The 57,219-nt window shown below is 68.3% G+C and carries 49 protein-coding genes (1 of these 49 only partly in view); 28 read left to right on the top strand and 21 right to left on the bottom strand.

Translation table 11 applies throughout. The features are described from left to right. Positions 1-215 precede the first annotated feature (215 nt). Positions 216-827 (top strand): TetR/AcrR family transcriptional regulator, encoded by a 612-nt coding sequence (locus ACZ7M3_RS05055; protein ID WP_472060817.1) that lies wholly within the window; start codon positions 216-218, stop codon positions 825-827. Between the two features lie 265 nt (positions 828-1,092). Continuing rightward, positions 1,093-1,698 carry a TetR/AcrR family transcriptional regulator gene (locus ACZ7M3_RS05050; protein ID WP_472060815.1) on the top strand — a complete coding sequence of 202 codons (606 nt, stop codon included), beginning with the start codon at positions 1,093-1,095 and terminating at the stop codon, positions 1,696-1,698. 67 nt (positions 1,699-1,765) lie between these two features. Here ACZ7M3_RS05050 and ACZ7M3_RS05045 read toward each other — a convergent pair whose 3' ends face one another. The 3 genes from ACZ7M3_RS05045 to ACZ7M3_RS05035 form a co-directional block, all read right to left on the bottom strand. Beyond that, positions 1,766-2,824 (bottom strand): LLM class flavin-dependent oxidoreductase, encoded by a 1,059-nt coding sequence (locus ACZ7M3_RS05045; protein ID WP_472060813.1) that lies wholly within the window; start codon positions 2,822-2,824, stop codon positions 1,766-1,768. Next, positions 2,824-3,357: an SRPBCC family protein gene (locus ACZ7M3_RS05040; RefSeq protein WP_472060812.1), complete on the bottom strand. Its 534-nt coding sequence runs from the start codon at positions 3,355-3,357 to the stop codon at positions 2,824-2,826. Before ACZ7M3_RS05040 ends, ACZ7M3_RS05045 begins: the two co-directional genes overlap by 1 nt. A 115-nt stretch (positions 3,358-3,472) precedes the next feature. Further along, positions 3,473-3,922 carry a winged helix-turn-helix transcriptional regulator gene (locus ACZ7M3_RS05035; RefSeq protein ID WP_472060810.1) on the bottom strand — a complete coding sequence of 150 codons (450 nt, stop codon included), beginning with the start codon at positions 3,920-3,922 and terminating at the stop codon, positions 3,473-3,475. A 156-nt stretch (positions 3,923-4,078) separates the two neighbouring features. Between ACZ7M3_RS05035 and ACZ7M3_RS05030 the strand changes: the two genes are divergently transcribed. After that, positions 4,079-4,975, top strand: coding sequence for an SDR family oxidoreductase (locus ACZ7M3_RS05030; protein WP_472060808.1), 897 nt, complete (start codon positions 4,079-4,081; stop codon positions 4,973-4,975). 33 nt (positions 4,976-5,008) lie between these two features. On the opposite strand, the gene ACZ7M3_RS05025 is transcribed toward ACZ7M3_RS05030, so the two are convergent. After that, entirely contained in the window at positions 5,009-5,692 is a 684-nt protein-coding gene (locus tag ACZ7M3_RS05025; protein WP_472060806.1) for a TetR/AcrR family transcriptional regulator, read from the bottom strand. A 336-nt stretch (positions 5,693-6,028) separates the two neighbouring features. On the opposite strand from ACZ7M3_RS05025, the gene ACZ7M3_RS05020 reads away from it, so the two are divergent. The 3 genes from ACZ7M3_RS05020 to ACZ7M3_RS05010 are packed head-to-tail and all read left to right on the top strand — an operon-like array spanning position 6,029 to position 9,435. Further along, entirely contained in the window at positions 6,029-6,997 is a 969-nt protein-coding gene (locus tag ACZ7M3_RS05020) for an enoyl-CoA hydratase/isomerase family protein (RefSeq protein WP_472060805.1), read from the top strand. Positions 6,998-7,003: 6 nt separating this feature from the next. After that, entirely contained in the window at positions 7,004-7,927 is a 924-nt protein-coding gene (locus ACZ7M3_RS05015; RefSeq protein WP_472060803.1) for an alpha/beta hydrolase, read from the top strand. A gap of 35 nt (positions 7,928-7,962) precedes the next feature. Next, a complete protein-coding gene (locus ACZ7M3_RS05010) occupies positions 7,963-9,435 on the top strand; it encodes a class I adenylate-forming enzyme family protein (RefSeq protein ID WP_472060801.1) in 1,473 nt (490 codons plus the stop codon). Positions 9,436-9,792: 357 nt separating this feature from the next. On the opposite strand, the gene ACZ7M3_RS05005 is transcribed toward ACZ7M3_RS05010, so the two are convergent. The 3 genes from ACZ7M3_RS05005 to ACZ7M3_RS04995 all read right to left on the bottom strand — a co-directional run bounded on the left by ACZ7M3_RS05005 (position 9,793) and on the right by ACZ7M3_RS04995 (position 12,695). Next, positions 9,793-10,854, bottom strand: a complete 1,062-nt coding sequence (locus tag ACZ7M3_RS05005) for an alpha/beta fold hydrolase (protein ID WP_472060799.1) — start codon at positions 10,852-10,854, stop codon at positions 9,793-9,795. A gap of 134 nt (positions 10,855-10,988) precedes the next feature. Further along, positions 10,989-11,519 (bottom strand): 2,4'-dihydroxyacetophenone dioxygenase family protein, encoded by a 531-nt coding sequence (locus ACZ7M3_RS05000; protein WP_355310759.1) that lies wholly within the window; start codon positions 11,517-11,519, stop codon positions 10,989-10,991. Positions 11,520-11,612: 93 nt separating this feature from the next. After that, complete coding sequence (locus tag ACZ7M3_RS04995) at positions 11,613-12,695, bottom strand: zinc-binding dehydrogenase (RefSeq protein WP_355310758.1); 1,083 nt, start codon at positions 12,693-12,695, stop codon at positions 11,613-11,615. Positions 12,696-12,894: 199 nt separating this feature from the next. Here ACZ7M3_RS04995 and ACZ7M3_RS04990 point away from each other — a divergent pair, with 199 nt between their 5' ends. The 7 genes from ACZ7M3_RS04990 (at position 12,895) to ACZ7M3_RS04960 (ending at position 21,123) form a co-directional block, all read left to right on the top strand. Next, complete coding sequence (locus ACZ7M3_RS04990; RefSeq protein ID WP_472060797.1) at positions 12,895-13,959, top strand: AraC family transcriptional regulator; 1,065 nt, start codon at positions 12,895-12,897, stop codon at positions 13,957-13,959. A 98-nt stretch (positions 13,960-14,057) separates the two neighbouring features. Then, positions 14,058-14,552: a winged helix-turn-helix transcriptional regulator gene (locus ACZ7M3_RS04985; protein ID WP_472060796.1), complete on the top strand. Its 495-nt coding sequence runs from the start codon at positions 14,058-14,060 to the stop codon at positions 14,550-14,552. A 679-nt stretch (positions 14,553-15,231) separates the two neighbouring features. Then, the gene (locus ACZ7M3_RS04980) at positions 15,232-15,942 is read left to right on the top strand and encodes an alpha/beta fold hydrolase (RefSeq protein ID WP_472060794.1); all 711 of its coding nucleotides are present in this window, start codon (positions 15,232-15,234) and stop codon (positions 15,940-15,942) included. A gap of 135 nt (positions 15,943-16,077) precedes the next feature. Beyond that, positions 16,078-17,034 (top strand): 3-hydroxyacyl-CoA dehydrogenase, encoded by a 957-nt coding sequence (locus ACZ7M3_RS04975; protein ID WP_472060792.1) that lies wholly within the window; start codon positions 16,078-16,080, stop codon positions 17,032-17,034. Between the two features lies 1 nt (position 17,035). Then, positions 17,036-18,574: a flavin-containing monooxygenase gene (locus tag ACZ7M3_RS04970; protein WP_472060790.1), complete on the top strand. Its 1,539-nt coding sequence runs from the start codon at positions 17,036-17,038 to the stop codon at positions 18,572-18,574. Further along, positions 18,571-19,497, top strand: a complete 927-nt coding sequence (locus tag ACZ7M3_RS04965) for an alpha/beta fold hydrolase (protein WP_472060789.1) — start codon at positions 18,571-18,573, stop codon at positions 19,495-19,497. Before ACZ7M3_RS04970 ends, ACZ7M3_RS04965 begins: the two co-directional genes overlap by 4 nt. 27 nt (positions 19,498-19,524) lie before the next feature. Continuing rightward, positions 19,525-21,123 (top strand): 4-coumarate--CoA ligase family protein, encoded by a 1,599-nt coding sequence (locus ACZ7M3_RS04960; protein ID WP_472060787.1) that lies wholly within the window; start codon positions 19,525-19,527, stop codon positions 21,121-21,123. 175 nt (positions 21,124-21,298) lie between these two features. On the opposite strand, the gene ACZ7M3_RS04955 is transcribed toward ACZ7M3_RS04960, so the two are convergent. Continuing rightward, a complete protein-coding gene (locus ACZ7M3_RS04955) occupies positions 21,299-22,189 on the bottom strand; it encodes a TIGR03620 family F420-dependent LLM class oxidoreductase (RefSeq protein ID WP_472060785.1) in 891 nt (296 codons plus the stop codon). Between the two features lie 137 nt (positions 22,190-22,326). On the opposite strand from ACZ7M3_RS04955, the gene ACZ7M3_RS04950 reads away from it, so the two are divergent. The 4 genes from ACZ7M3_RS04950 (at position 22,327) to ACZ7M3_RS04935 (ending at position 26,801) form a co-directional block, all read left to right on the top strand. Further along, on the top strand, positions 22,327-22,902 hold the full coding sequence (locus ACZ7M3_RS04950) for a TetR/AcrR family transcriptional regulator (RefSeq protein ID WP_472060783.1): 576 nt from the start codon (positions 22,327-22,329) through the stop codon (positions 22,900-22,902). Between the two features lie 121 nt (positions 22,903-23,023). After that, entirely contained in the window at positions 23,024-24,040 is a 1,017-nt protein-coding gene (locus ACZ7M3_RS04945) for an NADP-dependent oxidoreductase (RefSeq protein WP_472060781.1), read from the top strand. Positions 24,041-24,512: 472 nt separating this feature from the next. Next, complete coding sequence (locus ACZ7M3_RS04940; protein ID WP_472060779.1) at positions 24,513-25,211, top strand: SDR family oxidoreductase; 699 nt, start codon at positions 24,513-24,515, stop codon at positions 25,209-25,211. A 138-nt stretch (positions 25,212-25,349) separates the two neighbouring features. Then, positions 25,350-26,801, top strand: coding sequence for a DHA2 family efflux MFS transporter permease subunit (locus ACZ7M3_RS04935; protein WP_472060777.1), 1,452 nt, complete (start codon positions 25,350-25,352; stop codon positions 26,799-26,801). Between the two features lie 608 nt (positions 26,802-27,409). On the opposite strand, the gene ACZ7M3_RS04930 is transcribed toward ACZ7M3_RS04935, so the two are convergent. Further along, entirely contained in the window at positions 27,410-28,282 is an 873-nt protein-coding gene (locus ACZ7M3_RS04930) for an alpha/beta fold hydrolase (protein WP_472060775.1), read from the bottom strand. Between the two features lie 41 nt (positions 28,283-28,323). Here ACZ7M3_RS04930 and ACZ7M3_RS04925 point away from each other — a divergent pair, with 41 nt between their 5' ends. Then, positions 28,324-28,743, top strand: coding sequence for a CGNR zinc finger domain-containing protein (locus ACZ7M3_RS04925; RefSeq protein ID WP_472061041.1), 420 nt, complete (start codon positions 28,324-28,326; stop codon positions 28,741-28,743). Positions 28,744-28,818: 75 nt separating this feature from the next. Here ACZ7M3_RS04925 and ACZ7M3_RS04920 read toward each other — a convergent pair whose 3' ends face one another. The 4 genes from ACZ7M3_RS04920 to ACZ7M3_RS04905 form a co-directional block, all read right to left on the bottom strand. Continuing rightward, complete coding sequence (locus tag ACZ7M3_RS04920; protein WP_472060773.1) at positions 28,819-29,832, bottom strand: NADP-dependent oxidoreductase; 1,014 nt, start codon at positions 29,830-29,832, stop codon at positions 28,819-28,821. 264 nt (positions 29,833-30,096) lie between these two features. Then, on the bottom strand, positions 30,097-31,107 hold the full coding sequence (locus ACZ7M3_RS04915) for an enoyl-CoA hydratase/isomerase family protein (protein ID WP_472060771.1): 1,011 nt from the start codon (positions 31,105-31,107) through the stop codon (positions 30,097-30,099). Next, a complete protein-coding gene (locus ACZ7M3_RS04910) occupies positions 31,100-32,617 on the bottom strand; it encodes a CoA-acylating methylmalonate-semialdehyde dehydrogenase (RefSeq protein WP_472060769.1) in 1,518 nt (505 codons plus the stop codon). The genes ACZ7M3_RS04915 and ACZ7M3_RS04910 overlap by 8 nt, the downstream gene beginning before the upstream one ends. Before the next feature lie 23 nt (positions 32,618-32,640). Further along, positions 32,641-33,801, bottom strand: a complete 1,161-nt coding sequence (locus ACZ7M3_RS04905) for an iron-containing alcohol dehydrogenase (protein ID WP_472060767.1) — start codon at positions 33,799-33,801, stop codon at positions 32,641-32,643. A 135-nt stretch (positions 33,802-33,936) separates the two neighbouring features. Here ACZ7M3_RS04905 and ACZ7M3_RS04900 point away from each other — a divergent pair, with 135 nt between their 5' ends. From ACZ7M3_RS04900 to ACZ7M3_RS04890, 3 genes are all read left to right on the top strand, one after another. After that, on the top strand, positions 33,937-34,899 hold the full coding sequence (locus ACZ7M3_RS04900; protein WP_472060765.1) for a LysR family transcriptional regulator: 963 nt from the start codon (positions 33,937-33,939) through the stop codon (positions 34,897-34,899). 881 nt (positions 34,900-35,780) lie between these two features. Next, positions 35,781-36,083, top strand: coding sequence for a DUF485 domain-containing protein (locus ACZ7M3_RS04895; protein WP_472060763.1), 303 nt, complete (start codon positions 35,781-35,783; stop codon positions 36,081-36,083). A gap of 4 nt (positions 36,084-36,087) precedes the next feature. Then, positions 36,088-37,731 (top strand): sodium/solute symporter, encoded by a 1,644-nt coding sequence (locus ACZ7M3_RS04890; protein WP_472060761.1) that lies wholly within the window; start codon positions 36,088-36,090, stop codon positions 37,729-37,731. A 171-nt stretch (positions 37,732-37,902) separates the two neighbouring features. On the opposite strand, the gene ACZ7M3_RS04885 is transcribed toward ACZ7M3_RS04890, so the two are convergent. Beyond that, positions 37,903-38,376: a winged helix-turn-helix transcriptional regulator gene (locus ACZ7M3_RS04885; protein ID WP_472061039.1), complete on the bottom strand. Its 474-nt coding sequence runs from the start codon at positions 38,374-38,376 to the stop codon at positions 37,903-37,905. 159 nt (positions 38,377-38,535) lie between these two features. Between ACZ7M3_RS04885 and ACZ7M3_RS04880 the strand changes: the two genes are divergently transcribed. From ACZ7M3_RS04880 to ACZ7M3_RS04860, 5 genes are all read left to right on the top strand, one after another. After that, positions 38,536-39,447, top strand: a complete 912-nt coding sequence (locus ACZ7M3_RS04880; protein WP_472060759.1) for an alpha/beta hydrolase fold domain-containing protein — start codon at positions 38,536-38,538, stop codon at positions 39,445-39,447. Positions 39,448-39,679: 232 nt separating this feature from the next. Beyond that, the gene (locus ACZ7M3_RS04875) at positions 39,680-41,602 is read left to right on the top strand and encodes a propionyl-CoA synthetase (protein ID WP_472060757.1); all 1,923 of its coding nucleotides are present in this window, start codon (positions 39,680-39,682) and stop codon (positions 41,600-41,602) included. A gap of 61 nt (positions 41,603-41,663) precedes the next feature. After that, complete coding sequence (locus tag ACZ7M3_RS04870; RefSeq protein WP_472060755.1) at positions 41,664-43,856, top strand: ATP-binding SpoIIE family protein phosphatase; 2,193 nt, start codon at positions 41,664-41,666, stop codon at positions 43,854-43,856. A 395-nt stretch (positions 43,857-44,251) separates the two neighbouring features. Next, positions 44,252-45,319, top strand: coding sequence for an alkene reductase (locus tag ACZ7M3_RS04865; RefSeq protein ID WP_472060753.1), 1,068 nt, complete (start codon positions 44,252-44,254; stop codon positions 45,317-45,319). A 947-nt stretch (positions 45,320-46,266) separates the two neighbouring features. Further along, positions 46,267-46,797, top strand: coding sequence for an alkyl sulfatase C-terminal domain-containing protein (locus ACZ7M3_RS04860; protein WP_472060751.1), 531 nt, complete (start codon positions 46,267-46,269; stop codon positions 46,795-46,797). Between the two features lie 77 nt (positions 46,798-46,874). Here ACZ7M3_RS04860 and ACZ7M3_RS04855 read toward each other — a convergent pair whose 3' ends face one another. From ACZ7M3_RS04855 to ACZ7M3_RS04845, 3 genes are all read right to left on the bottom strand, one after another. Then, a complete protein-coding gene (locus ACZ7M3_RS04855) occupies positions 46,875-48,119 on the bottom strand; it encodes an NADH:flavin oxidoreductase/NADH oxidase family protein (protein ID WP_472060749.1) in 1,245 nt (414 codons plus the stop codon). Between the two features lie 121 nt (positions 48,120-48,240). Further along, positions 48,241-49,809 (bottom strand): long-chain-fatty-acid--CoA ligase, encoded by a 1,569-nt coding sequence (locus ACZ7M3_RS04850; protein ID WP_472060747.1) that lies wholly within the window; start codon positions 49,807-49,809, stop codon positions 48,241-48,243. Positions 49,810-49,843: 34 nt separating this feature from the next. After that, the gene (locus ACZ7M3_RS04845; protein ID WP_472060745.1) at positions 49,844-51,328 is read right to left on the bottom strand and encodes an amidase; all 1,485 of its coding nucleotides are present in this window, start codon (positions 51,326-51,328) and stop codon (positions 49,844-49,846) included. A gap of 118 nt (positions 51,329-51,446) precedes the next feature. Between ACZ7M3_RS04845 and ACZ7M3_RS04840 the strand changes: the two genes are divergently transcribed. Then, a complete protein-coding gene (locus ACZ7M3_RS04840; RefSeq protein WP_472060743.1) occupies positions 51,447-52,019 on the top strand; it encodes a TetR/AcrR family transcriptional regulator in 573 nt (190 codons plus the stop codon). Positions 52,020-52,698: 679 nt separating this feature from the next. On the opposite strand, the gene ACZ7M3_RS04835 is transcribed toward ACZ7M3_RS04840, so the two are convergent. The 4 genes from ACZ7M3_RS04835 to ACZ7M3_RS04820 all read right to left on the bottom strand — a co-directional run bounded on the left by ACZ7M3_RS04835 (position 52,699) and on the right by ACZ7M3_RS04820 (position 56,584). Then, complete coding sequence (locus tag ACZ7M3_RS04835; protein ID WP_472060742.1) at positions 52,699-53,568, bottom strand: alpha/beta fold hydrolase; 870 nt, start codon at positions 53,566-53,568, stop codon at positions 52,699-52,701. 755 nt (positions 53,569-54,323) lie between these two features. After that, positions 54,324-55,754, bottom strand: coding sequence for a family 43 glycosylhydrolase (locus ACZ7M3_RS04830; protein ID WP_472060740.1), 1,431 nt, complete (start codon positions 55,752-55,754; stop codon positions 54,324-54,326). A 238-nt stretch (positions 55,755-55,992) separates the two neighbouring features. Continuing rightward, the gene (locus ACZ7M3_RS04825; protein ID WP_472060738.1) at positions 55,993-56,250 is read right to left on the bottom strand and encodes an RICIN domain-containing protein; all 258 of its coding nucleotides are present in this window, start codon (positions 56,248-56,250) and stop codon (positions 55,993-55,995) included. Beyond that, positions 56,237-56,584 (bottom strand): sialidase family protein, encoded by a 348-nt coding sequence (locus tag ACZ7M3_RS04820; protein WP_472060736.1) that lies wholly within the window; start codon positions 56,582-56,584, stop codon positions 56,237-56,239. The genes ACZ7M3_RS04825 and ACZ7M3_RS04820 overlap by 14 nt, the downstream gene beginning before the upstream one ends. A 614-nt stretch (positions 56,585-57,198) precedes the next feature. Between ACZ7M3_RS04820 and ACZ7M3_RS04815 the strand changes: the two genes are divergently transcribed. After that, on the top strand, positions 57,199-57,219 hold the beginning of the coding sequence (locus ACZ7M3_RS04815; RefSeq protein ID WP_472060734.1) for a LacI family DNA-binding transcriptional regulator. Its footprint extends 978 nt past the window's final position; 21 of the gene's 999 nt are visible here — the first part of the coding sequence; the start codon lies at positions 57,199-57,201; the stop codon falls past the right edge of the window.

The raw sequence follows: 57,219 nt of genomic DNA, 5'->3' as shown, positions 1-57,219 counted from the left end.
GGGACGGGTGGTGGCGGGTGAGCCGCCGGTCAGGACGATGGCCCTGCGGGGGCGGTCGGGGTCGCCGAGCGCGCCAGGGACGGATGCGACGCCGACGAACCACCCATCCGCGTGCGGCGCGATGCGGAGGTTTGGTTAAGTAAGACGATCGGTGTACTTAGGAGTACCGTAGCTGGCCCATCGGCCTATGTAAAACGATCGGTATCCTTAAGCCTGTGACCGAAACTCATCCCATACGCCGGCGTCGCGGGCGTGGCGCCCGGGAGCGGATCCTCAGGGCGGCGACCGAGCTGTTCACGGCTCAGGGGATCAACGCGACGGGGATGGATCAGCTGTCGACCGTCGCCGAAGTGTCGAAGCGCACGCTCTACGCGCATTTCCCCAGCAAGGACGAGCTCGTCGGGGCATATCTGCAGTCCCTGGTGGACGATCTCCTACCGGTCCCCCCGTCGCCCGACCGGCCGGCACCGAGCCCGCGTGAGCAGCTTCTCGCCGTCTTCGACTGGAAGCCGCCGGAAACCACCGCTCCGTTCCGGGGGTGCCCATTCCTGAACGTCAGCGTCGAGGTGTCCGACCCCGGGCACTCCGCCCGTCAGCTGGCCGCGGCGTACAAGAAGGAGTTCGCCAGCCGCCTCACGGACATCGCACGGCAGGCCGGGGCCGCCGAACCGGAGACCCTGGGTGAGCAACTGGCGCTGCTCTTCGACGGCGCGGCCGCACGCGGCACCGCGCTCAACAGCGGCCACACCGGCGCCTGCGCACGAGGCATCGCAGAATCACTGATCAACGCCGCCCTCAGCGACATCGGCCCAGCATCCCCGAGATGATGTCGGCGACATCCCACGCGACGTCGTCACCATCCGTGCCGGACGGACCTCTATGGGAGCAGGCACGTGACTCCATCGGTTCCCAGGACAGCTCGGGGCATGCCCCCTCCGCCAGGAGACACCGTCGGCCATGGGGATGCCGGTGTGCCATGCGTCGATGCGGAGGACGCCGACGCGGCAGATCATTTCGTGCTCCTCACGCGACCCGAACGCCAACTCGCCGGGCGAGTGGGCGGAGCGGATGAGAGGGCCAAACCGACGACAGATGTACGCGGAGCAGACCCGGGCGGACCTGGTGGCGGCCGCGTGCAGACTGTTCGTCGACAACGGGTTCGCGGGCACGTCGGTCGAGGCCATCACCGGGGCGGCGCTGGTGAGCAAGGGCACCTTCTACCACCACTTCCCCGACAAGAAGGCGATGTTCGCCGAGCTCTACACGGAGCTGATCGAGCAGGTCGGAACCCTGGGCGACGCGACGTCCGAGGCGGTCCGTGCCACGCCGGACCAGCCCGCCATGACCGCCGTGTCCAACCTCACGCACGCCTTCCTACGGCGAACCCTCGACGACCCCCTGCATCGTGAGCTGATGGCGCAGGCACCCTCGGTCCTGGGGCAGCAGTACCGGCACATCAATGACACCGTCGCCCAGCCGCCGATCGAACGGCTGCTGACCGTTCTGGCCGAACGCGGTGATCTGCAACCGGACGTGCCCGTCGCCACGGTCGCCCGACTACTGTTGTCCGCCCTGTGCGAGGGCAATCAGATCATCGCCGCCGCGGCGGACCGGGAAGCCGCCCTGACCAGGACGTTCCGTGCGATCACCCTGCTGATCTCGGGCCTGGCCGCCGACGGCGTCAACGCCCGCAGTTGAACTGAACCGGGGCTTCGTGGACGGGGGCCGGTGCGTAGCGGCCCTCCTCGGCCGCCATGGCCCGGCGCTACCGTGCGGCCTCGCCTTCAATGTCGCGGACCAGGTCGATGGCCCGACCCAGAGTGGTGAGCCGGGCATCCAGGGTCTCCCCGGCCGGATAGAACCGAACGGTGTCGACACCGGCGTCGCGCCACACCCGCAGCCGCTCGCGCACCATGCCCTCGGTTCCGATCAGCGTGGTCGCCAGCACCATCTCGTCGGTGACCAGACCGGCCGCGCCGTCCCGGTCCCCGGCCTGCCAACGCGTCCGGACGTCGGACGCCACCTCGGCCCATCCCTGGCGGCTGTAGGCGTTGTTGTAGAAGTTGGTGCTCGCTGAGCCCATGCCGCCGAGGCTGAAGGCCAGCTCCTTCTTGCGTCCGGCCACCATCGCGCGCAACGCGCCCTCGTCCTCCGCGAAGGCAACCTCGGCACCCTGGCAGATGTCGAGGTCGGAGCGGGTGCGACCGGCGGCGGCCAGGCCCTGGTCCAGGTGGTCGAAGTAGGCCTCCTTGGCGCCCTCGGGTACGAAACTAGTGCCCAGCCAGCCGTCGGCGATCTCACCGGTCAGCTGCAGCATCTTCGGCGAGAGGGTCGCGAGGTAGACGGGGATGTCGTACTCGGCACGCATCGACAGACGCATGGGTTTCGCCTCGCCCGGCAGCGGGATCTGGAACTCCCGCCCTGCGTAGGAGACCTTTTCCCCGGAGGCTGCCTGTCGCACGATCGCGACGGTCTCGCGCATCCGTGACAGCGGCCGGTCGAAGGGCACGCCGTGCAGTCCTTCGATCACCTGCGGTCCTGAGGGGCCCAATCCGAGGAGGAAGCGCCCCTGGGAGATCTGCGACAGCGTGATCGCGGCGCGGGCGATGGCCATCGGCGTACGGGTGCCGAGCTGGATGATTCCCGATCCGAGAAGCAGGCGCTCGGTCTTCGCGGCGAGGTAGCCCAGCGGCGAGGGCGCCTCGGAGCCCCACGCCTCCGCCACCCAACAGATGTCCAGACCGAGTTTCTCCGCCTCGGTCACGTAGTCGACGATCTCCCGCCAGTCGCCCCCGGAGGCTTCGATCGTGGTGGAGGTACGCATCAGAGACCCGCCTCGCTCGAGGTCTGGGCACTCTCGGCCAGCTTCTTGATCTCTTCGAGCGTGACCGCCATGTTGGCCTCGAACTCCCGCATCCGTACGAAGACGATCTTCTGCTCCTTGTCCGGCATGCGATCGATGGCGAAGGAGAGGCCTGAACGCGCCGGTCCCATCTGCATCCATTCCCGCAGCAGAGTGCCGCCGTCCTGTGGCTCCAACGTGAACCGCCAGATTGCCGTCGGGTGCCGCGGATCCTCGACCGCCCAGGCGAGCACCGTCGTCGGCTCGTACTCGACGACGTGGGACGTGGTGGCCCACTCCCCCAACGCGTCATGCTTGCTTCGGCCGATGAATCGGGCTCCCAGCGCGGGGCCGCTGCGGCCGTCCAGCCATTCCACCGACTGCAGCTCGGAGCTCATACGCGGCATCAGCTCGATGTCGGAGACCAGCGTCCACACCTGTGTCGGCGGGGCGGCGATCCACGTGTGGACCTCAACTGTCGGCCTGTCCGCATAGCGCGCGCCTGTCCACTCCATGATCCTGCGGCCTCCCTGCCCCTACCGAGAACCCTCACATGAGGTACTGACCAGTAAAGTTGCGTAGATAGACTTGCTTGTCAAGGGTGCACACAGGCACCGCGGAACTACCGAGTCAGTCCGCGAAGCGCTCCCGCACATCCGGCCGCTCGGCCAGATGCGGTGGATAGCCGGGGCCCATCCGGGGGCGGGTGTTGTCCGCGGTCATCGGCTCGCCGCAGGCGGCGCACACCACCTCGGCATGGGTCTCCTGCCCGCACACATCGTGGTGCATGGACACCGGCGGTCCCGCTTCACCGGCCAGCCAGAGGTCTCCCCACCGGTTCATCACCAGCAGCACGCCGTAGAAGTCGCGCCCCATCTCTGTGAGCACATAGTCGAACCGGACCGGCTCCGTCTGGTACGGCCGCTTCTCCAGCAGCCCCTCCTCCACCAGTCGGCGCAGCCGGTCCGTCAGCGTGTTGCGGGCGATCCCCAGCGACTCCTGGAACGCGTCGAACCGCCGGATCCCGTAGAACGCCTCACGCAGCACCAATGGCGTCCACCAGTCACCGAGCAAGTCCATGGTCCGCGCGATCGAGCAAGGCCACTGTGCAAAGGATGTCCGCCTCATGACAGCCAGCATAGGTTCGTCCAGTCGTGAGACCCAGCAGTTGCGACGCGCGCGGCCGATGCGTACCACGGTCTTGCGTTCTGCTAATAACGAAGTTATGTTGCCGCCATGAAACGTGACTTGGTGGGCAGAAAACTGGTTGTCACCGGCGCGGCACGGGGCATCGGCGAGAAGGTCGCGCGCCTTGCCGCCTCCCGGGGCGCTCGGGTGACCCTGATCGGACTGGAGCCCGATCGGCTCCGTGACCTCGCCCGCGATCTGGGCCCCACCGCTTCCTGGCGCGAGGCCGACGTGCGCGACGGCGCCGCCCTGCGGTCGGCGATCGATGACGCCGCGGAGATCATGGACGGCATCGACCTCGTCGTCGCCAATGCCGGCGTCGTGGCGTACGGGACGGTGCGACAGACGGACGAGGCATCGTTCGAACGGGTCATGGACATCAATCTGAACGGCGTGTTCCGCACCCTCAAGTACGCGACGCCCCATCTGGAGCGCAGCCGAGGCCACGTGCTGGTCGTGGCCTCGGCGCTGTCGTTCATGCCGCTGGCCGCGATGGCGTCGTACGGCGCGAGCAAGGCCGCGGCCGAGCTGCTCGCTCTGACCTACCGCCAGGAGGTGGCGCATCTCGGGGTCACGGTCGGCCTGGTACACCCCTCCTGGATCGACACGGACCTCGTCCGGGGCGCCGAGGCGGACCTCCCCTCGTTCCAGGGCCTGCGTCGACGGCTGCCCTATCCGGGCAACGTCACCACGAGCGCCGACCGGGCGGCTGCCGCGATCGTCGACGGGCTCGTACGCCGACGCAGCCGTGTGTACGTCCCGCGCGCGGTCGTCGTGGCCAACTGGGCGAAGGCGGCGATGAACTCGCCGCTGGCGTGGCCCTGGGCGAGGCGCTTCGCGGCCCGGGCGGTTCCGTCCCTCGAACGTGAGGTCGCGGCGCTGGGGAGGCATGACCAAGTCACGCCGGGCACCGATGCCTCCACCACGGAAGCCAGGTCGTCCTAACCGCGCACGCGGCGGCGCCCGGCACCCGGATTCTCACCGGCCTTGAACGATCGAGTCGTACAGGCGCGCCCCCGCCTCGTGCGAGGCCTCGGCGCGTTCTCGCCGGTCGCCCAGACCGACCGAGAAGTTCACGCCCATCGGCAGCAGCACCTGCACCACCGCGTCCTCGAACTCGACGAAGTGCTCGGCCAACTCGAGAGTGATGTAGCCATGCACCAGACTCCACAGCTGGGCAGCTATGACCTCGGGTACCTGCCGCTCGACCCTGCCGGAACCCACGAGCCGTTGACACGTTGCGAGAACATGGGCGTGGGCGTCTCGGAAGGCCGGCGAATGCCCGCTCAGACGAAGGTCCGCCTCCGACAGTGGCCGGTATGTCGCACGCGTGGACAGCCCGAACATCAGGTCGTACAAGTGCGGGTTCTCGCGGGCCACTCGACGACAGGTCAAGGCCATGGCAAAGAGTTCCGCAATCGGGTCGTCTGTCACCGGCACCTGGGCAAACGCACTGCCGAGCTCCTTGAACCCGTGGTCGGCAACGGCTCGCATCAGTTCGGGGATCCCACCGAAGTGGCTGTAGACCACCATCGTCGACAGTCCGCTCGCGGACGCCACCGAGCGCGCCTTGACGGCCGACGGACCCTGTTCGGCCAGCAGACCGATGGCGGCCCGCACGAGCCGCTCCGGCGCGTCATCGACCTTCGCCCGCCCTGACACGTCTCTCACGCCTCCACCTGAATCAACAAATCAGCAGTCGACAACGAGCCTCAGACCGCCCGCCCTTGTGGCGATTGACACACGTCAGATAACTTGGTTATCTGATCCGTCGAGGCAATAGTACACATTACGAGTGACGTGTCGCCTCGGGCACAGGCGCCCATCCCTGGATGCATCTTCGCGCGCTGCCACAGATTCCTGCCGCCGGTACGGACACCACCCGCCATGCCGTTCCAGCCGCACCGCTGCGACACGCATCCGCAGCCGCCCACACACACGTACTTTGCACTCCCCATGAACTCAGCACGGGACGCACTCAGCACGGGAGCAGAATTCATGCACTACGAAGACAAGGGTTATCTGGAGATCGAAGACCGTGGGGCCGTCCTGATCGTCCGGGTCGACGGCGGCCCGCACCAGGTGTTCGGCCTCGACATCGCCAATCAGGTGGACGCGCTGGTGAACCGGGTCGACCGCGATCCGAACATCCGTGCCGTCGTCTTCACCGGAGCGCATCCCGACCGGTTCGTCAGCCATGCCGCGGTCCGCTGGCTGCAGGAAGAGGGCGCCGCCAGCCCTACGGTGGGCCGACGCGGTGCTTCCGCCGTGGCTCGCGTCGCCAGGGGCGCCGACCGGGCACGCGTTCTGGAGCCCGTGGTGAGCAGGACCCCGCTGCGAGGCGCCGTCCAACTCGACCGCCTGCACGCCACGTTCCTGCGGATGAATGCCAGCGGAGTCATCTTCGTCGCCGCCCTCAACGGTTCGGCGCTCGGCCTCGGCGCGGAATTCGCCTGGGCGTGCGATCTGCGCGTCATGGCTGACGGTGACTTCTTCATCGGCCAGCCGGAGATCCTCCTCGGCATCATTCCGGGCGGTGGTGGTACGCAGCGGCTGACCCGCCTGATCGGCACTCACAAGTCCCTGGTCGCCATCCTTGAGGGGAAACCGTTCACGCCCGAGGAGGCCCTCGCCAACGGAGCCGTCGACGAGGTCGTGCCACAGGACGAGGTGGTCGCGAGGGCGACCGCACTCGCGGAACGCTTCGGCGCACGGCCCAAGGGGTCCGTCGCGGCTGCCAAGAGGTCGGTGTACTTCGGTGGCTCGATGTCACTGCCGGAAGGGCTGCACGTCGAGCGCACCGAGTTCTTCACCAGAGTCATGTCGAAGGATGGTCAGGAACTCATGCTCGACTACATCGCGACGACCGCTACCACCGGCGAGCTCCCGCTCTACAACCCGGACACGTACGAACAGGCGCTCGCCTTGGGCAGCGTGCCCGGGCACCGCTCGAAGAACGGACGGTGAGCCGATATGACCGCTCCTCAGCCCTTCACCCGTCACGACATCACGTTCCCCTCCAACGACAGCACCTGCGCCGGGTGGCTCTACCTCCCCACGGGCGTCGCCTCCCCGCCCGTCGTCATCCTCGGGCACGGCCTGGGCGCCACCCGCGAGATGCGCCTGGATGCCTTCGCCGAGCGTTTCGCACAGGCCGGCATCGCCGCCCTCGCCTTCACCTATCGGCACTTCGGCGACAGTGGCGGCCACCCTCGCCAACTCCTTTCGATCAAGCGTCAGCTCGCCGACTGGGACGCCGCCATCGCCTACGTCAAGGCCCGCCGTGACGTCGACCGCGCACGCGTCGCGGTGTGGGGCAGCTCCTTCGGCGGCGGCCACGCCATCACCGTCGCCTCGCGCCATCCCGAACTCCGTGCGGCCGTGGCCCAGTGCCCCTTCACGGACGGTCTCGCCTCCGCGCTCGCGCTCGGCCCTGTCGCCTCACTCAGGATGACCCCCGTGCTCGCCCGGGATCTGGCGACCAGGGTCCGCGGCAGGGCGCCCGCGATGGTCCCCATCGCTGCCGCCCCGGGTTCACCGGCTCTCATGAACGCTCCGGACGCGCTGCCCGGATACGAGGCGCTGCTGCCGGCGGGGAAGACGTTCCGCAACGAGGTGGCGGCACGGGTCATTCCGACCATCGCCGCCTACCGGCCCGGGCGTGCGGCGAAGAAGGTCGCCATCCCGATCCTCTTCTGCGTCAGCAACACCGACTCCGTCACGCCTCCCGCCCAGACCCTCCGATACGCGCGCACCGCGCCCCGGGGAGAGATCAAGAGGTACGACGCCGGCCACTTCGACTTCTACACCGGCGAGACCTTCGAGGAACTGGTGGGCGACCAGACCGAGTTCCTCGCCAGCCAGCTGCAAGCGGCACCCGCCGCTCCGACTCCTTGACCGGATCGCATCACACCGAGACAGGTACGCCCGCCATGAATTACGCTTCCCTGCCCGACCGTCGCGCCGCTCTCGACCCCCATGGGGCCGCGGTCTCGGACGGGCGCCAGTCGCTCACGAACGCTCAGTTGCTGGACCGCGTCCGAACGGCAGCGCGCCGGCTCCAGGACCTCGGGATCGGTCCCGGCGACGTCGTGGCCCTCAAGCTCACGAACCGCGTCGAGTTCGTACTCCTGCTGTTCGCCGCCTGGCGGCTCGGCGCCACCATCACGCCGGTCAACCCGAGCATGACCGACGTCGAGGTGGTCCGACAGCTCAACGACTCCGGTGCACGCCTGCTGGTGGTCGAGGACGGTGCGGCCGTCGTGGTGGACGGTGTTGCCGTCCTCGCCATCGGCGAACTGCACGACGGAGCGGTGGGGTCGGATCAAGCGCCACATCTGGACTCATCCGCGCTGGCCCTCCTCATCTACACCAGTGGCACCACCGGCGTACCGAAGGGCGTGATGCTCGACCACGCCAATATCGACGCCATGACGGAGATGGGGCGCCGGTCGTTGGCGGTCGGGCCGACCGACCGTTGCCTGCTGATTCTGCCGCTCTTCCACGTCAACGGCATCGTGGTCAGCATCCTCACGCCGCTGCTCGTGGGCGCGAGCGTCGTCATCGCCGACCGGTTCAACCCCCAGACCTTCTTCGACGTCGTCGAGGATGAGCGCCCCACCTTCTTCAGCGCCGTACCGACGATCTACAGCATGCTCGCAGCGCTCCCGGACGATGTTCGACCCGACACATCGTCCCTGCGGTTCGGAGTATGCGGCGCGGCGCCCGCCTCCGCCGAGTTGCTGACCCGGTTCGAGGCCCGGTACGGGTTCCCTCTCGTCGAGGGGTACGGCCTGTCCGAAGGAACGTGCGGCTCCACCATCAACCCCGTCGCGGGCCCTCGACGCGCCGGAACCGTGGGGCTTCCCTTCCCCGGCCAGGAGATCCGGATCGTCGACGCCGACGGGACCGAGGTGGCGCCGGGATCGGCCGGTGAGGTCGTCGTGAGGGGCCCCAACATCATGCGTGGCTATCTCGGCCGTCCGGACGAGACAGCAAGAGTCATCGTCGACGGCTGGTTGCACACGGGCGATGTGGGCCACCTCGACGCCGAGGGTTATCTGACCCTGGTCGGGCGCTCGAAAGACATGATCATCCGTGGCGGCGAGAACATCTACCCCAAGGAGATCGAGGACGTGCTCACAGGCGCCCCGTCGGTACTCGAGGCCGCCGTGATCGGCGTACCCGACGAAAAGTGGGGAGAGGTGGTTGTCGCCTACGTCCAGTCTCGACCTGGCTCCACCGTCGATCCGTCGGAGCTGGAGGCCCGCTGCGCGCGCAGCCTGACCGGCTATAAGCGCCCGACCGCGTTCTTCGTGGTGGAAGCCATCGCGAAGAACGCGGTCGGCAAGATCGACAAAGCCTCGTTGCGGGCTGCCCACGCCGCAGTCTCTGCCCGGTCCTGATCGCGACACGGTGGACGCCGTGGGCTGTCTCGGGCGGCAGCCCGTGGCCCCGCCAGGGGCGAGTCCATTTCCGGGACGGCCGCAGCTTCACCACGCGCTCGGCCTGCTGCGGATATCGACGGGGTTGCCCGGCAGACGTCGCGTGACAGAAGTGCGCCGGCCCCGGAATGCCACCCGCGCTCGACGCATCTCTGTGGTCCACAGGCACCTCCAGCCGTGTCGGCGTGAGCGCCTCCCCCGTTTCCACCGATGGTGGCCGCGCGTCCTCCGAGGGGCTGGGCGGCGACGGCCCTCACCGTCGCCGCCCAGCCCGGTCCTTGTGCTCGCTCCCGGATCAGAGAGCGTCGAGGAACCGCATCAGAGACCGCCGAGGAAGGCGAGGAGTTCCCTGTTGACCGCTTCGGGCCGCTCCTGCTGGATCCAGTGCCCGCAGTCGGCCAGGATGACCGATCCTCGCAGGTCGTGGACCTTCTCCCCGATCCGGGCGATCGCCTCCTGGCTCCAGATCGTCGCCACGTCCCGGTCGCCCCCGACGAACAGTGCGGGCACGGTCACCGGCCTGTCCTGGTACTCCCCGAGGGCCTCCCAGTTCAGATCGACGGTCCGGTAGTAGTTCAGCGGGCCGGTCAGTCCCGAGTGCTCCAACTCAGCCACGAGGAAGTCCACCTCGTCCTGGCCGATCCAGTCGGGCAGCTTGTCCGGCAGTTCCAGCCGCGCGCCGAACCTCTCCGTCCGGGGCACGCACATCGTGCCCCGCACGAACTCCCGGAGAAGGTCCGGCGGGAGCGACGTGAGATCGACGCCGGCGAGCTCGGGCGGCAAGGGACGGTCCGCCGACAGGCTGTAGAGACCGCTGATGACCCACGACCGCACGTCCTCTTCGATCTCCTGCTCCGCAATGCCGCCGGGAAGCGAGAAGTACTCCTGGTAGAACAGCATGTCGGGGCCCGCCAGCTCGCGGAGGACCTCGCTCGGCCGTCGCTCGCCGAAGGGGTTGCCCGGCAGCCCTGCCTGCCCACGGCCGCCGAACGGCACGCTCAGCGCCACGACCCCGCGGAAGACGTCGGGCCGGGTCCACGCCGAGGCCCACGCCACCGGAGCTCCGTAGTCGTGTCCGACGATCACGGCGCTCGACTCGCCCAGGGCCTCGACCACACCGACGCAGTCCGCGACCGACTCGGTGATCCGGTACGCGGCCACGTCGACGGGCTTGGACGACCGGCCGTATCCCCGCATGTCCATCGCCACGGCGCGATAGCCGGCCTCGGAGAGCGCGTCCATCTGGTGCCGCCACGAGTGCCAGGACTCGGGAAAGCCATGGACCATCAGGACGATCGGGCCGGACGTCCCGGCGATCCGCAGGTGGATGCGCTGTCCGTTGACCCGGACGGTGCGCTCTTCCCATTCAGAGAGGGGCATTTGCGGCCTCCATGTCGCTCTTGCGTGCAGAAACGTTTCTTCGGTGCGACACGGTCCCGTCGTGCCGCACCGAGCAAGGACGGTGCGGGCATCGATCCGCCGCTTCGACTTCGATGCCCGCACCGCCGGTCCGATTACGCGTCGCTGAACTTCGCCGTCCCACCGGTCAGGTACTTGATGGCACCAAGACCTTGAGCCTGCGCACACTGCTCCGTCAGCTTCTGGACGGTGACCGCGTCGAGGACCGAGTGGAACTGACCCTCGTCGGTGAAGCCGACGTTGGCTCCGTACACGATGAACAACACGACCGTGGGCTCGGTGGTCGTCTCCGGCACGGCGAAGGTGTGGACCGAGGAGGCCGGCTCATAGAGGTACGACCCGGCGGTCTGAGGCTGGTCCGCGTACTCCTTGTAGATCCACTCCCCCTTCAGGGTGTAACCGTGCACCGGACCGGTGTGAAGGTGGATGGGCAGTTCCACACCGGGGGCGAAGGTGCCGATGATCACCCACACCCCTACCTCGGGGTCGAGGAACAGCGGCTGGAAGTCGATGCCGGGCCCCAGAGAGTCCTTCAGGACGGGGATCTCGTTCACGTTGACCGTGAGCAGCTCGGTCTGCGGGAGCGAGACGACAGGGACCTTGTTCGCGGTCAGTTCGGCGGTCATGGCGGGTGCCTGCTTTCTCATGATTGCCGCGGCCCACCGGCGTGGGTCCCACCGTCGGCAGTCGGCGGGAGGGCGGCTCGGACACGGATCAGTTCACGGAAGGACGATGATCTTGGCGTCCTTCTCGGGGTCGGCGAGCCTCGTGAACGCCTCAGGCACGTCGTCGAGCGCGACACGACTGGTGATGAACGCCTCGACCTGCAGCTCCCCGTCGGCGATGTGCCCCAGGGCCTGTGCGAACTCCTCAGGCGTGTAGGAGATGCAGAAGGCCAGGTCGATCTCCTTCATGATCGCGAAGCTCGGGTAGAAGGAGTCCTGCACCATGCACAGGCCCGCGACGACGACCTTCGAACAGGGCGCTGCTCCGGCCAGGATCTGCTGGATGATGCCGGGGACACCGACGCACTCGAAGATGACCGACGGACGGTGACCCCCGCCCGGGAACATCGGGGTCTGGCGGCCCCACTGCGTCGCATCGGAGGAAGCGGCGACCTCCTGCCAGGACTCGTAGGGCGACGTCTCGCGAGGGTCGACCACGACGTCGGCGCCGAGGGCGGTGGCCATCGCCCTGCGCGACGGCGAGAAGTCCGACGCCACGATCGGGCCGATGCCCCGCATCTTCAGGACGGCGATCACCGCGAGTCCGATGGGGCCGCAGCCGATCACGAGCGGCACGTCGTCGGGTCCCAGGCCGCCGCGGTTGACGGCGTGCAGAGCGACCGCGAGCGGTTCGGCGAGAGTCGCGATGTCGTTGGGCACGTGGTCGGGCACCGGAACGAGGAGATCCTCGGACAGGAGCATGTACTCGGCGTACGCACCCGGGGTACCGGGACCCCCGAAGCCGATGGTGACGGGTTCCGGCCGGAGGAGGAACGGCACTGATACGACCCGGCTGCCGGGGGCGAGCGTCTCACGGCAGCCGGGGCCGTACTCGACGACCTCGGCGCAGAACTCGTGGCCCAGGACGACCGGCTCGTCCAGCTTGAACAGCTCTACTCCCGCTGCCTCCTTGGCGCTGTCCAGCAGCTGGGCGCCATGGGTGACACAGTGCAGGTCGCTGCCGCAGATGCCCGCCGCGAGGACCTTGACGAGGGCCTCTCCGGGGCCGGGCTGCGGGAGCGGTGCCTCGACCACCTCGAGGCCGCTGTTGATCATGACGACTGCTTTCATCGACATGAGATGCTCCTCGCGCCGGCGTCGCAGCGATCGCTGGTGACGAGGGTTTGTCGTGCATGAGCGTTGTTTTGCATGGCTCTGTCTGCTTCCTCGAAGACGGAGATCGTCACGCTGGCGAGGTGACGCCGATGAGGATGCTGGCACCGACGAAGGCGCTGGAACTTGTCCTGATGCGACTATTAGTTGACACTTGGCGACTGTGACCATCCTGATTCGTGGTCTCGCGCTGCTCAACGTCGCCGAGCTGGTGTCCAGCCTCGGCGGCGACCCCGACGCCCTCATGCGCTCGCACGGCGTCGACCCCGCGGCCGCCGGTGACTACGACACGTTTCTCCCCTACTCCTCCGTGGCCGCCGTGATCGGAGACGCGGCCCAGGAGCTCCGCTGCCCCGATTTCGGGATGCGACTGGCCCGCAGGCAGGGCATCCAGATGCTGGGTCCCGTCGCGGTCATCATCCGCAACGCGGAAACCGTGGCGGCGGCGATCGACGGAGTCTCGCGGTGCCTGCACCACCTCGCGCCGCCCGACTCCACCGAGCTGATCCGCGAGCCGCAGGCGGCGATCTTCACGTTCTCGACGAACCTGCGACGGCTCGCCCATCGCGACCAGATGGTCGAGAAGGGCCTCGGCATCGCGATGGACGCCTTCCGGTTGATGCTCGGGGAGAGCTTCGTTCCGCTGCGGGTCACCCTGCAGCACCGCCGCGTCGCACCCATGGCGAGCTATCGCGAGATGTTCGGGTGTCCCATCGAGTTCGAGCAGGAGGTCAACTCCGTACTCCTGCCCCCTCACTCGTTGAACCAGCCGATCCGCGGTCGGGACGCTGCGGCACTGGCCCTGGCCGAGAACTACCTCGCCGGCATACGGCCCGACCTGGCGGTCGCCGATCACGTGCGCGGCATGACCCAACGGCTTCTGGTCGTCAACCAGGCCGACCTGGTCGCGGTCGCCAGGGCGATGTCCCTGCACCCGCGGGTGCTCCAGCGCAGGCTCGCCGAATCGGGCACGTCCTTCGAGGAGATCCTCGACGACGTGCGGCGCGACATGGCGTGGGACCTCTCCGCCACCGGCATACAGATCTCCCAGATCTCGACCATGCTCGGCTACTCCGAGACCAGCAGCTACACGCGAGCCTGCCGACGGTGGTACGGAGAATCACCGAGGCAACTGCGCGCGCGCCGACGCGGCGCGCCACAGTCCGCGCCGACCCAGCCGTCTCAAGCACGCGAAGCGGCAAGGCCGACGCCGCCCACCTCGACGTGATCGTGCGGGGCCGGCCGATCGTCCTGTTGCTGTATCGGTTCGCTCTACCGGTGACTCACAGCGTCGGGTGCCCGATGCCTCATCCGTAGACTTCCATCATGGAACGGAAGAGCTTTCAGGACATGAGCTGCCCGGTCGCGCTGGCGCTGGAGCGGGTCGGCGAGTGGTGGAGCATCCTCATCCTGCGCGACGCGACACACGGCATCACCCGGTTCGACGGGTTCCAGAAGAGCCTGGGCATCTCACCGAACTCCCTCACCCGCCGACTCGGCGCCCTCGTCGAGGCCGGCCTCCTCGAACGCCGGCGCTACAGCGAACGTCCTCCGCGGTACGAGTACGTACTCACCGACGCCGGACACGCGTTCCGCCCGGTACTCATCGCCCTGTACGCCTTCGGCATCGACCACTTCACCCCGGCGGCGCCGAACGTCCGTCTGGTGGACAAGGAATCAGGCATCGACGTCGATCCGCTGCTGATCGACCGCGCGACCGGCCACCCCATCGACGAGGAGCACACCACGTTCCTGCCGGGACCGTCCGCGGACGAGCGACTCCGAGCCGTCCTCGCGCAGAGGAACGAGCAAGCCTCGTGAGCCCACCGTGACTTCCGTCACGACAACCAGTTACTTGCATGATGGTAGTGACTCTCCTACTGTGACCCCTTGAGCCCGCAAGCGAGCGTGAGCACGTGGGCGGCCCGCTCGGGTCAGACGGCCGAGCACCGCTCCACCGGCCGCCGCCAAGGCGGGGGCAGTCACACGACGAGGTGTGCCATGAGCGCTTCTGCAAGCGTCCGAGCCGTCCATCAACACCGCGCAACGATCACGTCGAGCCGCCGGAGTGACCGGTTACGGCTCAACCGGAGTCAACAACCCGCCGTCACCCGGCAGTTCCTTCCCGTGGGCGCTGGACGGACCGTCACCACGGACACCGGAGGCGTTGCCCCCGCCGTGACCGGCAACAACGACACAGGTAGTGCTGGGGCGCCGTACCACTGGGCGGTCAACTACCCGACACCGTACGGCCGTTGAACACCTCCAGCGAGAGCACCGACTCACCGTCGCCGTCCCTCGCTCGGACCTGACGGACGAGCCCTGCCCGCGTCGGCACCCACCCGGAACACCGACCGTGGAGTTACCCGCGCTCTCCTGACGCTACAGGTCAGTCCCGTGAACGTCCCCGCCCGTCAGTGACCCCCGTGCCCTGGGCTTCCACGACATCAAGCCTGAACCCCAGCGCCCCTCGGCATCACCAGTCGACCGGAGAGATCCTGTGCCTGCCGTATTCGTTCATGGCGTCCCGGACACCCATCACGTCCGGGACGACGTCCGTGACCACCTGACGCATACCGATGTCCTCGCACTCGCACTACCCGGCTTCGGAAGCCCCGTGCCGGAAGGCTTCACCGCTACCAAGGAGGAGTACGTCGACTGGATCATCGCCCGGCTGGAGGACATCGGCAGCCCGGTCGACCTCGTGGGCCATGGCTGGGGCTGCGCCCTCACCACCCGCGTCGCATGGCTGCGTCCCGACCTCGTGAGGACCTCGGCCGGCGGCGACGCTTCGATCAGTGGCGCGGTCGAGTGGCACGACCTCGGGAAGATCTGGCAGACCCCCGACGTCGGAGAGCAGTGGATGGCCGAATTCGACTCGTCGGAGTTGAGCAGGCTGCTGCAGGCCAGCGGCGTACCCGCCCACCGCGCCGAGCAGACCGCGAGCCGAGTGGACGCCACGATGAAGGACAGCATCCTTCGCCTCTACCGCTCGGCTGCCCACGTCGGGGCGGAGTGGGAGATCGGTCTGGCGGACCTCACGAGCCCCTCCCTCGTGTTCTGGGGCATCGCCGACCAGTTCGAGCCGGTGGAGCGTGCCGACATTCTCGCAAAGAGCGTCAGGGCCACGAGCGTTGTCCGGCTGGACAGCGGTCGCTGGGGACCGGTCCAACGCCTACGGGAACTCGCCGACGCACTGACACGGCACTGAGAAAGCGTCAGGGCCTAGTCATCGCCCAGGGAGCGAGTGTGCCGGCCGCACCCGACTTGATCGGCGTGAACTGTGCCCGCTCTCGCCTCTCCGAACTCCCGCTGCCAAGAGAAGTGCCAATAGGAAGAGAGAGCCATGTCCCGACTCGACAGGGTAACCGTCCTGGGCTCTGGTGTGCTGGGCGGACAGATCGCCTGGCACAGCGCGTTCAAGGGCAAGACCGTCACCGTGTACGACATCGCACCGGACGCCATCGAGCGCTGCCGGGCCACGCACGACCAGTTGGCCGCCATCTACCTGTGGGACGTCGGCGCCGAGGACACGGACATCGCCGCCACCCGGGAACGCCTGACGTACAGCACCGACCTGGCTGCCGCGGTCGCACAGGCGGACCTGGTGATCGAGGCGGTGCCTGAGATCCCGGAGGTCAAGACAGCTGTGTACAGGGAGATGGCCGAACTCCTTCCCCCGGACACCCTCATCGCGACGAACTCCTCGACACTCCTCCCCAGGGACTTCGCCCCGGCCACCGGCCGTCCGGAGAAGTTCTGCGCTCTCCACTTCTCCAACTCCATCTGGGCGATGAACTTCGCGGAGATCATGGCTCACCCAGGCACGTCGGCACAGACTCTCACCGAGGTGACGGCGTTCGCCGTAGAGATCGGCATGCTGCCGATCCCCGTTCGCAAGGAACAGAACGGGTACGTCGTCAACACGTGGCTGGTTCCCTTCCTCAACGCCGCGCAGACCCTCGTGACCAATGGCGTCGCCACACCCGAGGACGTGGACCGCACGTTTTTGTACACAGGCGCCAAGTTCGGGCCGCTGGGCATGATGGACACGATCGGCATGAAGACGGTGCACGACGTCCTCTCCCACTGGGGGAGGGAGAACGACGACGCGCAGATGAGCGCCAACGCCGACTACATCAAGAAGAACTTCCTCGACCGGGGACGGCTGGGACTGCAGACCGGCAAGGGCTACTACGACTACCCCGACCCGGCCTACCAGCGTCCCGGCTTCCTCGAGGTACCCGACATCTCCGTCGTACCGGACCTCGTGTCCCTGATCTCGCCGTCCGAAGGAAACTGACATGAGCGGAGCCGCTGAAGTGACACGGAGACTCGAGCACGTCGACGTGCTGATCATCGGAGCCGGCATCTCCGGCATCGATCTGGGCCATCATCTGAAGACGAAGCAGCCGGGCCGGACCTTCGCCATCGTCGACGGACGCGACGCGATCGGCGGGACCTGGGACCTGTTCCGCTACCCGGGTATCCGGTCCGACGCCGACATGCAGAGCTTCGGCTTCGAGTTCAAGCCGTGGACCAAGGACAACTCCATCGCCGACGCCCACGAGATCCTCGCCTATCTGCACGAGGCGATCGCCGAGAACGACCTCGATCGGCATCTGCACCTCGGCCACAAGGTGCTCCGCGCGGACTTCTCGTCCGACAGGGCGCACTGGACCGTCACAGTCGAGCGCACCAGCGACGGCGAGCAGTTCGACGTCACCTGCGACGTACTGTTCTCCGCTGCCGGCTACTACGACTACGCCGGCGGATACAGCCCCCACTTCGAGGGGCGCGAGGACTTCCGCGGCCCCATCGTCCACCCGCAGCAGTGGCCGGAAGACCTCGACTACACCGGCAAGAAGGTCGTCGTCATCGGCAGCGGCGCCACCGCGGTGACGCTCCTGCCGTCGATGGCCGAGAAGGCGGGTCACGTCACGATGCTGCAGCGCTCACCGTCGTACGTGCTGCCGGTCCCGCGCCAGGATCCGATCGCCAACACCCTGCTACGGCTGCTGCCGGACGCTGTCGCGTACGGGATCTCACGCCGGCTCAACACCAACCGCCAGCGCCTTGTCCTGGCCCTCAGCCGTCGCTACCCACGGTTGATGCGCCGTCTGATCCGCAAGCTCAATGCCCGAGCGCTTCCCACGGGTTACGCGGTCGACACCCACTTCAACCCCCGCTACAACCCATGGGACCAGCGGTTGTGCGTGGTCCCCGACTCCGACATGTTCAAGGCCATCTCCAGCGGTGCGGCATCCGTGGTCACCGATCGCATCGTGCGATTCACCGAACACGGGATCCTGCTCGAGTCGGGTACCGAACTCGACGCCGACATCATCGTCACGGCCACCGGACTGAACATGCTGCCCTTCGGCGGAATCGCTCTGCACGTCGACGGGCAGGCCGTCGATCTCCACGACCGATTCATCTACAAGTCCATGATGGTCAGCGGCGTGCCCAACTTCGCGTTCGCGCTCGGCTACACCACCAACGCGTGGACGCTCAAGGTCGACCTGGTCTCCGATCACCTGTGCCGACTGCTCGCCCACATGGACCGCCACGGCTACGCCACCGTCACCCCGGTCGCCGACGACCCGACGCTCACCGGCCGACCGTTCCTCGAAATGGACACGGCATACATCAACCGCGCCATGCACCTGTTCCCCCAACAGGGCTCCCACGGCCCGTGGACGGTGGACCAGAACTACGCGCTCGACCGTGCCCGGCTGCGCACCGGCCCGGTCGAGGACCCCGCTCTTCAGTTCACCGCCACCGTGGTGGGCCCGGCCGCGACACCGGACGGGACGTCGGCACCCAGCGGAGCGGCGGCATGAGCACGCCCGCATTCATCTCCGTCAACGGTCGACGCACCCGCGTCCGTATCGAGGGTGACCCGGCCGACCCGCCCGTGCTGCTGTTGCACGGCATCGGGCGCAGCCTCGAGGACTGGGCCCCGCAGTACCCACGCCTTGCCCTGGGACATCGGTTGATCGCCCTCGACCTTCCAGGCTTCGGGTTCTCCGCCCGCTCCGCCGAGCCCACCACACTGGAGGTGCTGGCACGTGGGGTGATCGAGACTCTCGACGCCCTCGGCGAGCAGCGGCCGCTGCACGTGCTGGGCAACTCGCTCGGCGGCGCGGTCGCACAGCAGTTGCTCGTCCTCGAACCGGCACGGGTGGCCGGCCTGGTGCTGGTCAACAGTGCCGGCTTCGGCTCCGAGGTCGCGCTCCCACTGCGGCTGCTCGCCGTCCCCGTTCTCGGCCGTCTGGCCACTCGCCGTACCACCCGCGCCGGCGCACGGATGGCCGAACGCCTGTCCTTCGCCGACCCGAGACTGGCCACCAAGGCGCGGATCGACCACGCCTTGGCCATCGCCCGCCGACCCGACCCGAGCGCCGTGCTGCTCGAGGCCGTCCGCGAGCTCGCGACCCCGCGCGGCAGCAAGCCCCGCTGGCGCGCGGAGTTGACCGCCGCGATCGCGAAGGACCCCCGCCCCACCCTGATCATCTGGGGCGACCGTGATCGTGTCCTGCCCGCCCGGCACCTCGACTCCGCCCACCGGCTCCTCCCGCACGCCGAGACCCATCTGTTCACCGGGATCGGTCACATGCCGCAGCTCGAATGCCCCGACGATTTCGCCGCCCGCGTCCTGGCGTTTCTCGCCAGCGCGCAAGGACCCGACCAACCCGGCACGGCACGGCCCTCGTCGGCGTCGACTCATCGCACCGTCACGCACGACGCGGCGACCACCCTCTGATCGCTGCACAAGCAATGGAGATCATCCATGTTCGCCAGCCCGTTCCCCGATGTCGACATCCCCGAGGCAAGCGCCTATGACTTCCTCTTCGCAGAGGTCGATCGGGCGGATCTGGATCACGTCGCGCTCATCGACACCGCCGATGGCACGCACACCACATACCGGGAGTTGATCGAGCGGGTGAACGCGACGGCCGGCGCGCTGGCCGCTCGCGGGATCGGTGTCGGGAGCGTGGTGGGCCTACTGGCGCCGAACTCGTCCCTGTTCGCCGTGGCCTTCCACGGCATTCTGCGGGCCGGTGCCACCGCGACCACGGTCAACGCGTTGTTCACCGCTCATGACATCGCCAAGCAGCTCGCCGACGCGAACGCGACGATGCTGATCACCGTGAGCGCGTTGCTGCCGCAGGCGCAGGAAGCGGCGCGGTCGGTCGGGATCACGCCGGAGAACCTGATCGTCCTCGACGGCGACGGCGCTGCCGCCACCGGACACCCGAACGCCGACGACCTGCTTGCCCCGGCACCACAGGTCGACTTCGATCCCGCCACACACCTGGCCCTCCTGCCCTACAGTTCCGGAACCACCGGCAACCCCAAGGGGGTCATGCTCACCCACCGGAACCTGGTGGCCAACATGGCGCAGATCCGGCCGTTGTTCGCGATGAGGTCCGACGACAAGGTCCTCGCGGTGCTGCCGTTCTTCCACATCTACGGCATGACCGTGCTGCTCAACGCCGCGTTGCAGGCACGGGCGACACTGGTCGTCATGCCCCGGTTCGATCTGACCGCATTCCTGGACACCGTCCAGGAGCACCGGGTCACCTACGGCTTCATCGCGCCTCCGGTCGCGGTGGCGCTGGCCAAGCATCCACTGGTCGACCGGTACGACATGTCATCGCTGCGCGTCGTCCTGTCCGGCGCCGCTCCGTTGGACGCCGAACTCGGAACCGCCGTGGCCGAGCGGTTGACCGTACGGGTGCTCCAGGGCTTCGGCATGAGTGAACTCAGCCCGGTCAGCCACTGCATGCCCGTGGACGGCGGCCAGGAACACTTCGGTGAGGTCGCGCCGCTCAGCTCCTGCGGATGGCCCGTCCCCAACACGATCAACAAGATCGTCGATCCCACCACAGGCAAGGAGGTCGCCCACCCCACGAAGGGGTTGAGCGATCCGGGCGAGTTGTGGGTCAAGGGACCGAACGTGATGACCGGCTACCTCGGCAACGAGGAAGCGACCACCGCCACGATCGACTCCGACGGGTTCCTGCACACCGGCGACCTCGCCCAGGTCGACCACGCCGGCCGGGTGTTCATCGTCGACCGGCTCAAGGAACTGATCAAGTACAAGGGCTACCAGGTGCCGCCCGCCGAGCTCGAGGCCCTGCTGCTGACCCACCCGGCCATCACCGACACCGCGGTCATCGGGGTCACCCACGATGGTGAGGAGATTCCGAAGGCCTTCGTCGTCCGTCGGCCCGGCACCGACCTCACCGCGGCCGAGGTCATCGAGTTCGTCGCACGCCAGGTCGCCCCGTACAAGAAGGTCCGGCGGGTCGAGTTCATCGACGTCATCCCCAAGTCCGCCTCCGGCAAGATCCTCCGCAAGGACCTCCGCTCCCCGACCGCGTGACACACATGGCCAGGGTCCACCGCGGGGGCAGTGCTCACCGCGCGGCTTCTGCGGCGGACCGCTCCGAAGTGTCCGCCCGAGCACGGCCACAGGCGGGCAAGTCCCGTGACCGTACTGGCCCGGGCACGGGGCGCCACGCCCCGTCACCGGCGTGGCGCCATGCACAGACCGCGGATCAGGCCTTGCCGCCCCGGGGCAGAAGTGCCTCGCCGAGCATCCGCCAGTACGGCATCGCGGACTCGCCCGGCTCGATGCCGATCACCTGCACCGCGACGTGATCGGCGCCCGCCTCGACATGGGCATGGAGCTTCTCGACGATGGTGTCCAGGTCGCCCCAGAACACGAGGTCGTCGACGATGCGGTCGCTGCCACCGGCGATCTCCTCCTCCGAGTAGCCCAGTCGACGGAACTTCGCGATGTTGTAGGGGGTGTTCAGATAGATGTGCAGGTGTTCACGCGCGATCGTGCGGGCCTTGTCGGGGTCGGACTCGAACAGCACCGCGTGCTCGACCCCGAGGAACGCGTCCGGCCCGAGGATCTCGCGCGCCTGCGCGGTGTGTGCCACGTTGACGTGATAGGTCTGCGCGCCGGCAGTGCGTTCGCCGGCCAGCTCGAGCATTTTGGGCCCGTACGCTGCCATGATGCGTCGCGTCGGAGTCTTCGGCATGGGGTTGGGTGTCTCGAGCGCGTCCATCTCGTCGAGGTACGCGGTCATGGCCGCCAGGGGCTTGGTCCCCGGCCCCTGTCCGCCACCGAACCCCAGACCGAGCACGTGCCGGTCGGGGTAGGCGTCGGCCAGCAGGAGGCCGGCGCCGTACGCCCACCGGGCTCCGCGTGACCAGATCTGCGCGATGCCGTTGATGATGCGCAACTGCTCAGTGCAGGAGAGCAGATAGCCGGCGTGCGTGAACGCGTCGCGCCCGAGGAGCTCGGGAATCCACAACGCCCGCCAGCCCTGCTCCTCGAGTTCCCGGACCGACTCGCGTATCCGCGCCGCCGGCTGGACCTCGAAGTCAAAGGTGTAGACCCCGAACGTCCCGAGATCCAGACCGTCAATGGTGCCCATCGAACATCTCCTCGTATAGGCAGTCGATCGCAACGCATCGCGATATCGCGGAGGGGCAATGAGCTGCGACTACTCCGCGGACGCTCCACGCTGTCGACTGCTTGCAGTAGACAGACCCGTCTGTTAACTTACACGGCATGAGCACCGTGTCCACGCGACGCCCCGCCCGGGAGCGCATTCTCGATACCGCCAGCGAGCTGTTCTACGCGCACGGCATCCACGCCGTGGGGGTGGATCGACTGATCGCCGAATCGGGAGTCGCCAAGGCCACGCTGTACAAGCACTTCCCCGGCAAGGACGACGTGGTCGCCGCCTACCTGCGACGGATGGACGTCAACTGGCGGCGCCACCTGCGCTCAGCGGCACTCGCGGCCGGAGAGGACCCGCGTGAGCAGCTCTTCGGCGTCTTCGTCGCACTGGAAGAGACTGCTCGAGAAGGCCGACTGGGCTGTGCGTTCATCAACGCAGTGGCGGAGTACCTTCCCGGCAGTGCCGTGCACGCCGTCGCCGCCGAGCACAAGCACACCGTACGCACCTGGGTACGCGACCTGGCCGCCGCGGCCGGGGCCGCAGATCCCGACACGCTCGCATTCCAGCTGACCCTGCTCATCGACGGCACACTGGCGGCGACGCGCGTCGAACACGCCGGCGCCGCCGCCGGGGCCGCCAGGCGGGCGGCGCGCGACCTGCTCGACGCGGCTTGCCCCCGATAGCTCCCGGAGCCGGCCCGTCGCGGCCCGTTCCCGGACCGCACAGACAGACCTTTCTGTTCAGTAGACAGACCTTTCTGTACACCGCAGGAGAACACCTCTACCTCGAAGGGACTTGATCCACATGTCCGAGCAGAACCTGCCCACCACCGCACACGCATGGCACTTGGACGCCCGCCCGGACGGCTGGCCGGCGGCGTCCGACTTCTCCCTGCGCGAGGTGGGCATCCCCACGCCCGGCCCGGGGCAGCTCCTGGTCGTCAACGAGTACCTCTCGGTCGACCCCTACATGCGCGGCCGGATGAGCGACAAGAAGTCGTACATCGAGCCGTACGAGGTGGGCGCGCCGCTGGACGGCCCCGCCGTGGGCCGCGTCCTGGTGTCCAACGCCGATGGATTCGCGCCCGGCGACTACGTGGTGCACGTCCTCGGCTGGCGCGACCACGCGGTCCTCGACGCGGCGACCGCCCAGAAGGTGGACCCGAATCTGGCGCCGCTCACCGCCTACCTGGGCGTGCTCGGCGTCACCGGCCTCACCGCGTACATCGGACTGACCCGGTTCGGGAAGGTCAAGGAGGGCGACACCGTCTTCGTCTCCGGCGCGGCGGGCGCGGTAGGCAGCCAGGCCGGCCAGATCGCGAAGCTGCAGGGTGCCGGACGGGTGATCGGCAGCGCGGGCTCGGACGAGAAGGTCAAACTGCTCGTCGAGGAGTACGGCTTCGACGCGGCGTTCAACTACAAGAACGGGCCGGTCGCCGAACAGCTCGCGCAAGCCGCACCGGACGGCATCGACGTCTTCTTCGACAACGTCGGAGGCGAGCACCTGGAGGCGGCGATCGGCGCACTCAAGCTGCACGCGCGGATCGTCCTGAGCGGGATGGTCTCCCAGTACAACGACGAGAAGGTCGTGGGGCCGCGCAACTTGTGGAACCTGTCCGTGACGCGTTCGGACATCCTGTCGTTCATGTTCAGCGAAGAGCTGGACCTCCAGCCCGACTTCGTCCGCGACGTCGGCGGCTGGCTCGCCCAGGGCAAGCTCCACTACCGCGAAACCGTGAAGGACGGCCTCGACAACACCCTCGACGCCTTCCTCGCGATGATGCGGGGCGAGAACGTCGGGAAGATGATCGTCAAGCTCTGAACCCGCCTTCAGCGAACCACGCGAGGGGCCTGCCGTGCGCGCGGCAGGCCCCTCGCGCCTTTGCCGCAGCACGACCGATGCGGCGGCCGCCTTCGTCACCGACGTCGGGGCGGCCCTGAAAGGCACTGCGCGCTTTCGCGGGCCAGAGCACATGAACAGCAGTCCACTGTTCGACAGAACTCCGGAGGAGCGGGCAGGCACAGCGCCCACCGCCCCTACGACCACCCCGCTCAACCGCACCCGTCCGGCAGGGTTTCACCGGCGTGCCGACGGGCTCGCCTGCACATCGGCTTCCGACGCCACGCCGCCTCGCCCCCTCCTCGCGGAGCGCTTGCGATCACCGACTCATCCCGCATAGCATTACGGTCATACTTTAATGAATGCGAGTCCTCGCCGACGACGACTCAGCCATTCCCTCCAGCCCGCCCGCCCTGCGGCACACCGGGAACACCCACTTCACCAGGAACTCCCCATGGACCTCTCCACCAGCACCGCCCTCGTCACCGGAGCCAACCGGGGCTTCGGCCGGGCCCTCGCCGCCGAACTGCTCAGCCGCGGCGCCACCGTCTACGCCGGCGCCCGCAACCCCGATCAGGTCGACCTCCCCGGCGCCAAGCCGATCGCGCTCGACATCACCGACCCCGCCTCCGTCGCGGCCGCCGCCGAGGCCACGGGCGATGTCACCGTTCTCATCAACAACGCGGGGTCGGCGACCGGCGCCGACCTGCTCGTAGCCGACCTGGACGACATCCGTCTGGAGATGGACACCCACTACTTCGGCACCCTCTCAGTGGTCCGGAGCTTCGCGCCCCAGATCGCCGCGGCCGGCGGCGGGGCGATCCTCAATGTCCTGTCCGGCCTGTCCTGGGTCAGCTTCCCGGAGATCGGCGCCTACTGCGCCGCCAAGTCCGCTGAGTGGTCGCTCACCAACGCCCTGCGCGTCCAACTCGCCGACCAGGGCATCCGAGTGGCCGGACTGCACGTCGGCTACATGGACACCGACATGGTCCGGGCAGTCGACGCGGCCAAGTCCGACCCCGCCGACATCGCCCGCATCGCGGTCGACGGCATCGCGGCCGACGCCTACGAGATCCTCGCCGACAACGCCGCCCGGCAGGCGCAGGCCGCGCTGTCCGGAGGCGTCTCCGTGCTCTACCCGCAACTCCCCTGAGGGCCGACCGCCCAGGATTCCGCATCGAGCCCGTACATGCCCGCGCTCGATGACGCGAGTGCCTTCGCGCCCGGGCATCCACATCCATTGATCAATATCCATTGATCAATCGCCAGGTACGTCTGCCAAGGGAACATCATGAGACAGCACCGCAAGCAACCGGCTCGGGGCGGCAGCGCCGTCTGGGCCGTGGCCATCACCAGCATGGCCGGATTCATCACCGCGCTAGACAACCTGATCGTCACCACCGCTCTCCCCTCCATCCGCAAGGACCTCGGCGGCGGCCTGGAAGACCTCGAATGGACGGTGAGCGCCTACACCCTCACCTTCGCGGTCCTGCTCATGTTCGGTGCTTCGCTCGGCGACCGCTTCGGCCGCCGAAGGCTGTTCGTCATCGGGCTCGCGATCTTCACCGCCGCCTCGGCCTCGGCCGCGCTCGCCCCCGGGATGGGTGAGCTGATCGCCGCCCGTGCGGCTCAGGGTGTCGGGGCCGCGATCGTGACGCCGCTGACGCTCACCCTGCTGTCGGCCGCCGTCCCCGCCGAACGGCGCGGCGTGGCCTTCGGCATCTGGGGTGCGGCCAGCGGCATCGCCGTCGCCACCGGACCGCTCATCGGCGGCACGCTCACCGAGCATCTCTCCTGGCAGTGGATCTTCTGGGTGAACGTCCCGCTCGGTCTGGCGCTGATCCCGCTGGCCCTGCTGCGACTTGGCGAGAGCCACGGCCCGAACCCGACCCTCGACCTTGCCGGCACGACCCTGGTCAGCGGCGGTCTGTTCGGCATCGTCTACGCCCTGGTGCGCGGCAACGCCGACGGCTGGACCAGCACGCCGGTACTGGGCGGTTTCTTCGCGGGTACGGCCCTGCTCGTCGGCTTCGTCCTCTACGAACTGCGCGCCGAGCACCCGATGCTGCCGATGCGCCTCTTCCGCCACCGCTCCTTCAGCGCCATCAACGCCGCCAGTCTGCTGATGTTCCTGGGCATGTTCGGGGCGATCTTCCTGCTCAGCCAGTACCTGCAGACCGTCGGTGGCTACTCACCGATGGAAGCCGGTGTGCGGATGCTGCCCTGGACCGCCATGCCCATGATCGCCGGGCCGCTGGCCGGAGCGCTGTCCGACCGCATCGGTGGCGCTCCGGTCGTCACGGTGGGCATGGCCCTGAACGCGGTTGGCCTTGGGCTCTGGGCACTGGCCGTCAAGCCGGAGGTGTCGTACCCCGCTCTGCTGCCGGCGCTGATCGTCTGCGGAATCGGCATGGGCATGTTCTTCGCCCCCAGCGCGAACCTCGTCATGAGCACGGTCAGCCCGGAGGAGCAGGGCATAGCCTCGGGCGCCAACAACGCGATCCGCGAGGTCGGCGGCGCCATCGGCGTCGCGTCGCTGGCGGCGGTCTTCTCCGCCCAAGGCGGCTACGGGTCCGCCTCACTGTTCGTGGACGGGCTGGTCCCGGCGCTCTGGGTCGGGGCAGGTGCGGTCGCCCTGGCGGCGGCCCTGGCTTTGCTGATGCCCCGACAGCGCAAAGCCGATGGCACGACTGCCGACCGCGCCGCGGGCGATGCTACGGCCGGCGCCCCGGTCGCCCTCTGAGTCCGCGTTCAGGGTGCGGTCGCCCGGAAACGGCCGACCGCACCCTTGGGGCACCTGGTCGGCACTCGGACGCGGGTGTCCGTCGGCCTTCAGCGGCGTGCCTGACCGGGGTCGGTCCCGCATGAAGGCGCTGCTCGCTACCAGCCGTTGATGGCGAGCGAGCGGCAACTCCGCTGGCTGCGGCGTGCCCGAGGAGTCCACCACGGCCCCCATCCATGAGGAAGCCCCATGAGTCCGCTGGTCTCGTCGAGGCCGGGAACGGTGGGCAAGGCGTGGAGTGTGGAGGCGAGGCAGCCAAAACCGCGATGGAGGCGGCGCCTCAGGCCCCGGAGTCCGCCGGCCCGCTCGCCTCTTTCGCCCGGTTCCTCCTGGCGACGACCCGGCCGTCGTCGCCAAGGCGGTCGTCGCGGCGGCCACGGAGCCGAAGCCCAACGTTCGCCACATAGCCGACCTCAACCGGATGGCCGACTGACACCCGGCTCCCCGTGGACAGGACGCGAGCCCCTGCAGGCCCCTCGGCTGCGCCACGACCCGCCTCTTGCCGACCGGCATCCCGCCGCCCGGCGTGCGCGGTCAGTGCGAGGGAAGGCTCAACGACCTCGGCGGTGTCACCGGTTCGTCGCGTCGGCCAGGAAGCGCCGCAGCTGTGCCAGCATCGCCTCCGGTTGCTCCTCCGGGATGAAGTGGCCGCATTCCGGGATCTCGGCACCGGTGACGTCGTCCGCGTAGGCCTGCCAGATCTCCAGGGTCGGCAGGCGGGATGGCAGCCCTACGGAACCCCACAGTGCCAGTACCGGCATGGTCAGGCGGCGGCCCTCGGCGGCGTCGATGTCGTCAAGGGCGACGTCCTGCTCCATCGCACGGTAGTCGTCGAAACTCGCACGCATGGCGCCCGGGCGGGAGAACGCGCGGACGTAGCCATCGACCGCTTCGGGTGTCAGTCCGTGGCGGTTGTACGTCCACCGCTCGAAGAAGTACTCGAGATATCCACGGATGTCGTGTCCCACGAGGCGCTCGGGCAGATCGGGCTGCATCTGGAACAGCCAGTGCCAGTACCCGGAGGCGAGCGAGGCGTCCAGTCGGCGGAACATCTCCCGGGTCGGCACGATGTCGAGCACGGCCAGCCGTTCGACCTGCTCCGGGCGGTCCAGCGCCCAGCGGTGTCCCACTCGGGCGCCGCGATCGTGGCCGACGACCGAGGCACGCTCAAATCCGAGCGCCTCGACGAGGCCGGCCATGTCGGCGGCCATGCGCCGCTTGTCGTACCCCGTCGCGGGCTTGTCGCTCAGGCCGTACCCGCGCAGGTCGGGAGCTACGACGGTGAAGTATGCGGCGAGTTCTGCCAGTACCGGCCGCCAGCAGTCGGAGGTCTGCGGCCAGCCGTGGAGGAGGACGAGCAAGGGTCCGGACCCCGCTCGGACGTAGTGCAGGCGGACCCCGTCCACCTGCGTGACTCCGGTCGTCACTGTCGGCTGCTCCATGGTCCGCCTCCTCTGTACGCGATTAGCCTTCTGCGGGCGTTCTGGCGTCCGGCCGACGACTGCGTGAGGCGATCGACCGGACCGTACTGACGGTCGCCGACGGGCGACTGCCCACATCCGACGACGTGACGCTGCTCAACCGATCGGCAGCAACCGTCCCCCGGCCCGCCCTGCAACTCGCCATCGTCGACGAACGTGTGGAACCCGTCGGCACCGTGGGCCTCACCGATGATCCCGACATTTCGCTGGCGCTCATCGCTCAGGACGCCGTCGACCTGTTGCTGTCCGCCGAGATCCGGCGCGTACGCGTCTGCGGGGCGGACCGCTGCGCCTTGCGCTTCCTGGACCGCTCCCCCGCCCACAACCGCCGCTGGTGCTCCATGTCCCGCTGCGGCAATCGCACCAAGGTCCGCCTCCACCAGGAGCGAGCCCGACGAAATGAGCACATCCCGGCTGACTGACTGACGAGTTCGCGCAGCTCGGCCGCCGGGTCCGCACCCGGCTCACTCTGCGGAGGGCCGACGGCCGACCCAATCTCACTCGCTGTCGGGCACCATCGAGACCACCACCTTGCCGGCCTTGGTACGGCCCTGCTCCACATGCGCCATCGCCTCGAGCGTCTGGTCGAACGGGAAGGTCCGGTCGATGACCGGGCGGAGCTTCCCGCTGTCGTAGAGGGCGCTGAGCTTGCGCAGCTGGGAGCCGTTGGCCTGCATGAAGAAGAACTGGTAGCGCACGCCGAGCGCCCTGGCCTGCTTGCGGATCTTGCGACTGAGTGTGTTCATGACCACCCCGAGGAGCGAGGGGGCGCCGAGTTGCTTGGCGAACCCCGCGTCCGGCGGGCCGACGACACTGATGGCCAGACCGCCGGGCTTCAGCACTGTCAGCGACTTCTCAAGATTCGCCCCGCCCACGGAATCCAGCACGAAGTCGTAGCCGGACAGCACCTTCGAGAAGTCCTCCTTGGTGTAGTCGACGACGACGTCGGCGCCGAGGCTCCTCACCAACTCCTCGGTGCGGGTGTCCGTGGTCGTCGCCACCGTGGCGCCGAGGTGCTTGGCGAGCTGGATGACCGTCGACCCGAGGCCACCGGCACCGGCGTGGATGAGCACCTTCTGACCCGGCTTCACATGGGCGCGGTCGACGAGGATCTGCCAGGCGGCCAAGGCCACCAGCGGCACCGCGGCTGCCTCTTGGAGGGTGAGCGAGGCCGGCTTGGGTGCGACGTCGTCCTGATCGATCGCGATGAATTCCGCGAAGCCTCCGATCCGCAGGTCGCGCGGACGGGCGTAGACCTCGTCGCCGACTTCGAGGCCGCGTACGGCGGAGCCGACCCGTGTCACGATGCCGGCCACGTCGTGGCCGAGGACGAACGGAGCCTTGTACTTCAGGAGTTGTTTGAACTCCCCGTTACGGACCATTTTGTCCAACGGGTTGATGCTCGTGGCGCTCACCCTAACCAGGACGTCGCGGTCTCCGACGACGGGCTCGGGTACGTCAGCAGCGCGCACGCTGCTCTTGCCGTACTTCTCGACGACGAATGCCTTCATGTCAGCCAGCCTTCTGCGTGATCTTCTCGATGGTTTTCTTGACGGTCGATGTGCGAGGAGTTCGCGCTCGCCGCTACGGACGGCCGTTGGCGGCACGCCGGTCAGATCGACATCGTCCACGCAGACCGTTGCACCCCAGGACTCGCAGCCGTCGCGAGGCTGCCCCTCGGTGCCGAACGGGCTCGTCATGCGCAGGCATGCCGTCCATACGGGGGCAACGCTATCGGCTGAGTATAGAAAAGTAAACTCAACAGGCGGAAACGGTCAGGCTCCCGGCATGGGTCCGCCACTCGACGCACGCTGCCAGGTGGGGCTGCGGTCTCTGTCGACCAGGGCCGCGCGGACGCCCTCCAGAAAGTCTGGCGTGCGGATGGTCGTGCGCGTGAGGGCGAGTTCGGTGTCGAGACTCTCGCGCAACGTGCGCTGCCTGCCCCGGGCCAGCAGCGCGTGAGTGATCTCCAGGCTCTGCGGCGATGCGGCCCCCAGGGCGACCAGTGCGGCTGCCGCCCACGGGGTGTCGAGGCGGTGCAGGCGTTTCTCGATCTCGCCGAGGGTTGGGGCGCCGAACGCCCAGTCCACTTCCCCGCGTACCTTCGCCAGCCCGCTCTCCGCCACCGGGGACCGGCCGCCGAGGCGGTTGAGGACCACGTCCACCGGGTCGCCGGGGTTGTCGGCCAGGGCATCCCCGACGGCGTCGAGCCCGTCCGAGGGGACGAAGTGCGTGGCCAGCCCCGTGTACAGGGCGTCGGCCGCGTCGAGCCGGTGGCCGGTCAGTCCCAGGTACATGCCGATCGCGCCGGGCAGCCTCGGCAGAAAGTAGCCGGCCCCGACATCCGGAAAGAACCCGATCCCGGTCTCGGGCATCGCCAGTACCGCGCGCTCGGTGACGACGCGGAAGGTGCCGTGGACGGACAGGCCGAGGCCGCCGCCCATGCACAGGCCGTCGATGAGCGACACAACCGGGACGGGGTACTCGGCGATCCGGGCGTTCAGCCGGTACTCGGAGGCGAAGAACCGCTCGCTGGCCTCGGCATTCCCGGCGAGGCTGTGCTCGCGGATCGTGCGGATGTCTCCACCGGCGCAGAACGCCTTCGTGTTGGTGCTGCCCAGCACCACAGCGGACAGCGATATGTGCTCCCATGCGGCGAGCGCACGGTCGATGGCGGCGACCATGCCTGTCGTCAGGGCGTTGAGCGCCTTGGGCCGGTTCAGCAGGATCCGGCCGACGCCCCGGTGGACGTCGACGAGAACCTCGACCGCAGGGGCATCAGCCATGGGTCGGCATCGCGAACTCCGCGCGGACCTGGCCGTCGTTCGGCCAGCGAGTCGTCGCGGTCTTGTAGCGGGTGTAGAACCGCACACCCTCGGGGCCGTGGATGTGGTGGTCGCCGAACAGGGACCTCTTCCAGCCGCCGAAGGAGTGGAAGGCCATGGGGACCGGGATCGGCACGTTCACTCCGACCATGCCCGCCTTGACCTCGGCGAGGAAGGTGCGGGCGGTGTGCCCGTCGGCGGTGAAGATCGCCGTACCGTTGCCGAACTCGTGGTCGTTGACCAACCGCAGGGCTTCGGTGAACGACTGTGCCCGGACCATGGCGAGCACCGGGCCGAAGATCTCCTCACGGTAGATCCGCATGTCGGGGGTGACATGATCGAACAGCGACGCGCCGAGGAAGAAGCCGTCTTCGCGGCCGGGGAACGCGGTCCGACGGCCGTCTACGACCAACTCGGCACCTTCGTCCGTACCCACCTCCAGGTAGCCGGCCACCTTGTCCCGGTGGACCTTCGTGACCAGCGGGCCCATCTCGACCCCGTCCTCGGTGCCCGGGCCGACCTTGAGCTCGGCGAGCGCGGCGACGAGTCGCTCGCGCAGAGCGTTCGCGGTGTCCTCACCCACGGGTACGACGACCGAGATGGCCATGCACCGCTCACCGGCCGAGCCGTAGGCGGCGCCCATGAGCGCGGCGACGGTCTGGTCGAGGTCGGCGTCCGGCATGACGACCATGTGGTTCTTGGCACCGCCGAGAGCCTGCACGCGCTTGCCGTTCGCGGTGGCGGTCCGGTGGACGTACTCGGCGATCGGGGTGGAGCCCACGAAGCTGACCGCCTCGACGTCGTCGTGGGCGAGGAGGGCGTCCACGGCCGTCTTGTCGCCGTGCACCACGTTGAACACGCCCTTCGGCAGACCGGCCTCAGTGAGCAGCCCGGCGAGTTCGACGCTGAGTGTGGGGTCCTTCTCCGAAGGCTTCATCACGAACGTGTTCCCGCAGGCCAGGGCGACGGGGAACATCCACATCGGCACCATGGCGGGGAAGTTGAACGGCGAGATGCCGGCGACCACGCCCAGCGGCTGGCGCAGGGACACGGCGTCCACCGCACGGGCGACGTTCTCCGAGAACTCCCCCTTCAACTGCTGCGGGATGCCGCACGCGAACTCGACGACCTCGAGCCCGCGGATGACCTCGCCCCTGGCGTCGGCAAGGACCTTGCCGTGCTCGGCGGTGATGATCGCGGCGAGCCGGTCCGTGTCCCGTTCGACCAGGTCGCGGAACCGGAAGAGGATGCGGGCGCGGATGTGGGGCGGGGTGACGGACCAGGTCTGGAACGCCTCGGACGCGGCCCGGACCGCGGCGTCCACGTCGTCGGCGGTCGCCAGCGCGACCAGGCCGGTCACCTGGCCGGTGGCCGGGTCGAAAACCGCGCTGCGGGTCTTGGCACCGCGACCGTCCGTACGGCCGTCGATGTAGTGGTCGATGTGCGCCGGGGCGGCGGTTGTCGATGTCATCAGGGTTCCTTGCTCGCCGGGTGTCAGGCGTAGATCTGCGCGTAGAGATCCTGGATCTCGTCCGCGGTGGGTACGACGGGGTTGTTGGCGGGGGAGCCGGACGCGAGCGCCTGCTCGGCCATGAGGGGCGTCAGGCTGAACCACTCGTCCTCGTCGATGCCGTGGGCCTGAGGAGTGGGCACCTCAAGGTCCTGGCAGAGGCCGCGGAGCGCCTCCACGAACTTCTCGGCGGCCGTGGCGTCGCTGTCGCCGCCGGTGGCGGCTCCGAGTGCGCGGGCGCAGTCGGCGTACCTGCTCTCGGCGGCATGCGCGGAGAACGCTGTCACCGCGGGGAAGAGCATCGCGTTCGACAGTCCGTGGGCGACGTGGAAGTGAGCGCCGATCGGGCGGCTCATTCCGTGCACGAGCGCCACGCTGGAGTTGGAGAAGGCGATGCCGGCCTGGGTCGCGGCGAGCATCATCGCCTCGCGGGCCTCGGTGTCTCCCCCATCTGCGTAGGCGCGGCGGAGGTGGTGGCCGATGGTCCGGATCGCGCTCAGCGCAAGACCGTCGGAGAACGGATTGGCCTTGCGGCTCACGTACGCCTCGACGGCGTGAGTGAGCGCGTCGACGCCGGTGTCGGCGGTGAGCCGGGACGGCATCGACAGGGTCAGTTCGAAGTCGACGACAGCGGCGACCGGCAGGAACGCCGGTCCCAGGCAGAGCATCTTCTCGTCCGTGTCGCTGTCGGTGATGACGGTGAACTGGGTCGCCTCGGAGCCGCTGCCCGCGGTCGTCGGGACCGCGATCACCGGAAGCGCCGGACCGAGGTTGGTGCGCGGGGCCTTGTAGTCCCGCATCTGCCCGCCCTGAACGCCCAGGATGCCGAGGGCTTTGGCGGTGTCCATCGGGCTGCCGCCACCGAATCCGATCACCGAGTCCGCCCCATGCTCGCGCAGCGCGATCAGGCCCGCGCCGAGCGAGTCGGTCGTCGGATCCGGGACGGTGCCGGTGAACAGGCGCGGCAGCAGTCCGGCGGCCTCCAGTGCCGCCATCAGTCGTTCCGCCGCACCGGTTCCGGCAAGGAAGGCGTCCGTCACCAGCAGGGGGCGGCGCAGACCCAGTCCCGTGATGACGTCCCCCAGTTCACCGACGGCACCGCGGCCGACACGCAGGATCCGCGGGAGGGAAAGGCTGGCAACCACGGGAGCCTCTTTCTGCAGGAACGGCGGGCTGCGTAGTGCCCATTGCCTCGACTGTGCGGCCCCGCGTCGCGTGCAATCAACCACCAATGGCGCACACGCTCTGTGCAGAAATGCAGATGTGCATATGGTGGTGCGGTGCATCCCCGTTCCCCGGACGAGAGCCCCGGCCCGCAGCCGGGCCGCCCCGATCGCTCCGTCGATCCGCGCAAGCTCCGTGCGGACGATCTGCGCTATCTCCTCGCGGTGGCCCGTACCGGGCGTCTGGTGGCGGCTGCCGACGCGCTCGGCGTGGATCACACCACCGTGTCACGCCGTGTCGCCGCTTTGGAGAAGAGCGTCGGCGTGCGCCTCATCGAGCGCGGCACGGAGGGATGGACGCTGACGGACATCGGCAGAGCCGTCTCGGAGAACGCGCGCGCGATCGAGGAGGCCCTCAACCGTGTCGTCGACACCGTGGCAGGCCAGGACGCACCGTCCCTGCACGGTACGGTGCGCGTCACCGCTCCCGACGGCTTCGGTACCGTCTTCGCCACGCCGGCCCTCGTGCGGGTGCGCCGCCGGCACCCCCGGCTTCAGGTCGAACTCATCACCGCGACACGGCAGCTCGCCCTGCGCCCGTCCGGATTCGATCTCGCTCTCGTCATCGGCGTTCCGTCGAGCAGCCGCCTGGTGACCGAGCACCTCACCGATTACACGCTGGGGCTCTACGCCTGTGACGACTACCTCACCCGGCACGGCCGACCGAACACGGTGGCAGAGCTTCGGGAGCACGCGCTCATCTTCTACATCGAGTCGATGCTCCAGGTCGGCGACCTCGACATCGAACGCCATCTTCCCGGAGTGACCCCGGCGTTCTCCTCGACGAACATCTTCGCGCAGCTCGAGGCCACCCATCGAGGGGCCGGCATCGGCGTCCTGCCGGCCTTCCTGGCCCAGCCGACGCAGCTGCGGCGGCTGCTCGCCGACGAGATCGACATCCGGCTTCCCATCACCCTGGCCGTCCGCCGCGAGGCGGTGACGCACCCCGCCGTACGCGTACTGTCGGCCGCTCTACGGCAGGAAGTCGCCGAACGGGTCGCCGAACTGATCCCGGAATGAGGCCGCTGAAGGTCCGATGCCGTGAACGCCCTCCGATGTCACTCTCTTTTCGGGCGAGTCAATACCCCGCGCACTCGCTGGCCTTGCCCTCAATGTGAGGCGTGCCAGCCAGACTCACATCGTCGCGGACCCACGGTTCACCAGGCGTGGTCGTCCGGTCCGTCCTGCGGCCTGGTGGACGGATCCACCCACGGATTACGTCACTGGGCCGGCGGTACGCCGAGCGTCCGTGCCGCATTGGCCAGGCGGCAGAACACCGCGAACCAGGGTACGCGGAAGCTCCGTTCGGCGCGTGGCCTCCCAGCACGGCAGGGGCGCCTGACAGCTGTAAGCCGGTTCGTGAGCTTGAAGCCATGCCGAGCACTTGCTGCCATGTGCCAGTGCTCCGTCACTCCGGCACCCCGGAGTCTCGCTGTCACGGTGACGTACCGCACATGTCTCACAGACTGTTGACAGGTCATCACAGAGTCCGTGATTCTCCTGATCACAAACATGGCGCAACGCGGCGGCAGCGGCTTGTGAGCACGCTTTCGCGAGGTCCTGTCGGGGCTTCGCGGTCTGTGCCCAGCCTTTCGTCCGCGTGCATTCACCAAGCACCCGACACCGACACAGCACCCTGTGCATCGAGTGGCGACAGTTGCGAGCAGCGCGTCCTGCGCTGCGTGCCGTGCTTCGGCTGGGGCACCCACACCTTTTGGCCCTTGCTCATCATCGTCCCCTCCGTCGTCGGCCGGATCCCTGCCCCGTTGTCGGAACGCTGCGCGTTGCGCCGTTACCCACCCTCACTGCCTGGAGGCTCCGTGCATCCGCACTTCCCCCCGACTCCTCCTGATCACCCACCGGCACCGCGTCTCACGCGCGATGCCATGCTGCTACAACGCATGGACAGCCTCCGCGAGACGGCGCATCGCGCGCAGCGCGCCTTCCTTGTCGTCAACGCGGTTCCCTTCGTCGCCGGCATCATGCTGTCCTGCTTCACCGACATTCCCGCGGTGGCTGTGTACGGGAAGCTCACTCTTGGCCTGGTGTGGGGCACCCTGCAATGCGTACTCTTCGTCGCCACTGCCTGGTGGTACGAGAACCGAAGTACGCGGTCGTCCGATCCCCTCGAGCAGTCACTGACGTCCGACGTGCTCCACACCGAGATGTCAGGTGCCGCGCCCGACACCAGGTCCTGGCGGTGAAGCGGTGACCTTGGACATCCTGAGCTCGGGCGTACTCGACCCCATCGGTTCGACCGCGAGACGCCCTGTGATCATCGCCTTCCTGGTCTTCATCGGAGTGTCTCTGCTGTGGCTCTTCACGCTCGCCACAGCGGAGGAGGACAACCCGGAAGCGCTCTATGTCGCCGACCGGTCCCTCTCCCCGGTATTCAACGGATTCGCCATGGCCGGCGAGCAGATCTCGGTCGTCACCCTGTTGGCGATTTCCGGGGGCATCGCGCTGTTCGGTTACGACGGGTTCACGTACACCCTCGACATTCTGATCATGCTCGGTGTGCTGCTGCTCCTCGCGCAGAAGATACGCAACAGCGGTCGCTACACCCTCGGCGACCTCTTCTCATTGCGGGCGTCAGGTTCGGGGCCCCGAATCGCCGCGACCGCGGTGACGCTGGCCATCACGATTCCCCTCCTCATCATCCAACTGCGTGCCGCCGGCATCAGCACGGCCCTCCTGATAGGCACACCGAACTACGGGGCCCAGGCGGTTTGCACGGTACTGATGGGCTGCCTCGTCGCCTGCTTCGCCACGGTGGCGGGTCTGAGGGGGAACAGTTTCATGCACGTCGCCAAAGTACCGATCGCCTTGGCCACACTCGCGGTGATCACGCTGCTGGCCGTCAGGAAGTTCGAGTGGGATCCCGGATCTCTGCTCTCGGCCGCGGTGGGGAAGAGCATGGCACCGGACGACTACCTGCGGCCGGGGCTCTGGCCGTACACGGCGAGCCTCGGGTCGCTCAACACATTCGGCAATCACGTGGTCTACATCCTCGGTACGGCCGTGATGCCTCACCAGATCCTACGGGTCGGCGCGTCCCGGACCGGGCGCACGGCGCGGAGATCCACGAGTATCGCCACGGGGCTGGTCGGCCTCTTCGTCATCCTCCTGATCACCACGGGCTTCGCAACAGCGGCCGTGGTGGGCGCGAACGGGATCGGCGCGGTCGATGCCACTGGGCAGTCGTCCCTGATCCTGCTGGCCTCGGACGTACTCGGTGACGGTTCGACAGGACGCGTCGTGCTCATCACCCTCGTGGCGTGCGTCGTCTTCCTGACCGTCCTCACGACCGTGACCAGCGTGGCCTTCACTGCCGCCGTCTCCTTCGCCCACGACGTGTTCGGGCGAGGCAAACGCCGCCGCACCGACACCGGAGAGGTACGGACATTGCGCGTGGCCGCCGTCCTCGTGTGCGCGGTGGGCGTGTCATTGGCCGCTGCCGTCCTCCGGTATCCGACCGAGTTCCTGGTCTCTTTCTCGATCAGTGTCGCGGCTTCCTGCGTCTTCCCCGTTTTGATCTACTCGTTCTTCTGGCAACGGTTCAATCGCAGAGGACTACTGTGGTCCGCGTACGGGGGGCTACTGCTCTGCACCGTCCTCACGGTCTTCTCGCCCATCGTCTCGGGAACCGAGTACGCGCTGTGGCCGGAAGCGAGTTTCAACTGGTATCCGTTCCAGACCCCGGGCCTGATTTCCGTTCCCACGGCGTTCGTCCTCGGGTGGCTCGGCAGCATTACCTCGCCCGGAGATTCCGAGCTCGACTTTCGGCACGTGCAATACAGAATCCTGACGGGAAGGGCAGTCGGAACTCAGGCCACAGATACGCAACGGTAGGGGTTCCGGGTCGTTGATCGATTCGTGAGTGGACTGGCGGGGACCCAGTGTTGTCGTTTGTGGTGTCGGCGTAGTGGCCGCGCCGCCCGCTGACCGCGCCAGCCCAACACCACCGCCCCCGCGCGCAGCCGGTTCCGGTCAGCCGTCACCGAAACGCATGATGCAGCCCGCTCACTCGGCCGGCTTCATACGGAAACCAGGGCCGGGGACGCTCTCGATGTCAGCCGCCCGCACGGAGTGACCTTCTTCGCAGTGCAGCTGGACGTCGACGCGTGCGCCGCAGGCATGGTGTCGCGCCAGGACGGCCGGCCCCTCCGCGTCAGCCCGGTAACGGTCACCCCACTGCAGAAGCCCCATCACGGCCGGCACCAGATCCATGCCCTTGGCAGTGATCACGTACTTCGGCCGACTCCGCGAGCCGGGCTCCTTATAGGTCTCGGTGGCCAGGATCCCTTCCTCGACGAGCATCCGAAGCCGCGCCGCGAGGAGGTTGCGAGGACAGCCGAGGACGCGTTCGAAGTCACTGAAGCGAGACGAGCCGTACCAGACCTCACGGAGGATCAAGATCGTCCACTTCTCCCCCACGATCTCGAGAGTCCGCGCGATCGAACAGTTCGACGTGTCCCGGTCGAGGCGGGGGTCCATGCCGGTGTCCTGCAGTACTTCGGTCCACGCATCCATGGGGGAGATTCTAACCTCATCTGAGTTTACTTTCCTATACTCAGCAAGTAGCGTCGCGTCCAGCACATCGACTCGGCTGCACGCGAGAAGTGGGCGTGGCAGCGACCTGTAAGGAGCTTCACCATGGGAGTAAGTCCAGAGGCGCGACAGTTCGCGGAGTTCCTCGCGAGCGTGAGCGCGAAGTCGTCGACACCGGGCCTCGACCTGGCCGTCATCCGCGACATCGTCGACTCGAACCACAAGGCGTCCGCCGAGCCGGAAGGCGTCACCTACGCCGAGGTGGACGCAGGCGGCGTCCCCGCCCTGTGGGCCATCCCCGAGGGCGCCGACCCCGACCGGGCGCTGCTCCACTTCCACTTCGGCGGGTCGGTCACCGCCTCGATGCACTCGGACCGCAAGGCGGCTGGCCACATCGCGAAGGCGGCCGGCGCCCGCTCCCTCGTCGTGGACTTCCGTCTGGCGCCCGAACACCCCCACCCGGCGCAGCTCGACGACGCCGAGACGGCCTACCGGTGGCTGCTCTCGCAGGGCTACGAGCCGCGGAACATCGGCAGCACGGGCCACTCGATCGGCGGCACCCTCGCGGTACTGCTGCCGCTGCGTCTGCTCGCTAAGGGCGAGGCGACCCCGGGCGCGATCGTCAGCGTCTCGCCGTGGACCGACCTCACCATCCAGAACACGTCGGTCGACGCGAACGAAGCGAACGACAAGATGCTCAGCAGGGCCACGCTCGAACTCTTCCGAGGCGCTTGGCTGCAGGACCCCGCAGTGGACTTCGCCGACCCCCGGGTCAGCATCGCCAACGCCGACCTGACGGGCCTGCCGCCCACGATCGTCTACTACGGCGAGTACGAGACCCTCGCCGACGATGGTGCCGCGCTCGGGCGCCGACTCGCCGACTCCAAGGTCACCTCCCAGGTCCACTCGCTGCCCGAGGGGCAGCACTCGTTCGTGCTGGGCGCGGGCCGCGTGCCCGAGGTGGACGAGGCGATCGGACGGATGGGGCAGTGGCTCCGCAAGCACCTCGGAGCCTGACCAGAGGAACCGTCGTTGGCACAGGGCTTCGGCGAATTCGGCCGCAGCCCTGACCGATAGCCGTCGACCAGTTCCCCGGACGCCACCGCAAGGCCGGTAACGTCGCGACTGGTCGCGGCTGTCCTGCTTCACCCCGTCGGTGACACGCGGTATTCGTGTCACCGACGCTCTGTACGCCGCCGCAGTCCGATCCCGAAGCGGCAGAACCCCCGAAGCCACAAAGGAGTGCGCGATGGGAAAGTACGAGGATGTCTTCCGCGCCAGTACCGAAGATCCCGAGAGCTTCTGGCTCAGGGCGGCAGAAGGCATCGACTGGGATGTCACTCCGCAACGCGCCCTGGACTCCTCGGACGCACCCTTCTACCGCTGGTTTCCCGACGGGCGGCTCAATGTCTGTTTCAACGCGCTCGACCGGCACGTCGAAGCCGGACGCGGCGAACAGACCGCGCTCATCTACGACTCACCCGTGACCGACACGCGGCGCACGTACACCTACGCACAACTGAGGAACGAGGTGGCAGCCTTCGCCGGAGCGCTCGCGCAGCTCGGCGTGGGACACGGCGACCGGGTGGTGATCTACATGCCGATGGTGCCGGAGGCCGCCGTCGCGATGCTGGCCTGTGCGCGTATCGGCGCGGTCCACTCGGTCGTCTTCGGCGGGTTCGCCCCACGCGAACTCGCCCTGCGCATCGACGACGCGGCCCCCAAGGTGGTCGTCTCCGCCTCCTGTGGCATCGAGGGCAAGCGTGTGATCGCGTACAAGCCCCTGCTCGACCGGGCGATCGAACTCGCGGTCCACAAGCCGGAAAAGAGCGTGATTCTGCAACGCCCCCAGGAGCCGGCCGAGTTGGGGCCCGACGATCTCGACTGGGGCGACCTGATCGCCGCCGCACCGCCGGCCGACTGCGTTCCCGTCCCCGCCACCGATCCCCTCTACATCCTCTACACGTCCGGAACGACCGGAAAGCCCAAGGGAGTCGTGCGTGACTGCGGCGGCTACGCGGTCGCCCTGCACTGGTCGATGGGAGCGGTCTACGACGTGGGCCCGGGCGAGACGATGTTCACCGGCTCCGACGTCGGCTGGGTCGTCGGGCACTCGTACATCGTCTACGCGCCCCTGCTGGCCGGCGCCACGACGGTCCTGTACGAAGGCAAGCCGGTCGGCACGCCGGACGCGGGCCAGTTCTGGCGCGTCGCCGCGGACTACCGGGTGAAGACCATGTTCACCGCGCCCACCGCGTTCCGGGCCATCCGCAAGCAGGACCCGCAGGGAACGCTCACCGCGGACTACGACCTGTCCGGCCTGCGCCACCTGTTCCTCGCCGGCGAGCGCCTCGACCCCGAGACCTATCACTGGGCGAGCGCTCTTCTGGGCATCCCGGTGATCGACCACTGGTGGCAGACGGAGACCGGCTGGCCGATCGTCGCCAACCCTGTGGGCATCGAAGCCGCTCCCCTCAAGCCGGGCTCCCCCACACGCCCGCTGCCCGGCTGGGACGTCCGCGTCCTCGATCCCTCGGGCAATGCGGTGCCCACGGGCGTCGACGGTGCGATCGTCGTGAGGCTCCCCCTGCCGCCCGGCGCACTCCCCACACTCTGGAACGACGACGACCGCTACGTCGCCTCCTACCTCTCCGCCTACACCGGCTACTACCTCACCGGCGACAGTGGCCACATCGACGATGACGGATATGTCTTCGTCATGGGCCGCACCGACGACGTCATCAACGTCGCCGGACACCGGCTGTCCACCGGCAGCATGGAAGAGGCCCTGGCCACCCACCCCGACGTCGCCGAATGCGCCGTCATCGGCGTCGCGGACGCACTGAAGGGGCAGGTACCGCGCGGCTTCGTCGTCCTGAAATCCGGAGTCGACCGCGAACCGGGCGAGGTCGAGACCGAGCTCGTCCAGCTCGTACGCGAGCGCATCGGCGCCGTAGCCTCACTCAAGGACGTCACGGTTGTGGCCGCCCTGCCCAAGACCCGCTCGGGAAAGATCCTGCGCAAGACGATGCGCGGCATCGCCGACGGCCACGACGAACCCATCCCCTCCACGGTGGACGACCCCAGCGTCATCGAGGTCCTGCGCCCGGCTCTCCGCCCCCCGGTCACGCCCCGTGAACGACCGACCCCCAAATCGGCCGAGGGCGAGTGACCGCCTCCGTCGCACTGAGCAGGACACGACCCGTCGACCAGGGTGCGGGTACATTTTGCTTATGGGAACCGACACCCATGTTTTCCTCAGCGATCTCGCCAGAGGCCTCGCGCCCCGAGCGGATCAATTGGCCGATGTGGTGCTACGGCAGTTGCGCGACGAACTTCCCGAGGTGTGGAAGTACGAAGACATCGCCGCCGTGGCACCAGTGGCCCTGTCCGAACACGTCGCCGCCAGTCTGGATTTCCTCGAACGCGGCCTGGATATGACCGAGGTCAGGACGCCACCTGCCGCCATCGAGTTCGCTCGCCGACTCGCTGGGCACGGAGTGCCGATCAGCCAGCTCCTTCGCGTCTACCGGCTCGTCCACTCAGGTCTGCTTCAGCAGTACTACGCGGAGACAGTCCGTGTCGCCGGGTCCCAGGAGCTGATCAACGCGACGACGCTCACATTGAGCGCGATGGCCTTCGAGTACGTCGATCGCACGGCGGAACAGACTGTCGTGGTATATCAGCGGGAACGTGACCGCTGGCTGCAGCGGCGACTGATCATGATCAATGAGGCCGGGGCACGGATCGGGACGACCCTGGACACCACCCGCACCGCGCAGGAACTGGCGGACGTCGGTGCCGACCACCTCGCGGGCCTCGTCACCGTCGACCTCCTCACCTCCGTCCTCCAAGACGAGGAGACGTCCGCGACAGCCGGTCCACCGGCGCTCCGCCGCATCGCCCAGGCGGTCTCGGACGGCTGCCCGGACCCGGCAGTCGCCACAGGGCAGACGCACACCTACCCGGAAGACTCGGAGCCGGCTCGCGTCCTGGCCACAGGACAGCCCCTCCGGCTCCACATCGCCGCCGACGACGTCCCCACGTGGCTGGCGATGTCAGCGGACCACAAGCTCACCCTGCGCGCCCTGGGCCCCCACTCCACGCTCCTGATCCCGCTGTGTGCCCGTGGAAGCCCGCTGGGACTTGCGCAGTTCGTCCGCCGTCACGCGGCAGACGCCTTCGACGACGACGAGCTGCTCCTGGCCCAGGAGATCGCGTCCAGAGCAGCAGTGAACATCGACAACGCCCGTCGCTACACGCAGGAGCGTTCCACCGCACTCACCCTCCAACGCAGCCTGCTGCCGCAACACGTGACGCAGGAGTCCGCCGTCGAGACGGCGTCGCGCTACCTGCCCAGCGGATCGCGAGCGGGAGTGGGAGGCGACTGGTTCGACGTGATACCACTCTCCGGAGCCCGCGTCGCACTCGTCGTGGGCGACGTGATCGGTCACGGCCTCCATGCCGCGGCCACCATGGGCCGGCTCCGGACGGCCGTCCGCACGCTGGCGGACATCGACCTGACCCCCGACGAACTGCTGACACATCTGGACGACGTGGTCATCCGCCTGCAGCGCGAGGAGGAACGGGGCACGGACGAGATCAGCGCCACCTGTCTGTACGCGGTCTACGACCCTGTGTCCCGCACCTGCTCCCTGGCCAGCGCCGGACACATCCCGCCGGCCATGGTGGCCCCCGAGACCGCCGGCGACAATGCCCCCGCATCCCGCACGGTGTCCTGCCCGGAGCTACCGATCGGCCCGCCCCTGGGCCTGGGCGGACTCCCGTTCGAAACCGCCCAGTTCGAGCTGCCACCAGGCAGTCGGCTGGTTCTGTACACCGACGGCCTCGTCCAAAGCCGCTCACGCGACGTCGAGACCGCCCTCACACTGCTGCGCGACGTTCTCGCCCGGGCACCGGCGTCGCTCGAGGAGACCTGCGACGAACTGCTGTCCACACTGCTTCCCAGCCGCCCCGCAGATGACGTCGCCCTCCTTGTGGCACGAACCCGAGCTCTTGACGCCGATCACGTCGCCACATGGGATCTCCCCTGCGACCCGGCAGTCGTTTCCGAAGCTCGCGTCCACGCATGCGATCAGCTGGCCGCCTGGGGTCTGGAAGAGCTGGCCTTCACCACTGAGCTCGTGGTCAGCGAACTGGTGACGAACGCCATCCGCTACGGCAAGAGCCCCATCCAACTGCGGATGATCCTTCAATCCGCTCTGACATGCGAAGTTTCCGACGCCAGCAGCACCGCCCCGCACCTGCGCCGGGCTCGAGTCTTCGACGAGGGCGGCCGTGGCCTGCTCCTCGTCGCCCAGCTCACCGAACACTGGGGCACACGGCACAACCGCGAGGGCAAGGTCATCTGGGCGGAGCAGTTGATTCCCCCCTCCCTCGCCGAAGTCTCATCCGCTCCGGCGTGAGGTTCTGCGCGAGACACCACGGCTGTTGACGACGATGGCGCGAGCCGGCGACGCCGGGCCACGACGACGGACCGCGGTGGCGCCACCGGCCTCCTCGGGTGTGACCGCACAGAGGCGCGTGTCGCGCCCCAGACGACCGCACGGATGAACTTCAAGCCCAACGCTTCTTGACTCACCCCCAGGAACCCCACTTGCGACCGCCCACCCCGCAATATAGTATTACGCTCGTACTTTTATAGATCGCGCCGACGACAGCTCGGCCGGTAGGGGCCAGGACGGGTGCGCCATCGGGCCCCTGGAGCAGGAAGGCCCGGCGTCCGCCCAGTCGATCACACCCGCACGGTGTCCACCCCCGCCCCTTGGCGATCCATCACCCATTCCCCGAGGAATCACCCATGCTGAACGCCCTTTGGAACCCGACCACCGTCGGAGAGATCTACCTGCCGCACCGGCTGGCCATGGCCCCCCTGACCCGCAGCCGGGCCACCCCGGACGGCGTACCGACCGAGCTGAACGCCGAGTACTACGCCCAGCGCGCCTCGCACGCGCTCATCATCACCGAGGGCACCCAGCCCTCCGCCGACGGCCAGGGCTACCCGGTCACCCCGGGCATCTACACCGAGGACCACATCGCGGGCTGGCGCAAGGTCACCGACGCCGTGCACAAGGCCGACGGGCGCATCGTCATCCAGCTGATGCACGCCGGGCGGATCTCCCACCCGGACAACACGCCCCACCACCGGCAGCCGGTGGCTCCCTCCGCGATCAAGCCCGCGGGCCAGACGTTCACCGCGTCCGGGCTCCAGGAGATGCCGGTGCCGCGCGAGCTGTCCACCGAGGAGGTCGCCGCGACGGTCGACGACTTCCGGCGCGCCGCCGCGGCCGCCATCGCGGCCGGCGCCGACGGCGTCGAGATCCACGGGGCCAACGGCTACCTGGTCAACCAGTTCCTCTTCCCCAGCGCCAACCAGCGCACCGACCAGTACGGGGGCTCCCTCGACAACCGCATCCGTTTCGCGGTGGAGGTCGCCACGGCCGTGGCCGACGAGATCGGCGCCAGCCGCACCGGCATCCGGATCTCTCCCGGCAACCCCTTCCAGCTCAACGACCTCGTCGAGAGCGACTCCCACGAGCTCTACCCGCACCTCTTGCGCGCCCTCGCCCCCCTCAATCTCGCCTACCTGCACATAGGCCACGGTGGCGACGAGGAACTCCTCTTCACGCTCCGCAAGCTGTGGCCCACCACACTGATCCTCAACCGGGCCGGCACCGACATCCCCACTCGGGCCAAGGACGTCGAAGACGGCCTGGCCGACGTCATCACCGTCGGCAGCATGGCCCTCGCCAACCCCGACCTCGTCGAGCGCGTACGCGCCGGCGCGCCCCTCAACACCCCCGACCCCGCCACCTTCTACGGCGGCGGTGCGGCCGGCTACACCGACTACCCCACCCACTCCGCCTGACGAAGGCCGGGCGCCCGAAGGAATGACCGACCTCGGGCGCCCGGACGCGGCTGCGGCGCACGGCGGCAGGCAACCCGAGACGAGAAGTCACGGGCTGCGACCGACGTGCGCCGCAGCCGTTCCACCTCGTACCCCGGCGTTCCGCGCCGCGGTCAGGGAAGTCCGGCATCACCACGCAGACATCACCCTCCACAGATCAACAGCGGGGGGCAAGAGACGGGGAAGGGATGAGGCATCGGTGCGTCGGGACCAGATCCGAACCAGGTCCGATCCGCCGGTCGGCACTGAAGGTCGCCCTTGCGGGAAGGCGGCGGGCCTGTGTCCACGGTGCCCCGCCGCCGAGACGAGCATGGTGGCGCGGATACCTCCGTGCACGCTGCCGATCGGGTTGCAGCGCTCCTCACCCGGCGTCAGGGAGAAGACCGCCCTGCCCGGCTCCGCCTCGTCCAGGGCATGGTCAATGGTGTAGTTGACGGGCGGCCCCGGCAGGTGCCGCCACGCACCTCACGCAGAAATTCGATGCCGACCACGCGTGCGGCGGCTTCCGCCAGGATCGCGGGATCTTCCCATTGACACATACGTGTTCGCCCCACGTCCGAGCACTGACACCGTCAGCGGAGTCCGCCGTTTCGACGACTTCCACCCCCACATCAGCCTGTCCGAGGGCGTCCTCAGCAGCCGCCTCCGCAAGCGGGTCCGGCCGACGTCCCGAAGACCGTCCCCTACCAGGAGCCGGACTGCGGCACTCCGGTCCGCGTCGTAGCCGAGTGCCCCGCGGCATACTCCGCCCTCAACCCTGCGGAAGTCACCGCCCGGCTGGGAGCCGGTGCCCACCCCCGGTCGTAAGCCATCGGCCTCGCGGCCGCGGGCCGGACGGCAGTGCAACTTCAGCTCTTCGGCCACCAGGAACCCACCGCATCGACGAACGAACAGCCCAGCTCGGCCGCATGCCGTCGATCGGACCGAATCGCCTCACCGACCGGCTTCGCACGCTGCACGCGATCGGCGTCGTCTCCAAGGCCGAGCCGGCGCCGGAGTACGCCCTGACCGACTTCGGCGAAGGGCTGAGGATCCCGGTCATCGGACTCGGGCTGTGGGGCCTGGGCCTGATGAGCGACGGTGTCGATCCGTCGACTGCTCGGACGGACATGGTGGCGCTGTGCATGACCATGGCGATCGCCCCCGGTCGGCTGGCCGGTCTTGCTCTCGAGTGCGACGTCGATGCCGGTGCACGGTTCTCCATGTCCGTCGATCACGGGGCGCTCCGGGTCCGGTCCGCGAGGTCACCTGCCGCCTCGCCCGCCACTGTGGCGTGCGACGCGGGAACGTTCATCGCGCTGTCGCTCGGGGATGAGGAGCCGTCCGCCGCCACCGAGTCCGGCCGCCTCGCGGTGGACGGCGACGTCGAGGCGGTCCATCACCTCTTCACGGCCTTCGCCGAGGCGGCCCGGCCGCTCACCACCGTCCGGTCGGCCTGATCAGGCGTTGGAGAGCAGGCTGGTGCCGCCCGCGGCGGTCCTCAGGTTGTCGCGGGCGGCACCAGCCGGAGCGGGCCTCAGGCCCCACGCTTACGACGGAAGGAGGTCCTGCCGTTTCGCCGCACCATCGAGACAGTGGTGGCCAGACGTCCGCGGCGCAGGTCGGGAGCGAGTCCGGCGCCGAGTCGGTGCAGCTGGTCGGCATGCCAGCTCAGGTCGAGCACCCCGTCGAGTGCTTTGAGGTCGGCGACCTTGCCGAGCACGCGGCGCATCCCAAAGCGCATCTGGTGTGCGACAACGGCCTCGGCGCGCCCCGTGAGGATCACGTCGGCGGCATCGGGCGTCGTGGCGGTGGGTCGCCCGATGCCGACGACATCGCACTCCCTGGCGGCGACGGCACCCGCCATTGCGTCACGGGAGCGGAAGCCACCCGTGACCGCCAGCGGGATGTCGCCCACCAGGCCGCGCACCGTGCGGGCGTACTCCAGGAAGTAGGCCTCTCGGGCGCGCGTCGACGCCGCTGAGGCACCTGTCATCGCCGGCGACTCGTAGTTGCCGCCGCTGATCTCGATCAGGTCGAGTCCTTCCCGCGCCAGAGCCGCGACGACTTCGCGGGACTCCTGCTCCGTGAATCCCCCGCGCTGGAAGTCGGCTGAGTTGAGCTTGACGGCGACGGCGAAGCCGGGTGACACCCGTGACCGTATGCGGCGCACGACCTCGAGGACAAAGCGCATCCGGCGCTCGGGGTCGCCGCCCCACTCGTCGTCGCGCCGGTTCGACAGCGGGGAGAGGAACTGGTTGACCAGGTATCCATGAGCCCCGTGCACCTGTACCCCGGCGAAGCCTGCCGTCTCGCACACCGCCGCCGCGGCCGCGAACCGCTCGATGATGTCCTCGATCTCCGCGGACGTCAGCTCGCGGGGCTTGGTGGCGCCGGGCAGGTTGAGCGTGATCGGGCTGGGTGCGACCGGTGTGTGCCCGAGCGCGAGCATGTTGGCCTGACGGCCGGGATGGTTGAGCTGCACCCAGGTCGGAATGCCGGCGTCCTTGGTCGTCGCGGCCCATCGGGTGAGCGCGGCGAGGTCGCGCTCGTCCTCGATGACGACGTTGCCCGGCTCGCCGAGTTGGGTGCGGTCGACCATGACGTTTCCGGTGATGATCAGTCCGTACCCGCCGGTGCTCCAGGTCCGGTAGAGCTGCTCGATGCGATGGTCCGGGGCATTGCGCCTGTCGGCGAGTCCCTCGCTCAACGCGGACTTCATGATCCGGTTCGGCAACACCTGGCCGTTGGGCAGAGTCAGGTGGTCGTGAAGGGACGTCATGGCCAGACTTCCTTGGGTCGGGGTGAGTGCGTGGGGGTGTGCGGGTGCCCTTGAACAGACGGGCGGCATCGACCGAGTTGCCCGACCGCCGATGAGCTCCGGCTCTGTTCGGCCGGGCCGGTCAGGCGAGTTGACGCTTGAGGATCTTGCCGGTCGAGGTCAGGGGCAGTTCGTCGACGAACTGGACGACGCGCGGGTACTTGTACGCGGCGAGCCGCTCCTTCGCCCAGCCGACGAGCTCGTCCTCGGTCGTGCCGCTGTCGGCCTTCTTCACCACGACGGCCTTGATCTCCTCGCCGTGGGATTCGTGCGGTACGCCGATCACGGCGACCAACGAGACGGCGGGATGCTCCATGAGCATTTCCTCGATCTCGCGCGGATAGACGTTGAAGCCACCGCGGATGATCATGTCCTTGGATCGGTCGACGATGTAGTAGAAGCCGTCCTCGTCCTTGCGTGCGAGGTCGCCGGAGCGGAACCAGCCCTCCTTGATCGCCTCGGCCGTCGCCTCGGGCCTTCTGTAGTAGCCCTTCATGACGTTGTGTCCCTTGATCGCGATCTCCCCGATCGTGTCGGGGCCGCCCTCGGCCTCGGACCAGTCGTCGCGGATGAGTTTCATCTCCACGCCCGGGATGGGCACTCCGATCGACCCGACGCGGGGTGCCTCACCGAACCGGGAGAAGGACGCGATCGGGGAGGTCTCGGACAGTCCGTAGCCCTCGAGGATCGTGACTCCGAAGCGGTCCTTGAACTGCTTGTGGATCTCGGCGGGCAGGGCTGAGCCGCCGGCAACCGCCACGCGAAGGTTCGCTGCCAGGCGGGCGACGTCGACCGTCTCGTCGAGTGCCGCGAGCAGACCCCAGTACATCGTCGGGACTCCGGCGAAGAACGTCACGTCGTGGTTGAGCATGAGACGCAGGGCGGCCTGCGCCTCGAACCTCGGCTGCATCACGATCGTGCCGCCGAAGGCGAAGGCGCCATTCTGGATCACGGTCTGGCCGAAGGCATGGAACAACGGCAACACACACAGGTAGGTGTCGGGGCGCTCGGGATCGGCCTCGAACAGGTCGATGCCGGTGAGCGCGTTCTCGTACACGTTGCGGTGCCGCAGCTCCGCGCCCTTGGGGTGACCGGTCGTGCCGGAGGTGTAGAGGACCACCGCGGTGTCGTCCTCGTCGCGCTCGACCGTCCGGAACGTCACGGGCTGCTCGGCGACGACCGAGGCGTAGGACTCCGGTGTCTCGTCCCCGTTCGGCGGCGCGCCACCGCTTTCGATCAGGAAGAACTCGGTGCAGCCCTCGGCGGCCCGGAACCCCGCCCACGCGGCCTGCCCGATCGGCAGCTCCGCCGTGCCCTCGAACGCGAAGTACGCCTTCGCGTCGGAGTCGGTGAGATGGTAGGCGACCTCGCGGGCCTTCAGCAGCACGTTCAGCGGCACAACCGCGGCACCCGCCTTGAGGATGCCGAAGTAGATGCTGGAGAAGTGGGGCAGGTTGGGGCAGGACAGTGCGACCTTGTCCCCCGGACGGATCCCGCGCGAGACGAGCAGGTTCGCGACGCGGTTGGCCGCGGCATCGAGGTCGTCGTACGTGATCCGGTCGTCGCCGAAGATGATCGCGGTGCGCTCCGGATGTCGGGACGCGGAATCCGTCAGCAGTCGTGACACGTTGCGGCGCGGACTGAGCATCATCGCTCTCCTGGTTCTCGGGGTGTGCGCGGTCGGTCTAGGCGAACGCCGGAGGCGGCACGAAGCCGTCCACTTCCCAACCCAGCAGAGCGGCGAACTCGATGGTGGTGAGATCGCCTCCGCTCGGGCCCATGGCCTGCAGACCGATGGGCAGTCCGCTCCTGCCCCTGCGCACCGGGATGGTCGTCGCCGGACCGCCGGAGACGTTGGCGATGGCGTTCCACTTGACCTGGTCCCAGTAAGGGCGCCGCACACCGTCGACTTCGAAGGGCCGCCCGAACCGGTCGATCAGCTTGTTGTGGTGGGCGGGGGCGGCCGTCGGGGTGACCGGCATGAGCACGATGTCGAAGTCCTTGAAGAACTCGAACCATCGCCGGCGGATCTCGTTGCGCACCGTGTGGGCCTTCAGCCAGTGATAGTGGGACTGGAAGGTTCCGAGCAGGGCGGGACCGGCGTCGCCGCGCGGGCGCTGGACCAGCCGGGCCAGCAAGGCGGCGTTGGGGGCGGGTGTGAGACCGCTGCGGTCGTAGGACAGCGCACCGAAGAGCAGGGGCAGGAAGGCTTTCCGGTGATTCGTCGCGATGTCGACAGGGAGGCGCGCCGGCTGGACCATGACCTTCGCGCCGGCCGCCCGCAGCACAGTGACCGCGTCGTCCACGGCTTCCGCGACGTCGCTGTCGACCGGACATGAGGGATCCTCGCTCCAGACGGCGACCCGGAAGTCGGCGAGCTTGGTCGCGCGCGGCGGTGCGAGCGTGTAGCTGAAACCGCCGTCGTAGTCGGCCGTCCCGACCGTTGCCCGCAGGATCGGGACGAGATCACGGGCGTCGCGGACCTGCGCGCCGCCGCAGGCCATGTCCGCGTCCGTCCACCGTCCCGCGCCCGGGCCGTAGGGCACATGCCCGATGAGGGGAATCGACCGCCAGGTCGACTTGTGGCCGTAGAGGCCGTTGAAGTGGGACGGGATCCTGGTCGAGCCTCCGATCTCCGAGCCGAAGTCGAACGCCGCGAGGCCCGCGGCGGTGGCGACGGCGCCGCCGCCGGCGGACCCGCCCGAGGTGCGGCTCGTGTCCCAAGGATTCGATGAAGGACCGAACACCGGGTTGTCGGCCTGAACGTCCTGGTTGCCCGGCGGCATGTTGCTCTTCCCCATGATCACAGCGCCGGCCGAACGCAGCCGCTTGACCGCCTCGGCGTCCTGGTCGGGCACGTGGTCCTTCAGGTCCGCACGCCCGCAGACGGTACGCATGCCCGCCGTCTCGAAGCTGTCCTTGACCGTGATCGGCAGGCCGTGCAGCGGGCCGAGGTCCTGCCCCGCCGCCCGCGCCGCGTCCGCTTCCGCGGCCTCGCGGCGGGCGCGCTCGGGGTCGAGTGTCACCACCGCGTTCAGCGCGGGATTGTGGGTGGCGATCCGCTCAAGGTAGAGCTCGACGAGTTCCTGGCTCGAGACCTCACCTGCGGCCAGCGCGCGTGACTGATCCACGGCAGATCGGAAGGGAACGTCACTCACGGCATGCCTCATCCCTGACGGTGACAGATCGGCTGCAACATTGTCTGTCGATCATAATATTACGCACGTCAGACCATAGATTAGGATGGGGTGCGAGGCAATGGCCCCGCGGAGCGAATGGAGGAACCCTGTGGTGCGCTACACCAAGGAGCACAAGCAGGTGACGCGGCAACGGATCATCGAGAAGGCCGGCCACCGGTTCAAGCAGGACGGCATCGACGGCTCGGGCATCTCCACGCTGATGTCGGATGCCGGGCTCACCAACGGAGCCTTCTACGCCCACTTCACATCCAAGGACGACCTCGTCGCCCATGTCGTGGCCGACGAACTGCGCACGCAGGTCGCGAGGTACGGCACTCTGCGGCCCGGCCGCCCTGGACTCGAGGACCTCGTTCGCGAGTATCTGTCGCCCGAGCACCGGGACCACCGCAGTGACGGATGCCCCTCCGCCGCCCTGCTCGACGAGATCGGCCGCTGCGGGGACGGGACCAAGCAGGCCTACAACGACGGCGCGCGGGAGATCGTGGATGAGATCGCCGCCCGCCTGGCACCCGAGGATCCGCGGTCCGCTCGCGGCAAGGCCATCGGGCTCTACACCATGATGGTGGGGACGTTGCAGCTGTCCCGCGCCCTCTCCGACGGGAAGTTCGCCGATGAGGTGCTTGAACGGGGAATCGAGAACGCCCTCTCGTTCATGCGCTGAGAGGAACGGCTGATCCGCGCCAGGGTGGCCGCCCGCTTCCGCCGCGCCCTGCGCCAGGACGTCGAGCCCGAGCGTGACCACGGTCCCCCCGGTCCAAGCGCCGACCCAGGTCACCACTCATGGCTCGGAGCCCCGATCGGGACGGCTCCCAGCCGCCCACCGAGTCACCGAGTCACCGAGTCACCGAGTCACCGAGGAGGCTTCTTCAGCCTCACCTCGCGCCGACCGGCCGGTAGGCAAGTGGAGTTGAGGGCAGCGACCGCAACGCATGAGAATCGTGCGACGCGAAGGACGCCGTCAGAGATTCCACTGCCGTCACGGACGGCGGCCACCCGGGTACCGGGCTGGCCATTGCGCACCGTCGTGAGCGCGGGCAGGCCGAGCCGTCCGGTGGAAGGCAGGAACACAACCGCCCCCACCGCAAAGCCCGTTCCCGCGTCGAGCAGGCCCTCGCCCTGCTGCCTGGGCCGGAGGATCCACCGAGGCCGCCGCCCGCCTCGATGACGGGGCGCACCCACCGCGCCAGGCTCGGCATCGCCGTCCCGTAGCAGTCGCCATCACCGGACGACCGGGAAGTAAGCAAGTCAGCGACTCCGAACGGGGGCTCAAGCCGCTCACCGGAGGAGCGTCACGGCTCCGAGGCAGCGTCCTCGGCCCAGGAGACGACCGCACTTCACACTTACTGCCGTTCGAGGAACTCGACAGCCGTCTCGACGAACTGCCGGTGGTACTGGAAGATGCCGCCGTGCCCGGCGTCGGGGTAGAACACCAACTCGCCGTTCGGCACTCGCCGCGCCAGGTCGGCAGAATTCTTCGACGGCACCATCCTGTCGCTCTCACCGTTCGCGACGAGCACAGGCTGGTCGATGACGGAGAGATCGTGCGGCCGCTCCACCCCCCAGCGGTGAATGGCCTTGAGCTGGGAGTTGTACGCACCGAGGGAGATCGCCTTGTCCCGGTCGTGGGTGCGCTCCTTCAGGCGGGCCAGGAACTCCTTCCCTGCCCGACGCCCGTTGGCGGTGCGGGTGAAGAAGAGGAACTGCTTCGGGTCCTGAAGGGTGAGCAGCGCTCGGACGGTGTCGAGATGGGACAACCGGGTCACGTTCTTGATGCCCTCGCCGCCCGCAGGGCCGGTACCCGTGAGGATCAGCCTGCGGACGAGGTCCGGATCGGTCTGCACGATCACCTGGGCGATCATGCCACCCATCGAGAAGCCATGGAGATCGACGTATTCGAAACCGAGCGCCCGGATGAAGGTGACGGCGTCCTTCGCCATCGCCTGGATGGTGCGTGGCGTCGAACCACTCGAAGCGCCGACACCCCGGTTGTCGAACGTGATGACGCGGCGCTTGGCGGCGATGCCGTCGACAACCCTGGGGTCCCAGTTGTCGAGGACCGCGGCGAGGTGGGTGAGAAAGACCACCGGGACGCCGGACCGGGGACCGAGTTCGCGATAGGCGAAGGTCACTCCCCCGGCGGTGATGGTGCGGGTCGGGGCGCTCTTGTACGACGTCACCACGTCACCTCGCACTTCCTGTGAATCAGTCACGGCCGTATCCCTTCGGCATGGGGGCTCCTGCGAGCACGCCGCCCCCTGCGTAGAGGGATACGGCGCTGAGCAGTCACCTGCATCTCCCGGCTGCAGCTGCAGTCCGCGGGGTCGACGGTCGGAGGCCGTGGATGTCCGAGCCCTGAGCGGTCGAGCCCCTCAGCGCCTCTCGCGTCGACGATTGAAGTATGACCATAATTCTATGGACCCGCAAGCCGCCGGGCCGAACGGGGCGACGTCATCGTCGGAATCGTGAATCAACTCTCCTGGCAGGCTCGGCTGTTCACGTCGCGGACCACTGATGCCTCAGCGACCGTGGGCGAGACATGGGCGACGTCGGCGACAACCGACAGGCTCCACCGCGCTGGAGGCGCAGTCCCGCCTTCCTCCTGGATCTCGGGGACGGGTTCGGCCATGCCCCGCCGCCGCCCACCCACCGGCCGCACCTGGGTGCACGTCCAGCCACGGAGCACTTCCACACGCACAACCTGCACCCCCGTCCTGCCGGGAAGAAACACGGTCTCGGGCGATGAGCACGCAGCCGCCGCGATCGGACGTTTCCCACTCCAACGGCGGCTCGACCTCGGCCTTCACGAGATCGCCGGCGGAATCGAATTCGGACAGCCCCGCCGGTCTGCGCCGGAGCGAACCACGGCGAGGCCGTCGGACATCATGCATGCCTGTTCACGGTCCGCGGCCCTGAACAGGCATGCATGCAGGTGTCTCCTGACTCGGGGACACTGCCGCCTGACATGTCAGACGACAAGCCACTGCTGGTTCGTCCCGGCGTTGCAGCTCGACTGGTCCAGGGCCGCTCCGTTGGCGGTCGACGCTCCGGCGACCTCGAGGCACTTGCCGCTGTTGACGTCGGCAAAGGTGACGTAGCCGCCGATCACCGTCGTCTTCGTCCACAGCTGGTGCGAGGCTCCCGTGCACGTCGACTGGACGGCGACCGCGCCGTCGGCGGTGGAAGCGCCGGAGATCTGGAGGCACTTGCCGCTGTTGACGTTGACCAGCTCGTAGTTGGAGCCGACAGCCGTCGGCACCCACTGCTGGTTGGCCCCGGAGTTGCAGTTCCCCGAGTTCACGGCCGCGCCGTCCGCCGTGCTCAGATACCAGACGTCCGCGCACTTGGCGCTGTTCCGGTTCAACAGGTGGCTGTTCGCCGCTCCGAGCGGGCCGGCGATGACGGGCCAGCCGCCGGAGAAGGTGACCTGACGGATGTCGAGGGTCTCCTGCCCAGAGTTGTTGCCGTCGTAGTAGTGGTAGGCAAGGAATTTCGACGAACCGTCGTCGTAGGCGTCCGCACCGCCGGCGGCCACCCTCGGGTAGGCACCGGTCAGGACGGTGGTCCCACCGCCTGAAGCCATGTCCGTGCCGTTCTGGTCGAGGTACGGTCCCGTGATGCTCGCGGACCGCCCGACCACCGTGTAGTAGGTGCTGTTGACCCCGCTGCAGCAGGTCCCCTTCGAGCCGAAAAGGTAGTAGTAGCCGCCGTTGAGGATGATCGTCGTGTTCTCGATCCCGACGGCGATGTGCCAGAGGTTGTTGTCGGTGGTGGACAGCTTGCCCGTGGAGGAGTCCAGTACGTGCATGTAGGTGCCGCTGCCGGTCCAGGAGCCCCAGGAGATGTACAGCCGACCGTCCGGTCCCCAGTCGACGTTGGGGTCGATCGGGTAGTTGACGTCCGTGACCATGCCCTGGTCGGTCCACGGGCCCTCGATGTTCGTGGCCGTGGCCAGACCCATCACGGCGTACGACGTGCCCCAGAGTGAGCCCGCGTAGTACAGGTGGTACGTGCCGTTGAAGTACTTGATGTCCGGGGCCCAGATGTTCGGCGGGGTCGAACCGAGCTTGGTGGTGACCCAGGACGGCGTCGAGTCCCACACGTTGCCGATCTTGGTCCAGCCGGTGGCCGGGGTACTGTCGCACGTCCTGCGCTCGGTGATGGAGCCGCTCGCGTTGAGCGAGTCGTTCTCGAACCCGGTGGAGAACCCGTAGTAGCAGCTGCCGACCTTGATGACGGACGGGTCGTGCATACGGATGTCACCGCTGAGGGCTTGCGCAGGCCCGGCGGTGACCAGACCGAGAAGGGTCATGAGGGCGGCCACGATCACGGCGAGCGCGGGATGGCTGCGCCGTCTGCTGATTCCGGGACGTGGACCTTCGGAGTGATGGGTGGTCATGCGGTACTCCTTTGTATCGCTGATGCTCGGGTGCGACCACGCAGCCGATGTTCGGCCGTCGGCTCACGGGGGTCCGCCCCCGGTCGGCCCGCTACGGCCCCGTCCTCGGGGAACAGGGTCGGATGGCGGTGTCCTGCTGCCTCGCCGCCCGAACGGCTCCCGAGCGGCTGAGGAATCAGTGGGCGGATCTGCCGTGGCGGCGCGCTTTGGTCGGCTGTCCGCCTGTGGGAGGGCGCGACTAGTTGATCTTCGTGATCGTCCACCACCGTGCGGATGCGGTCGAGATGGTCTCCTGGTCCAGAAGTGCTCCGTCGCCGGTCGAGGCGTCGGCCACCGTCAGAGCCAGTCCGCCGGCACGGTTGACCACCTGGTACTTGCCGACTCCGGTGTCGGTGAGAGACCACTGCTGGGACGCCCCGCCGGAGGCCGGCTTCCGGACGACCGCGCTGCCGCCGGCGGTGGCCCCCGCCGAGTCGAGGAGGTCACCCGAGGTCACCCGCCGCGATGATCGTGCCGGCGGGAAACGAGCCGACCGCCTGCGGAAGCTCGTAGAGCACGGGTTCGAGCTGGATGTTGTTCCAGGAGTTGACCTGGTCGTGGACCGTGGAGATCTGCGTCCAGGTGCGCCCCGCGTCGGTGCTGCGGTACACCGGCATGCCGTTGCCGGAGTACCGCTCTGAGGATGCCAGGAGCGTGCCGTTGGAGTCGGTGCTGAGCTGGAGCATGATCGCGTGCGCGTGGAGCGAGCCGTAGGAGGGTGCTCCGCTCGGCGCCAGCCACATGACGCCGCCGCTGTAGGTGACGGCGCGGGCCGACATGGCCGGCGCCATGAAGGGCACCAAGGCGGCCACCGCCGATGGCGGCGGCCTTCGCCCGTGATCGTCTGTTCCTGTGCATGGTTTCGTGACTCCCTCGACGGTGAGAGAAGGACGGCGCGGGCGGAAGCAGACCGTGTGCTCCGACGCGGAACGGCAGCTGGTGAGCGCGAGCCCCGGCCGAGTGCGGCGCAGGGAACGTCATCGCTCGGGTGGGGACGTGAGAGGCGGGAAGCAGGATTGATGCGCTTCAATCCCTTTGGCGGTGCGAGGCTGACACTCTCCGTGCCGCTCGTCAAGAGTCCGCGCACTCATCCCACGGGCTTGAGCCAGTCGCGCCTGGTGGTGCTTCCCGCAGGAGACACTCGGCCGCCGGACGGCCTCCGGGCGATCGGCAGCCCGCGTACACATCGGGGATCAGTACCGCGACCTCCGCGTCCGTGCCATCATCCGAGCTCTGAAGGGTGGGCGCGGGAGTCGGGATTGGAGCGCTTTAACGGAAGCATGTATCCTGCGCCTGTCCACAGAGCCCGGTCCTTCAGCGTCGCGTCCGGGCCGAACGAGACCGGAAGTCGAGGAGCGTCGTGGCAGCCGCAGGTCCACGGGCAAACGGGCACGCCGGTCCGAGCATGCAGGACGTCGCGAAGGCA

The sequence above is a fragment of the Streptomyces sp. NPDC111656 genome (assembly GCF_055656965.1).
Note: the sequence above shows the minus strand (reverse complement) of the source record. Positions and strands in the feature narration are given on the sequence as shown.

Excerpts from the sequence above, each read along its gene's own strand:
- ACZ7M3_RS05050 (WP_472060815.1), top strand. The coding sequence starts at position 1,093 with ATGTACGCGGAGCAGACCCGGGCGGACCTGGTGGCGGCCGCGTGCAGA.
- ACZ7M3_RS05045 (WP_472060813.1), bottom strand. The coding sequence starts at position 2,824 with ATGCGTACCTCCACCACGATCGAAGCCTCCGGGGGCGACTGGCGGGAG.
- ACZ7M3_RS05040 (WP_472060812.1), bottom strand. The coding sequence starts at position 3,357 with ATGGAGTGGACAGGCGCGCGCTATGCGGACAGGCCGACAGTTGAGGTC.
- ACZ7M3_RS05035 (WP_472060810.1), bottom strand. The coding sequence starts at position 3,922 with ATGGACTTGCTCGGTGACTGGTGGACGCCATTGGTGCTGCGTGAGGCG.
- ACZ7M3_RS05030 (WP_472060808.1), top strand. The coding sequence starts at position 4,079 with ATGAAACGTGACTTGGTGGGCAGAAAACTGGTTGTCACCGGCGCGGCA.
- ACZ7M3_RS05020 (WP_472060805.1), top strand. The coding sequence starts at position 6,029 with ATGCACTACGAAGACAAGGGTTATCTGGAGATCGAAGACCGTGGGGCC.
- ACZ7M3_RS05015 (WP_472060803.1), top strand. The coding sequence starts at position 7,004 with ATGACCGCTCCTCAGCCCTTCACCCGTCACGACATCACGTTCCCCTCC.
- ACZ7M3_RS05010 (WP_472060801.1), top strand. The coding sequence starts at position 7,963 with ATGAATTACGCTTCCCTGCCCGACCGTCGCGCCGCTCTCGACCCCCAT.
- ACZ7M3_RS05005 (WP_472060799.1), bottom strand. The coding sequence starts at position 10,854 with ATGCCCCTCTCTGAATGGGAAGAGCGCACCGTCCGGGTCAACGGACAG.
- ACZ7M3_RS05000 (WP_355310759.1), bottom strand. The coding sequence starts at position 11,519 with ATGACCGCCGAACTGACCGCGAACAAGGTCCCTGTCGTCTCGCTCCCG.
- ACZ7M3_RS04995 (WP_355310758.1), bottom strand. The coding sequence starts at position 12,695 with ATGTCGATGAAAGCAGTCGTCATGATCAACAGCGGCCTCGAGGTGGTC.
- ACZ7M3_RS04985 (WP_472060796.1), top strand. The coding sequence starts at position 14,058 with ATGGAACGGAAGAGCTTTCAGGACATGAGCTGCCCGGTCGCGCTGGCG.
- ACZ7M3_RS04975 (WP_472060792.1), top strand. The coding sequence starts at position 16,078 with ATGTCCCGACTCGACAGGGTAACCGTCCTGGGCTCTGGTGTGCTGGGC.
- ACZ7M3_RS04970 (WP_472060790.1), top strand. The coding sequence starts at position 17,036 with ATGAGCGGAGCCGCTGAAGTGACACGGAGACTCGAGCACGTCGACGTG.
- ACZ7M3_RS04965 (WP_472060789.1), top strand. The coding sequence starts at position 18,571 with ATGAGCACGCCCGCATTCATCTCCGTCAACGGTCGACGCACCCGCGTC.
- ACZ7M3_RS04960 (WP_472060787.1), top strand. The coding sequence starts at position 19,525 with ATGTTCGCCAGCCCGTTCCCCGATGTCGACATCCCCGAGGCAAGCGCC.
- ACZ7M3_RS04955 (WP_472060785.1), bottom strand. The coding sequence starts at position 22,189 with ATGGGCACCATTGACGGTCTGGATCTCGGGACGTTCGGGGTCTACACC.
- ACZ7M3_RS04950 (WP_472060783.1), top strand. The coding sequence starts at position 22,327 with ATGAGCACCGTGTCCACGCGACGCCCCGCCCGGGAGCGCATTCTCGAT.
- ACZ7M3_RS04945 (WP_472060781.1), top strand. The coding sequence starts at position 23,024 with ATGTCCGAGCAGAACCTGCCCACCACCGCACACGCATGGCACTTGGAC.
- ACZ7M3_RS04940 (WP_472060779.1), top strand. The coding sequence starts at position 24,513 with ATGGACCTCTCCACCAGCACCGCCCTCGTCACCGGAGCCAACCGGGGC.
- ACZ7M3_RS04935 (WP_472060777.1), top strand. The coding sequence starts at position 25,350 with ATGAGACAGCACCGCAAGCAACCGGCTCGGGGCGGCAGCGCCGTCTGG.
- ACZ7M3_RS04930 (WP_472060775.1), bottom strand. The coding sequence starts at position 28,282 with ATGGAGCAGCCGACAGTGACGACCGGAGTCACGCAGGTGGACGGGGTC.
- ACZ7M3_RS04920 (WP_472060773.1), bottom strand. The coding sequence starts at position 29,832 with ATGAAGGCATTCGTCGTCGAGAAGTACGGCAAGAGCAGCGTGCGCGCT.
- ACZ7M3_RS04915 (WP_472060771.1), bottom strand. The coding sequence starts at position 31,107 with ATGGCTGATGCCCCTGCGGTCGAGGTTCTCGTCGACGTCCACCGGGGC.
- ACZ7M3_RS04910 (WP_472060769.1), bottom strand. The coding sequence starts at position 32,617 with ATGACATCGACAACCGCCGCCCCGGCGCACATCGACCACTACATCGAC.
- ACZ7M3_RS04895 (WP_472060763.1), top strand. The coding sequence starts at position 35,781 with ATGGACAGCCTCCGCGAGACGGCGCATCGCGCGCAGCGCGCCTTCCTT.
- ACZ7M3_RS04885 (WP_472061039.1), bottom strand. The coding sequence starts at position 38,376 with ATGGACCCCCGCCTCGACCGGGACACGTCGAACTGTTCGATCGCGCGG.
- ACZ7M3_RS04880 (WP_472060759.1), top strand. The coding sequence starts at position 38,536 with ATGGGAGTAAGTCCAGAGGCGCGACAGTTCGCGGAGTTCCTCGCGAGC.
- ACZ7M3_RS04875 (WP_472060757.1), top strand. The coding sequence starts at position 39,680 with ATGGGAAAGTACGAGGATGTCTTCCGCGCCAGTACCGAAGATCCCGAG.
- ACZ7M3_RS04870 (WP_472060755.1), top strand. The coding sequence starts at position 41,664 with ATGGGAACCGACACCCATGTTTTCCTCAGCGATCTCGCCAGAGGCCTC.
- ACZ7M3_RS04865 (WP_472060753.1), top strand. The coding sequence starts at position 44,252 with ATGCTGAACGCCCTTTGGAACCCGACCACCGTCGGAGAGATCTACCTG.
- ACZ7M3_RS04860 (WP_472060751.1), top strand. The coding sequence starts at position 46,267 with ATGCCGTCGATCGGACCGAATCGCCTCACCGACCGGCTTCGCACGCTG.
- ACZ7M3_RS04855 (WP_472060749.1), bottom strand. The coding sequence starts at position 48,119 with ATGACGTCCCTTCACGACCACCTGACTCTGCCCAACGGCCAGGTGTTG.
- ACZ7M3_RS04850 (WP_472060747.1), bottom strand. The coding sequence starts at position 49,809 with ATGATGCTCAGTCCGCGCCGCAACGTGTCACGACTGCTGACGGATTCC.
- ACZ7M3_RS04845 (WP_472060745.1), bottom strand. The coding sequence starts at position 51,328 with ATGAGGCATGCCGTGAGTGACGTTCCCTTCCGATCTGCCGTGGATCAG.
- ACZ7M3_RS04830 (WP_472060740.1), bottom strand. The coding sequence starts at position 55,754 with ATGACCACCCATCACTCCGAAGGTCCACGTCCCGGAATCAGCAGACGG.
- ACZ7M3_RS04820 (WP_472060736.1), bottom strand. The coding sequence starts at position 56,584 with ATGGCGCCGGCCATGTCGGCCCGCGCCGTCACCTACAGCGGCGGCGTC.